The sequence below is a fragment of the Rothia nasimurium genome (genome assembly GCF_928381415.1).
GTDB lineage: Bacteria > Actinomycetota > Actinomycetes > Actinomycetales > Micrococcaceae > Rothia > Rothia nasimurium_H.
Genome location: NZ_CAKMSF010000004.1, coordinates 1 through 54,059 on the forward strand (window position 1 = coordinate 1; position 54,059 = coordinate 54,059).

Below are 54,059 nucleotides of genomic sequence, written 5' to 3' on the forward strand. Positions count from 1 at the left end.
ACTCGGCAGATTCAAAATGCGCGATACCCTCACCGTCTACCCACCAGGCAGCGCAGGTCGCCGCCGCGATTTCATCTAGCACCGAAGCCGCCGTCTGGTCGCGGATAGATGGCGAGGCGGTCAGGCCCACAGCCCACCTGCCGGGCTGGATCTGCGCGGTCTGCACATGGGCCAGGGCAGGGTCAACCGGGGATGCCACCGGGTCCGAAACTTGCACACCAGCAATCCTGGCGTTCTGATTACAACGAACATTCACGTAAAGGAAGGGGGTGGTATAGCTGCCGGGGGTCTCGACCGTGTGCCCGCCGGCGGTAATCTTCGTGACGCCCTTGTAGGTCTCCACCGACACGATGCGGTCGGTGGCCCAGTCGGCGGCGGGGATAGTCGCAGAGTACTCCGCGGCTCCCTCCAAAGGCCCGTAGGCGATACGCAGATTACGCTGAGCGTCTACTTCCGCGCCCACATACCAGCCGGATTCATTCACGGCGGCGACCCGTGCGAAGCCCTTATGATTCAGACCTACCATGAAGGACAGGCGCACCCGCCCAGCGGGGAGCGCCCCCAGCCGGTTAGTACGCACCGCGACTACCCCGGCGTCCATCCAGAGCATGCCTTCTTCATGACGCAGGCGCGGTGAAAAAGCCCCACCAGCAGGGTTGTCATTTGCAACCGAGCGAATCAGATACCCGTTTTTCTTCCATTCATTGGAGAAGAATGCCCCCTGCATGGTGACCTCAGCCCACAGGCCAGGTGGGGGCGGGGGCGTCAGGTGATACCCCGCCACACGGAAAGCCTCAGAGACCGCCCACAGGGGCGTCGGGTAGCAGTGCCGGTACCCATCAAAGTCCGAAGCCCAAGAGATATCAAAGGCGTTTTTCGGCATGACGCGCATAACCGGGGGCAGGCGCACCTTACGAGAGAAAGAATCCAGGGGGATAGTCATTTCAAGACTGACGCTATCGATACTGTGACGAGCGGTGCTGACCGTAGGCCGGAAAGTCGTCACCAGGGTATCGCCCTGCCAGACCTTGATAACCACCGTATCCCCGGCCAGGGGGTAGGTTTGGGTGAAAGGTGACGGGGCACCCTCAGCTGTTTCTTTCGGGGGGACGATATCGCATTTAGCGTGCCAGGCACCATTCCCAGCAGTGATACCGATGCTCTCCGGCAGAGAAGAGCTAGCACTCTGCCCCCAGGTCAAGCCCTTGATACGGTACTCTCTGCCCTTGTATTCAAGGGTTTCACGGGTGGATACAGCAACCAAGCTAGTTCACCTCCGTGAGCGTCAAAGAGTAAGAAACTGGGGAGTGCGTGTAGGCAAGGCTCCCGTGTGAGTATTGGACGTCGTCGAGGGTGACCCAGGCGCAATGCCCCACCGGGGCCACGCCCAGCTTGGTCGCGTCATGGCCCGTGCGTAGGGCAGGGGCCGCGAAAAGCGTGGCCGAGGCCGCCACCACCGTTGCGGTGACAGCCCCCGCTGGTGCCGTAGCCTCCACCTGCACCCACCCAGGAGCAGCAGGGGCAGCAGTCGAAGGGGTGGCCCCTACTCGCCCCCCGGCGGCGTCCCGGAACTCGATTTGAAGACGACCCCCGCCCTGGTAAGCACTAGCGACCAGGGCCATGCCGGGACGAACCGGTACGCGGACGGTCGCCGCGTACCCGCCCGGAGTGATCGCGTAAGCCTGCACAGGCACCCCGTCCACAGCACGCATACCCAGGGCAGACACATTCCCGCTGATAGCCTCAGACGGAAGCATATTGGTGTGCCGTCCCATGAGTGAAAGCCAATACAGCCGACGCCCACCAGCCCGAGCCAGCGCAGTCACCCCGCTAGCCCACTCCCACGGAGCCTGAGCATCCACCTGCCAGGAACGCGGGGTCACACCACGGAAGAAAGCCGAGCGCAACCCCAGCGCAGACACAAACGGAGCGATAAAAGGCCCACCGCCAGAGACGCTTACAGTGCCGCGATCAGCCACAGGCACCCAATGATGGTCCTCAGTCACCAGCCAGCCGACGCAATCGTTAGTCTCAATCATCGGAGCCCTCCGTATTTCTGCTTGGTTAGTTCCATGACCCCGTAAAAGGTATGGCCATCAATGGTGATAGAGGGGCGCATGCCGCGGACGACGTCCAGGGCGGCGTTTACTGCAATCGCAGATGAGTCTGCTGACCCAGGTGCAGAAATATCACTAGGTCGCCCGCCCTTGTTCATCCACTCCAGCATCGGCCCCCACATCGCGGTAGAAACCGGGTTCATTACGAACTCCCCGCCGGCAAGCGGCTGGGAAAGCACCTGCCCGCCATGAGCAAGCGGCCACAGCACGTTGTCCTTGCCCGGTAGCGGGGTCGGCCCCGGCACATACCCACCGGCAGCAAGGCCACGCACACGGGTAGGGCCCATAGGGTTCACCAGACCACCATGAGCAAGACCAAAGAAGGACTTCAGCTTGCCGGTCAGCCCCGTGATTGCAGCATTGATGGTCACAGACCCAGAGCGCGGACGGGTGAGGTCGTTGAGCTTGCTACGAGCGTCCGAATCATCACCCTGAATACCAAGAGTGCCGGTGCTGGAGTTGATCCGCCCCAGAGTGGAGTTACGGACGGCCTCAGCAGGGCGGTCATTGGCATCAAGACTCATGACACCCAGCGTCCCATCCATGCGCAGCCTCATGAGCTCACGCTTCTGTTCTGCCATGGCGTCATTGGCATCGATACCCATGGTTCCCACCGTGGCGTTGATACCGCCGGTGAGGGTGTTGAGCTGGCCTTCAGCTGGGGCCTTGTTGGCATCAATCTCGACGACCCCACCAGAGGCATCAATCTGGGTCATGAGCCCATTCAATGCCTCACCAGCGGGGTAAGTCTGACCGTTAATGGTTACGGTGCCGTCTGACTCATTGATAGCGGTTTCCAGCATGGTCAACGCATTCTCAGCGCCAACAGTTTGACCGTTGATGCTTACGGTGCCACCAGAAGCGTTCACGTGAGCTGAGAACTCGTCCATGCGTGTCCACATCGCAGCCACAGCGTCAGAGAGCTCAGCTTGCATGACTGCGCCACCAGCCCACTCATTGAACTTGGCCTGAGTCGCATCTACCGACTCAATCATGCTGTCCTTGTACTGGGAAGCAGCAGACTTGGCAGTCTCACCAAATTCACGCATATCATCAGAAGCAGCCATCAAGTCTGCACCCATTTTCACCATGTCTTCGTTATTGGTGAGAGACCCATAAGCCATTGCAGCCTTGCCAGCCCATTCAACAATCGAAGCGAAAACGGTTGCCACAGTCCCTCCCATCTCAATCATCTTGGCACCAAACTCGATAGACCCCTTGATCAGCTCAAAGAGGCCGTTGCCGAAGTCAGCTGCCCACTGCATTACCTCGGCTCGGTTGACCGAAATGTACTCAGTGAAAGACTGAATATGAGGTGAAAGGGCGGTCGCTAGGACACCACCTATCTCTTCCAGAGCACCCTTGATGCCGCGCCAAGCCTGCTCAATCCGTGTAGCGTTATTGTCCTGCATGCGGTCCATCGCCTCCTGCGAAGCGTCGCCCACGTTGGTCCAGGATTCGCCAAGGTTATCAAGGTCCATCGCCAGCACAGAAGAACCATTACCAAGGTCTTCCCATTTGGTGCCGAAGAGGGCGACACCGGCAGCGTTTCTTGCCATGGGGTCTTCGATGCCACGTAGCCCGTCAAGGACTTGGTCGAGGCCTTCGCGGGCAGTATCTCCGCCCGCTGCCATCTTCTGGCCCATTTCCTCGGCGTTGAGTCCGAGCATCTGGTACGCCTCAATGGTTGACTCTGCCCCGTCCTGAGCACGGATAGAGAACTCCTTGAGCGCATCAGCTACGAAGTCGGTATTACGTGCGCCGTCGTCCATTGCTTGGGAAATAAGCCCCATCGCATCGACACCGGATAGGCCGAGGGATTGGAAGAGCGGGGAGTATTCGCGGAGGGTGTCGAGCATGTCCCCCGAGCGGTTCATACCGTTTTGGAGGGCTACAGTCATCATGTCGTAAGCCTCAGTGGCGGTGCCTGCCAGGCCATTTTTAATCATCTGACCAGCTGCTTCGGCTGTTTCAGTGACGTCACCGCCGGTGAGCTCTGCTAGGGCTTGGAGCTGGGATATGCCCCGCTCGATGTCAGCCTGAGTGTCGGTATCGAAGATGAGCTGATTGGCTCGGGCCGCTTCAGCAGCAGCCAAGTTAGCTTCGACAGTTTCGCCCCAGGCGTTGGCATAGGCTCCTGCGGCAGCTGACCCGTATTTACGGGCTGTCTTCTCATCCATACCGGTTTTAGCGCCGAAAAGGTCTTCACGCACATCAACCTGTAGAGCCTGCTTGAAAGCAGCAACACCAGCGATACCTGCAGCGCCGAGGATGCCGACGACTGCACCAACAATAGGGGTGGAGTTGATGCCGTCGATGATTGCTTTACCGGCAGAGATACCAGCCTGATCGCCTTCATCGGCGGCAGCCTTGCTCATACCCGCCAGGCTGCTTTTTACCTTCCCTGAGTCTACGGTTACTACCATCTCAGCTTTAGCCCCATGGAGGGACTTAAGCTGAGCTTGTGCCCGGTCAAGGTCAGCACGGGCCTTATCAACATCCGCCACAGCCACGACCTCAGCCCGCATGCCCTCGAGAGCCTTGAGCTTGGCGCGGGCTTCATCCAGCTGCGCCTTAGCCTTAGCAGTATCCGCTAGAACCTTGGGCGTAACTTCCATACGTCCAAGCATGTCCAGGGTTCGTCTGGCGTCCTCTGCCTTGCCCTCGAAACGCTTGATGTCCGCGTCGATCTTGGCGCTGTTAGGCTGCGCTTCGAGTTGCTTGAGACGGTTGGTGAGGGTTCGTACGTTAGCTTCGGCTTCTTTGATGTCCGCGTCGATGGTGGGCGAGACCTTCACATCCCCTGCACGCTTGAGGGAGTTGGTGAGGTCATCAGCAGTTTTGGCGGCCGCCGTTGCTTTGCCAGCTAAGGACCGAAGGGACGCTTCTGCCCCAGAGACCTGGGCTTCGTAGATGGTGCGGACGGTGCGGTCAGCCATGGTTCTCCTATGCTGGTTTGGCGAGTGCCTCGTTGAGGGTGACGATGGGGACGACGGTGCCTGCGTAGGGGTCGTTTTTGAAGCGTTCCATTTCCATCATGACGGCCCGGGTTTTGTAGCAGCGGCGTGTGGTTACTTCCCAGGCGTGCTGATATCGCGGGTTCTGGCAGAGCTGGTCGGGGTCGTACCCTCCGCAGATAGGGCAGGTCGGCTCGAGGTCGGCGGCGAGTGCCCAGTCTTTGTCGTCGTCGGTGAGGGCGTCCCATTGGGACATGGTGAGGTTGAGGGAGCGCGCCGCCTTGACCTCCGCTCTGGTGGCGGGGGACTCTTTTAGGAGGCGCGCAGCGGAGGGAAAGAGGACGCCCCGGGCTTGTTCAGGGCTAGAGTGGTGGTGAACCAGGCTTCGAACTCTGCTGCATCCACGCCGGTCTCGTCGTCTACCCAGGCATCTACCTTGAGGGGGATCTCGGTGCCGTTGAGGTTCTTAGCTGAGACGGTAGCAATACGAAGGAGTGCAGCAGCGAAGGTGTCTGTGTTGTACCCCAGAGCCTGGTCTGCTTCGTCGTCGAGACGCGGGGCATGGTTCTTCATGAGATTGCGGTATTCACCGCGTGAGAGTGCCCGGACCGTGAGGGTTGCGATGCCTTCCCGGATTGTATTCAGGGCCTTTTCCTGGTGGGCTTTGACCTCAGCGATACTTGCTTCAAGTTCAGTGCGGCGGGTGGTCTCATCGACGGGGGTTCGTTCGAGTTCGAAGGTGAGGGCTCGTTCTTTTGCTGCCCATACGCCCCAGGCGTCTCGAGCTGTGGTTTTGCGGTCGATGGTGATTTCGATGGTGTCGGTGGCGCGTTCAGTCATCGGCTGTGTTCGCTCCTTCTAGGGGTGTTCAGCGAGGGGGCGCGGCAGACCATGAGAGGGGGCAGCAGGTATGCGAAGGAAAATACCGCTGGCTGTTCTCATGGTCTGCCGCAAGCAGGGGAGCCTAGAACTACCTCTAGGCGGTGAGAGTGATGTTCGGCAGGAAGAGGGACCCCGAGAGGGTTGCCCGGAACATCAGGTCTTCATCGGGTGCAGCGGCGATGGTGTGGTCTACCTGGGAGACCTTGACACGCCACAGGTCACCCTTGGTCTGGGCGTCAGGAGCCTTGTCGGTGTCGTGGCCGTTAGCAACGAACAGGAAGACGTCCGCCCCTTCAGGCAACGCACCGTAGGCCTTGTTGACCTCTGCCTCTGAGCTGGCCTGCTGGTCCCAGACTGCGTTGATGTTGCCGTTGATGGTTTCACCAATCTTGATCTGCTGGGCGACCTTTTCGCAGGCTCGCTGTCGTTCAGTGGTGGTCTGCTCGCGGGTCAGTTCCACGCCACCGAAGTTGTGGTAGCAGTCGATCTTGGTGCCACCGGTGACCGCGGTTAGAGGGATGGACTTGGTTGCTGAGGTGACGTCGGTCAGTGCGCTGGCCTGGATGACCCAGGTGGGCTGGCGGCCTGCTGCGGAGACGCCGGCGATTCCGTTAGCCATTTACTTTGCTCCTTTAGTTCGTTTAGGGTCGGGGGTCAGGTTTTCTTTGGGGATAGGGGGCAGCCAGTTGCCTCGGCTGTCGAGGGCTGGGCGGTCTTCGAGTACTTCGTGACCGGCTAGGCGGGCAAGGTGACGGGTGGTGGTGTAGGTTCCGCCCGTCTCGTCGCGTACTCGGACGACGTCCCAGCCGTTATCAGGTGCAGTTGGTTCGGTTGCCATGTCTTATAGCTCCTTGCTGATGGTGGTGAATTGAAGGGGCAGAGAGACCCGTACGGGGTTTGTGCCTGGCTCTGCGGTTGGTGTTGCCCCTAGCCCGGTTTCGCGCAGTGGCGCGCCCCCTGGGTGGATGATGGTGCCGGTGAGGGCTGCACGTACTTTGTCCGCTGCCGCGAGGGCGTCTAAGGCTGTTGCTCCTACGCAGATGACGGTGAAGGCATCGGCACGGTCAGCGGGGCCTGTTGAGTTGGTTCGGTATCGCGGTGCCCCAGCAGTGGGCCAGAGCACCGCGCACTGGTTCACTTTCCCGCCACTGGTCGGAAGAGTGGGTGCAGGGCCGTGGAAGGCCGGTAGCTGCTCACCTACCAGCTGCAGCACCTTGTTGTAGAAACTGCTTAGGCTCACGAGGCCCCACCTCCTGCTTCTGCCAGCATCGCCATAGCCTCATAGAACTTGGGTGCGTTCTCCGCGGTGGCTGGCCCCATGAACGGTTGTGGTGCCATCTGTGAGGTACCGTTTTCCACCCAATAGGCGTAGGAAGCTGTTGCTACCACGCCCGCGGTCAGACCGTCCCCGACCACCTGTGTGGTAATCGATGAACGAAGATTTCCTGTGTCAACAGGGGCCAGGCGTTTAGCCGTTGCTTCGGTGTCGAACGCTACTTTCCGCACAACCTGGGAGGCACGGGCCCGTAAGGACTTAGACTCTCCGGTGAGCTCTGCAGCATACCGCCGAAGAGCGTCCCCACTCATGCCCCCGCCTGGGAGGTGGTAGTGCAGTGCGCCCGAGCAGCAGTCGCAGGGAAGGAGTTCCGCTGTACCTGGTTTACCCAGACCACGGCTCCGGTTGCGCTGGTTACCCGGTCCCCAGGTTCTAGGGCCACGGTGTGCGGGACGGTGAGCATGAAGGTCTGGTCCTGGCGGATTGACCCGTCTGCCCCTAGCACGCTAGGTACTGGGTCAGCTGCCAGCCGCCCGGGACCTGTGTAGATGGTTTCCCAGGTTTCTACACACTGTTGCGCTTCTTCGTCCCAGCCGCTTCCGTTGACGCGGACGACGGTGACGGTATCAGCCATGAGAGCTACCTGGTCTGCTCGCATCTGCTCTAGTTCCTGTTCAGTGAGCACGGGACCCCCTCATGGTGGTGTCGGTGGTGATGCCGTAATGGGCTGAACGAGGAACGGGAGCAGGTGTTGCCCCGCCTAGTTCTATGACGGTCAGGCCGCCACTGCCGGTAGCCTTGGCTTTCCATCGTTTAGCTGCGGCTAGGAAGTCGGCTGCGGTGGCACCGCCGTCGCGGGTGACGGTGGAGCCCTCAGAGGTGAAGGAGGTGACGCGGCCGGTGGTGTCAGCTGCGAGGCTGTCAGCTTTCCGCTCGTAGACGAGGGCAACAGCCCAGGGCAGGTTCCAGGTGGGCTGGTAGCCGGGGGCTGTTGGTGGTGTGCCTGCGGCGTCTCGGACGAGAGCTTCGTTCATGATGCCGCAGGCGCTGATGTCTATGACGGGGTGGGTTTCTGCGTGGGAGTTCAGCTGGACCCAGTTGAAGGCTTCTGCGTAGTTGCTGCTGGTGTGCACGGCCGGTCACCTCCTTGGGGCTAGTTTTTCTCTGAGGCTCGGCGGTTTCGCCGTGCCGGGGCGGCGGTCTTCGTGTCGGTAGCCGGGGTCTTGGTTGCTTCGTCTACAGGGACGAACCCCTGTAGGCGGGTGGCCTTTTCCTCGGCTACTTCAACTCGCACGCCGGTTGCAGGGTTTACGAGTGTCACCATGGCCGTTAGCCTGCCTTGACGATCTTGGCGAAGGCGTTCTTATCTGCGATGCCCCAGCCGTAGACGATTTCGGCGCGGAAGGCGACCTGGTTGTTGCGCTTCAGATCGCCCTGGCCGTCAGGGTCGCCGTACTCGATCTTGTGGATGGCGATGGTCTTCTGGATACCCCAGCGGATTGCTGAGAAGTCGCCGACGAAACCTAGGACGTTGGAGGGGGTGGCGATGACGCCGTCGCCTGAGACGGTGGCGGAGACGGAGGCCTTGAGTCCGTCGACGGTTCCTGCGTTTAGGGAGGGGGTGAAGTTGGGGTAGACCAGCTGCTTGGTTGAGTCAGCGTAGCGCTGGGTGACCATGGTTGCGGCTAGGTCGGTGTCGATGGCGAAGCCAGTGGGCAGGTACTTGTCTGCTAGTACCAGTGCCTTGGCGGCGTCGGTGGTCAGGAAGGTCTCGGCGTCGCCGGTGTAGGTGACGGAGTTGGTGGTGTCCACGAGCTTCTGTGTCATGGCTGAGACGGGTTCGCCGGTCTTGGGGTTGATGCCGTGGAAGATGCCGTAGTCCAGGGCTCGGGAGAGGGCGGGCTGGATCTGTTCGAGGATGGTGTCGATGATGTGCAGACGGTGGTCTGAGTCTGCCCAGGTGACTTCTTCGTGGAAGCGGACGGTCTTCTGGAACTTGTGGGGTTCGAAGGTGCCACCGGTCTTGGTGATGTCGTTGGAGGACTTGTTTGCGCCTTCGCCGACGTATTCTGCTTCGCCTGAGTCCCATGAGGTCCATTCGCCCTTGCCGAACTTCATGGGGATGGAAGGTGAGAGGGTTGCGATGGTTGAGCCGGCCTGAATTTTGCCGACCCAGGGGTCGAGGATCTGCTTGGGGATTTCGAAGTCGGCGGTCTTGAGGGGGTTTGCCATTGTTGTTTCTCCTTGTGTTTAGGATTCGAAGATGGAGTCGGCCCACTGCTGGAGGCTGGTGGGCTGGGGTGTGTGGTTGGCTCCGGCGGCTGCGTCTCGCTGGCCGCTGGGGGTGGTGGTTGTGAGGGCGAACCGGGGGTTTGCGCTCACGTAGGTGGTGATGTGGTCCTTCACGGTGTCCGCATCGAGGTTTTTGAGGTCGCCGAGGGTGTCGGTGAAGGATCGGGAGTCGAGGAGTGCGTCGACGTTGGCGATGGTTGCGCCGTGGCGTAGGACGGCGTTTTCGCGCTGCAGGGTGGTGAGCTGGGTGCTCAGGGCCTTGGGGTCGATGTCGTCTTCCTTGGTGTGGCCGAGGGCGGTGAGGACGGCGGTGAGCTTGTTGCTCTGTTCCTCTAGCTGGGTCTGGAGCTGCTGCCGGTGGTCGCGTTCTTTTGCGAGGTCGGCGAGTACGGCGGCTTTGGACCCTGCGCCCTGTTCTTCGGTGCCGGTGGGCTGGGCCGGTTCCTGCTGTTCCTGCTTGGTGCCGGCGGGTTCCTGATTTTCGTTGTCCACGCTGTGGTGTCCTTTCTGCGTTTAAACGGGTAGCGGGGAGAACACTGTGGTGTGTTCTCCCCGCCGGGGTGGGTGGTCTGTGAAGTTGTAGGTGGCTAGGTGGCCTGTGTGGCTTCCTGGGCCAGGCGCTGCTGGTTGTAGGGTGACTCGATATAGTCATCAATCACATCAGGAAATGTTGAACTATCGTGTATGACAACCTCCTCTGTTTCCATGTTGACTAGGAACGCTGCGTAGGAGCCGAGGTTACCTGCTGCGAATCCTTCCTTGTGGTAAATGAGGAAGGCTACTTCGGTTTCTGATTTGAAACCCAATAAGTCACAGCCGGTTATTTCTGGGTCATAGTCCCATGGGTATGCCTGTTGAGCGAGCTTTGCTGCTTGGTCTAGTTCCATTACTCAACCCAATCTGTTGGTTCGCCGGTGAAGTAGGCGTTGTCAGTGCGAAAGAAGAGGTTGCTGGCCCCTTTCTGCGCTTTATGGTTCGTGTATTTACCATTATCGATAGTGCCGGATTGAGGGTCAATAATCCTAACTTTCCCGCCTTTGATAACTTCCCAGATCAACACATGGCCGGGGATACCAGGGATTTTCCATTGAACCTGGGCAATACCCTGGGAACCTGCCGGAAAAAGACCAGAACCCACTGCTCGATCAAGGGCATCTGTAAGAGTTTCTGAGCCCCTGGCACTATAGAGTTTCGGGCGTTCTTTTCCACTTTCTGTGGTGCTCCATGCATCAAGCAGGAAGTGAAACAGTTTACCGTGAGTGTGCTCAGCTGTCTGCGCAGTAACATCCCAGCCTCGACGTCGGAAGATATAGGCGGTGACTGCGTTGAAACAGTTGTACCGCCGATACTTATCAGCTGGGTACCCGGGGTTAACCCGCTTCACTGCCTCATCCGGACGCTCAGGAGTAATCTGCCGTGGATAGAACCCACGGGCTGCCTTGGGAAAGGCCTGCCGGAATGCGTCCGGCTCATAACCTCGAGACCCTGGGACAGGGGCTGGCTGATAAGAGTCCCGCCAATCCCTGCCGTTGTCCCGCCGCGCTGCCCAAGCTGAGCGAGGGAACCTGCCCTCACGGTAGGCGGCCAGCCCAGCTTTGCCCAAGATAGCTTCCTGTTCGGCTTCTGGCAGGTTCTCAAACCACTCTTCGGCATCCGGGGTAGCGTTCTGTGGCTCTCGCATGCCAGGGAACCCAAGCTCTTCCCAGGTTTTAGTGACCGGGACGCGGGCGCACCGGCAGTTCGGGTGCCCTAGGGGGCCGGGGGAGTCGATGGCGTGCCGGGTACCGTGCATACCAAGGCAGGCCCGGCAGATTCGTTTGTCGCCGAGGTGAGCAACCCATTCCCAAGAATCCAGCACGTCCTTGTTGGCTTGCTCTACTTGCTGCGCTGCTTTCCGGTGGGCGTCCAGCATTTCGGTGCGGGCGATGGTCTCAGCGCGGGCTAGGCCACCGTTCCATTGGTCCTCAATGTTCCGGTAGGCGTCACGGGCAGCTTTTCGGGGGTTATCACCGACAGCGATACCTTTGAGCATGGTCCGCCGGATTGCCTTCTGCGCCTCGACAGCTAGAGCCTTGGTGCGGGCAGTGATCTGCTCGGTGGTGCGGCGGGCCATGGCCAGGATTTGTGCGGGGTCTGCTGCGGTGAGGTTTGCCCTGAGTTCTGCCCGGGTGACCCCGGTGAGCCCTGCTCTTGTCATTGCTAGGGTGGCGGTCGTGGAGTTGTGTGCAACTGCCTGGGCTTGTTGGGCTGTGAGGGTGCCGGTTTGCTCTGCTAGCTGGTCTAGGGTTGCCTCCATCTGGGTGAGCGCTGCTTGTAGACGCTGGTGGCGCAGCAGCTTGGGGTAACTGATGGTGCCGCCGGTGTTTTCTGCAGCGAGCTCGAGGAGTGATGTTTCTAGCTCGCCTTTGATCTGGTCCCAGGCTTCTGCCCAGGCTGTGACGATGCGGCGGGTTGTTTCATCGAGGTTGGCGTCGAGTAGGGCTTGGGCTTTGGTCTCAGCTTTGAGCTGTTCTTTCGATGCCATGCATGACCTCCCGTGTGGTGAGAAGTTCTCGTCCTGCTGCTGCTAGGGCGGTTTCGCCAGTGTTGATGATTCCCATGATCCGTTCGACGTCCTCTGATGAGTACCCGGCTAGGGAGGTGAGGACTTCTTGGAGGGGGACTCCCATTTCGACGAGGGTTTTGGCGGTGTCGGTGCGTTCGGCTTCGTCGGTGGGTGCGGGGTCGACCCAGACGGGGTAGTTGCCGGGTGCTCCGAGTAGTTCCATGAGCTGGGCGATGTCGTCGGTGATGGAGGTGGTGAAGTCCCGTACTGCGTTGGTGCGGGTTGCTGCGAGGGTTCGTAGGGCTGCACCTGATGGGATGTTGCCGAGGTCGGGGGCGATGTCTGAGACGGGTATGCCGGCGACTTGGGCGATGTTGGCTTGCAGTTCTCGTTTGAGGCTTAGTAGCCCGGCGGGGTCGGGTGGGTCGAGTTGGGTGACGCGTACGTTTTCGCCGGCGAAGGCGTAGGCGCGGTTGGTGGAGGGGTCCATTCGCATGGGCTGGGTCTCCATGTCACCTGTGCTTGGGTTGATTCTTACTTCGGGTTCGTAGCCGGTGACTACGCGTAGCTGGTGGGCGTAGTCTTCGGTTTCGACGACGAGGGCGTGGACGGCGTGGTTGAGGGCGTCTTGGAGGGGGATGACGTCGTCGAGGATGGAGCGGCCGGGCCCGCCGTCGTATTGGGGGTCGTAGGCGATGTGGATGACTGGGACTTTTCCGAAGTTGTGGGGGATGGTGTCGGGTTCGCCGTCGCCGGTGTAGGGGAGCCAGTTGAGGGTGTCTGGTAGTCCCCAGTTGGGTGCGGTGTTCGGGTCGTCTTGCACTTTTGTGGTGGTGGTGAAGCGTTGGACGTTCTGGGTGGTGTAGATGTTGGCTCTCCCGTATCCTGCGGGGTCTGCCCAGAGTTTGATGGCGGCCTGGTGTTGGCCGGGGTGTTCGGGGTTGGGGATTGTGTAGATCTGTTCGGCTCGGTGGAACCAGGGGGCGGGGGTGCCGGTGGTGTCGGGCCAGATGAGGATGTAGGCGTCGCCGGTGCGGAATGCTTCGGCGATGGTGAGGGTGAGGGCTTTGCTGAAGCGGGCGGTGTCGGCGATGGCTTCGGCTTGGTCGGGGTTGGTTCCGCGCCATTCTTGGATGCGGACGAGGTCGGAGTAGTTGGTGCGGACGCGGCGGCACATGTTGAGGCGTGCGCTGTTGACGATCCAGGCGTATTTTTTGCGGAAGAGGGGGGAGCCGTAGGGGTGTTGGTGTTGCCCGTTTTCGTAGTCGCGGTACATGTCGTAGGTGGGGGCTTTGGTGGTGTGTTGTGCCAGGGCGTGGTTGATGGTTTGGTTGGGGTTCACCGTGGCTCCTTCCGGGGTGTGTTGGGTTTTTAGTCGAGTGCCATGATTCCGCCTGTGGGTTTGGTTCGGGTGGCGAGGTAGGTGATGGCTTGGGTCATGGCGTCGATTTGGTCGTCGTGTTTGCCGTGGGGGAATGAGCGGGTTTCTTCGATGAGGTCGCCGACCCAGGGGGCTAGTTCGGGTGCGGGTAGGTGGATGTTTCCGGCTTCGTGGTAGGGGGCGATGGCGTGGGCTCGGGCTTCTTTGCCGCCGCCGGGGTTGACGGGGATGATTCCGTTGGTTGTTTTGCGGAGGGTGTCGATGACGGCGGGGCCGTTGGCTTTGTCTTCGATGAGTTTGGCGATGGCTTGGGGGTATTTGGCGGTGAGGTGGCGGACTTGGTTGACGGTTTCTGTGAAGGTGTAGCGGCCGCGTACTTGGTCGATGAGGTAGAAGTCGGTGCCGCGTCGTAGCCAGATTTGTCCGACGACGTAGTCGCTGGTGTCGGTGCCTTTGAATGCCATGTCCCAGGATTGGATGAGTTGCACCCCGGGCCCGGGCTTGGGTAGCAGCATGGTGCCATTGGGGCCAGGAACGACCTGGGGCGTGGTGTAGGTCTGGTAGTTGGTGGGGTCAAGGATGGTTCCGCCGGCGGGTGCTGGGGCGCCTTGGTAGAGGGCTTGCCAGACGCGGGCGCCGGCGTCCTTTTTGCGCTGCTCCCATTGCTCGGTGGTGCGGCCTCGTGCGCTGATCATGTATTCGCCGGGTTGTCTGCCGAGGGGGTCGGTTTCGCCGTGTTCGGGGCGGTGGTCGGCTTGGGCGGGGATGCGCAGGGCGGACCAGGTGGCGGGGTCGTGTTCGAGGAGCATGCCGGTGAGGTCTTTGTCGGTCCAGCGGGTTTGGACGACGATGACGGGGACGGAGGCGGACATGCGGGCCATGACGGCTGATTGCCACCAGGACCAGACGGTTGCGCGTTCGGCGGGGGATTCGGCGGCTTTCATGTCTTTGTGGGGGTCGTCGATGACGATGAGGTCTCCGGGTTTGCCGGAGAGGGTGCCGCCGACGCCGGTGGCGTACATGCCGCCGCGGTGGCCTTTGATGTGCCATTCGTCTTGGCGTGAGGGGTTGTCTGCTACGTGGAAGCCGAGTTCGTTGGGGTGGTTGCGGGCGAGGTCGCGGGCTTCGCGGGTGAAGCCCATGGCGAGGTCTTTGCTGTAGGAGGCGATGATGATGCGTAGGTCTGGGTTTTGGTGGAGGGCCCAGAGGGGGAAGGCTACTGAGCAGCGTTGGGATTTGCCTTCTTGGGGTGCGAAGTTGATGAGTTTGCGGTGGTTGGGGTTGTGGTAGGCGTCGATGAGTTCAGCGTCAAGGCGGTTGAGGGCGGGGGTGTTGGTGATGTTGGGGTTGAGGGCGGCGGCGAGTTGGCCGGGGGTCTCAAATTTTGGGGTGTGGGGTGCGAAGTGGGCTGCTGCTTTGGCGTAGATGTTCACTGGGCACCTCCTGGTGGTTATGGGTTTTGTTGGGCTAGGCGGGTGAGTTCGGTGTGGGCGATGGTTTCGGCGGTGGTTTTTTGTTGGGGGGTGAGGCCTGTGCCGTTGATGATTCGTTTGATGGTTGCTGCGATGTTGTCGGCTTGGGTTTGTTGGAGGGCTAGGTGTTTGCCGTCGATGTCGTGTTTGAGGGCGATGTCGAGGAGTTTGGTCATGTTTTTGACGGCGCGGTCGTAGAGGTCGAGGTAGGCTTCGGTTTCTTGGGGGTTGGTGTTGTTGTTGATGCGGGCCATGAGTTGGTCGAGGTGCCAGCGGGTTTCGGTGGTGAGGGCGTGGAGTTCTTCGAGGGGGTTGCTGGCAGCTGTTGTGGCTTTGCCGGTGAGGTGGGCGCGGGTGAGGGCGGTTTGAATGTTGGCAGTGGCCGTGTTGGTTTTGGCGGCTTTGCGGGCGCGTTGGGTGGCTGATCCGTGCATGCGGCAGCGTTTGGCGCCTTGGATGGGTGGGTTTTTGCAGGGTTGGCCGGTGCGTGTTTTGGCTCCGCAGGTGTTCATGGGTGGTTTCCTTTCTGGGGTGTGGGTGCAGAAAAGCCCCCTGGCCTGTGGGTGGGTGGGGGGCTTTTGTGTTGAAAGGAAAGCTGTGGTGCTTGGCGTTTTTGGGTATGCCAATTGCACGTTTTTTAGGTTACCTGTGGATAACTTTGGTGTGCAACTGTGTTTCGTTACTGTGGTTTGTCCTGGTTTATCGGTGGGAAATTTGTTTATTTTTTGCTCCCTTTGGCTCGGGTGGTGAGTAGGTGGGCGAACCATTCCCAGTCGGCCATGGGCCATACGGGGGTGTTCCCGAGGAAGTTGGAGCAGTACCCCTCGGGTGGGGTGCAGGTGCCGGATTCGCAGGCAAGGTAGGGCTCGTTGTGGGTGGTGAGTTCTAGGACGCGTACACGCAGGCTTTGTTCGGTGCCGCAGATGGGGCAGGGGGTGTTGAGGGTTTGCCCGCCGAGGGTGCCGTCGAGGCGGTGGCGGACTTTGGCTGCTGTGATGGTGGCCCAGTTTTGGACGTCGTCTACCCATTGCCCGGCTTTGCGTCTGCTGAGGTAGAGCAGCTGATCGAGTTGGGCGATGGGTGCGGGCATGCGGCCGATGGGTAGGGTTCCGGCTTCTTCGAGCCAGCCTCGGGTGTCGGTTTGGATGTCTAGTAGCAGGTCGAGGCTGTCGATGTGTAGTGGGGCGGGTGTTTTGCCGGGTCCTTCGGGTTCGAGGGTGAGCCAGGGGTCGAGGGCGGCTATGGGCCTGCGGGTGCCGGGGGTCAGGGAGCCTCTCAGGGCGTCCCAGTGGGCGTGGAGGTACCTGAGTGAGGCGTTATGCAGGATAGGGGCTGTGCGGGGCATGTGGGGGCTCCTGGTGGGTGATGATGGTTAGTTCGATGCGGGGGTTGGTTTTGTCGAATCCGCCGTGGTGCATGTGTGGGCCGTCTACGTGCCGGTAGTCGTCGTCTTTGGTGAGTCCGTAGTCGGTGAGGCCGTCGATGATGGCTTTGATGGTGGGGTAGAGGTTGGTGGGGTCGTAGCGGCCTGCTCTGGGTTTGTAGATGGTGGCGTGGATGGTGACGTAGGGGACGTGTTTGGGTAGGGCTGCTGCTTGTGCTGCGGTGTGGCCGGCGGGGCGCCAGATGCTGGTTTTGGTGGAGCGGTCTGTCCAGTGTTTGCGGGAGTTGGCGTTGAGGAGGTGTTTGGGGTTGTTGATGGGGATGGTGAGGGTGTGGATGTTGGTGGGTGGGGGTGGTTGGTGCATGGGGTTGGGCTCCTTGTGGGTGGTGTATGGGGTTGTTAGAAGGGTGGGGGTGTGTTGGGTGGTTGGGGTTTTTTGTTGGTGAGGAGTGGGGTGCCTTGGGTGGGGTAGTGGCATTTGTGGTTGGTGAGGACTTTGGTGGCGTTGTTGGGGCCGGTGGCGTAGTGGAGGTGCCAGGCGGTTCCGGTGGTGTTGGTGGTGAGTTGGTAGAGGGGGCGGCCTGCTGTGTGGAGGGTTTGTTGTTGTTGGGGTGTGAGGAGTGTGGGGTCGGTTCTGGTGGGCCAGGCTGCTGTGTCTCCTGCGTAGCCGTAGAGGGTGAGTGCTCCGCAGTTGGGGCAGGTTTGGAGTTGGGCTTGGCGTTTGCAGTTTTGGGGGTTTTGGAGTTGGTTGATGATCCATTGGGTTGTTCCTGGTGGTGGTGTTGGGATGGGGAGTTGGGGTTGGTGGTGTTGTTTTTTGGGCATGGTGTTTGTGGGTGGGGGGCACAAGTGGCACAAGTGGCGGGTTTTCTATATGAATGCTTAGTGTGTGCGTGTGCGGGCTCGCGCGTATATAGCTGATATAGAAGAAATGCCACTTGTGCCACCTAGTTATGGTGAACTTGGGCTTGACTTGGGAATAATTGGGTGGCACTAGGTGGCACATTCTTTGTTTCCTTGTGCCTTTTTTGCCATGGGTGGCACAAGTGGCACAGCTTGCAGGTTGTGTTTTACCTGGTGGCACAAGTGGCACATTGTGTCGGTTCACTGTTCTAGTTCCCAAAGAGGTCGGTTCGTTTTTTGTCTGCTTCCTCCTTTTCGATCTGCGAGTTGAGCTTGATACCCCCGAACATTCGAGCGCCTTTTGTGCCCTTGGGTGCGTTGCGGCCGACGAGTACACCGGCCCGCTCCAGCTGCCTGGTGAAGGCTCTGCCTTTCAGCGGTTCTTCACCTTCGACGCGGCACCATGCCTCGTATTCTCGACGTACATCAGAGACAGTTGATTTACAGTTGGGGTTGCCGGGGTACAAGGTCGCCTCATCCTCCAAAAACCTCGACACCGTATCCTGCGACTCCTCATACGTCCTGGTCGCCGCAAGCACCGACTCAGGCTCCTGCAGCCCGTCCTTCAAGTACTCCACCGCACCTTCTACCAGCCAGGTCATGATCGCTTCCCCGTGTTCGCGCAGCAGTATGCCCTGCAAATCGGGGATGCGTTCTTCGGGTGGGACGGTATGGGTGAAGGGGATGATACGTAGGCGTCTCCAGAATCCGTCGCCGCCGGATTCGACGGTGGGCCAGAAGTTACCGGTGAGCCACAGGTGGTGGGTGGGGGTGAACTCGAAGTCGTCCTGGCGCATGAAGCGGGCGGTGAGTCTGTCGCCGCCGGTGAGGAGTTTGACTTTGGCTTCGTCGAATTTGTCGTGTTCGTTGACTTCGTGGCAGTTGACCCAGCGTTGTCCGGTCAGGCGCGCGATTTCTGTGGAGTGTTGTTGGTATTTGCGGGCCATGAGGAATTCGTTGGGTGCGCTTGCTGCGTAGTCTCCGAGGACGCCGGCGATGGTGTCCATGAATACTGATTTGCCGTTTCCGCCTGATCCGTAGGCGAAGGGCAGGATGTGTTCGCGGACTTTGCCGATGATGGAGTACCCGGCGAGGCGTTTGATGTACCCGATCATTTGGGGGTCGTTGGGGAAGGTTTGGTTGAGGAAGGTTTGCCAGACGGTTTGGTCGGCGTTGGGGTTGGGGGAGTATTTGGTGAGTTTGGTGTGCATCCTTTCTGGGTTGTGGGGTTCGAGTTGCCCGGTTTTGAGGTTGACGATGCCGCCGGGGGTGTTGATTTCCCAGGGGTGGTTGTCGAAGGCGTCGGCGGGGACGGCTAGGTGTGGGTCGGTTTCTGCTTGGGTGAGGGTGTTGGTGGTGCCTACTGCTGAGAGTGAGCGTTTTTTCCATTCTTTGTCGGGTTGGTCGTTTTCGGGGAGGCGGGAGGCGATGTTTTTGACTGCTTCGCGGACGGCGCCTCCTGATTTGGGTTGTTGGGCCCAGTGGCCTTGGTTGAAGTGGTACCAGCGGCCGCGGTCGTAGTTGTAGCGGATGGTGTTGCCGTGGGCTGCGATGAGGCGTAGGGCGTTGCCGTAGTCGGAGCGGGCTAGGGGTTGGAAGTCTCCGTCGTGATCTAGTGGTGTTTGTGCGGGTGTTTGTGTGGGTTGTTCTGGCTCCTTGGTGGGGTTGGGTGTTTTGCCGGCTTTGAAGATGGTGCCTAGGTCGATGTGGGGTTCTTTGCCCCACCCTTCTTTAGCTAGTGCTTTGGCTGCGGCTTGGTGGTCGGAGTCGTGGTTGAGGAGGGCGTAGGCTCCGAATTTGGTGTAGGGGGTTTCGGGGGTGAAGGGGGTGGAGGTGGAGAAGACATAGAGGCGGTCGCGGGCGGTGTCTCGGCCGGTGGTGGCTGAGATTTCTTGGCCGAATTCTTTGCCGGGGCGTAGCCAGTAGGTGGTGTGTCCGGTGGTGCGGGCTTTTTTCCAACCGTGGGGTTCGAGGATTTCGGCCCAGCTGGTTTCGGCTTCGTAGTGGTCGCCTGGGCGGTTGCCTTCGGTCCAGTCATTGTTGGGGTCGGTCAGGGGTAGGGGTGTGTCGCCGGTGGTGTGTGCTCCGGTGGGGTCGTCTTCGCCGATGGAGGCTAGGAGGGCGTGGAAGGCGGTGCGTTCTTCTGGGGTGAGGGTGGGGATGGTGGCTGGTCCGCCGGTGATGCGTTTCCAGGGGTTGCCGGTGGTGTGGTGGGTGCCGTTGGTGGGGGCTGCGATGAAGTAGCCGCCTTGTCCTCGGGTTTCGGTGAGGGTTTCGGTTCGGCCGGTTTGGGGGTTGTGGCGGCGTGCTAGTGGGGTGTTGCCGGGGACGGGGGTGCCTTGGAGTCGGTAGATCCAGTGGATTCCGCCGGAGGGGGATTGTTCGGCCCAGCCGGTGGTGGCTTTGGTCCAGAGGTCGATGAGGCCGGTGTCGTTGGCGAGGGTGATGATGTCGGGTAGGTGGGTGAGGGCTTTGCCTTCGATTTCGGCCATTTCGAGGTTGCCGCTGCTTTTGCCGGTGACGATGGCTAGGCCGGTGGTGGGGTTGGTGAACCAGGTGGTGAGTTCGCTGCTGGTGTTGGGGTTGGTTTGGTAGTGCTTCCAGCTGATGGTGGGGCGTTTGCCGTTGGTGGGGATGACTGTGATCCCCGCGGTGTGGAGTTCGTTCGCTGTTGCGAGGATGGTCATGGTGTTTGTTTCCTTTCAATGGGGTGGGTGGTTATTTGTAGCCGAGCCAGGTGGTGAGTCGGTTGAGGGTGGGGTGGTTGATGTTGGGTGCGATGTAGATGGTGAGCCAGGCGGTGCCGGTGGTGATGAAGAGGGTGGGTGTGAGGATGGTGAGGGCGTTAGCGAGTGGTGTCATTGGTGTGTTGGCGGGTGAGGTGGTTGTGGGCGTCTTTGATGAGGTAGGGCAGGGCGTTGTGGGCTTGTCCGCGGGTGATGGACCATTGGTGGAGGGAGTGGATGATTTTTTGGCAGTGGTTGCAGTAGATGCGGACGGTGGGGCGGGGTCCGTCGAAGTTGAAGTGTTGGGTTTTGATGGTGATGGTGATGGGTGCTGCCATTGTGGCGGGGTTCCTTTCTGGGTGGGTGGGGGTGAGCCCACCAGCTCCTTTGTTGTGTGGTGGGTGCTGGTGGGCTCATGGGGTGTGGCCTGGTTTAGGCTGCGGTGCGGTAGGTGTCTACTACCTGTGGGGTGATGTTGGGGTTGGCGAGGGCGTTGACGATGGTGGTGGTGTCGATGCCTTGGCCGATGAGGGTTTTGATGCTGTTTTCTTGTTCGGGGGTGATGGTGGGTGCAGCGGGTGCGGGCTGTGCCGGTGCGGGTGCCTGCTGGGGCTGGTACTGGGGCTGTGCGGGCGGCTGAGGCGCTGCCTGCTGGTACATTGCGGGGTCAGCGTAGTTCCCGCCCTGCGTCTGCTGGCTGTACCCTTGCTGGGGTGCTGCCGCCTGCTGTGATTGAGCAGGTGGCTGGGCCTGGTACTGGGGCTGTGCGGACTGTCCCTGTACTGGTGCCTGCCCCTGCGCCTGGCCCTGGCCGGTGAACATACCACCACCAGCAGCAGGAGCCTGGTACACGGCCGAGTACAGCTTGCGGGGGTTGCGCGGGTTCTTAGAATTCGGGTCATCGCCGGTGTAGGTCACCTGCAGACGCCCACCAACCTGCAAATCAGACTGCCCAGCTGCCTTCATCCCAGCCTGAATGGCATAGAGCATCTGGGAGGACTGACGAACCCACAGGGCACGCTTACCGTCATCGTCCTGAATCTGCGGGTCACGCTCATCGGTCTGCAAGGTGACTTTCACCTGCATGACGGGGTCGCCGGAGGGCCAGTAGTCGGGGGAGTTGTCCTCGTACTTGCGGGCCTGCATGGGCTCACTGATTTCGGTGATTTCGCCGGTGATGGTTGCCCCGGGGGTGGGGAACTTAGCTGAGGCTGAGGCTACGGGGGTGAAGAATGACATGGTCATGTTTCCTTTCGATGTGGTTAGTGGGTGGCGAAGAAGTTCGCCGTGGTGGTGGTTTTGATCTTGTTGGCCGGGGCGCACCAGGGGCAGAACCGGTCATCACAAGGCGGGTACTGCTCCAGCACGAAGTCGGGCCCGTGGGCTTCGATATCGTTGTGCAGCTGGTTGGCCCGCACGAGCGCCTGGATGGCGGTCATGGGGTCGTAGGGTTCCCACCAGAAGTAGGCGTCGGTGAGTTCGCCGTCCCTGGGGAGGAATGCGATCATGACGCGTTCTACCTGGTGCCCTGCTGCTGCCCATCCTTTGCCGTAGAGGTGGGCTTGGACCCGGTACTGGTTGGAGGGTCCTTTGGAGCGGTAGTGCTTCAGGCGGGTGGGGCCGACGAATTTCCAGTCCAGTACGGTGCCGTAGGCGGGGATGAACAGGTCAGTTGAGCCGGTGATGTCGGTGTCTCCGATTCGGCCGACGTTGACTCTTTGTTCGATGAGGTAGGCGCCGGGGATGTACTGGTTTTCGGTGTCGAACCATTGCTCCATTTGGGTGTGCAGGGCGGTGCCGACGGTGGGTTTCCAGGCTGGGCCCCGGGGTGGTTCGTCGTGGCCGGCTAGTTTGTGGATGAGCCGGCGGGTGCAGTCGATACCAATTTCTGAGGGGCCGATGCGTTTTTGTTGGGAGCGGGGGTGGTTGGTGATGTGCTCTTCGATGGTGTCGATGAGCATTTTTGCTAGGTCTTGGGTGGTTTGTTGGGCTGGGTGCCCTTTCCGCTGGTAGACCCTGGGCGGGCTAGTAGCCATGGGGTTCACCTCTTTTCTTTATTTGATGGTGAGGCGGGAATCGTACACGTCCGAGAACTGCTCCTTCAGTGCCGGGGCCAGCAGCTTCGGGTCAGGCTCGGGCGCGGCCTGCTTGTAAAAGTGCGGGTGCGCCTCATAGGGGAAGGCTTCGGCGAACTTGCGCTTGTTGAACCGTTTTGAGGGTGAGACGGTCAGGTCGAAGACCCCGTCTGTGTACTTGCCGTTGCCCATGTTGCGCAGGTATTTTTCGATTTCTTCCTTGCGGGCTTTGAGTGGTTCGAGCTGGTTGTTGATGTTGATGAGCTCGTGCAGTAGGGAGGTGGCGAGTTCGTCGAGGTGGGTGGGGGTGGTGGTCATGGTTATTTTCCTTTCAAACAGGGGTGTTTAGCGGATGGTGGCCCAAAGCCCCTTGGGGCAAATAGCGGCCAGGTCTTTACGGGTGAGGTCTTCAGCCCGGTGGCAGAAGCCCCAAGCGCCCGGGGCAACCCGGTCAGCAGCTGCTTGGGCTGCTGCAAGGTGCTTGGCGTAGATATTCAGGTAGTACCCGCCCGGTACTGGCGGGATGCTGTTATCGGGCGGGATCGTGACGATGAACCGCCGAAGACGCGGACGTCTCATTGGTGTTTCCTTTCGTTCGCTGGTTGACCCAGTCACTGGTGGTGTAAAAGGTCAGAACCCCCAACGGCCCGATCAGCAGCAGCGCCCCACCGGTGGGGGACGGGTTCAACAGGGCTAGGGTGGTGAGCGATACCCAGCAGGTGATGGCTTTTGCTCGTGCGCTCATCATCAAGCTGCCTGACTGTAGTCGTCGTCGGGGTCTGCGAAGTAATCACAAATGCACGGGAGGCTGGTGGAGCCTCCACAACCGGGGCAGGCTGGGGCAGGTTCTGGCAGGGCAGCCCATTGAGGGTGGTCGGGGTTCATGCTGCGTCCTTAAAGGTCAGAGACTGGATAAGTTTGTTGATGGCACTAGCGGAGACTCGCTTATCGGGTCGCTTCCCACCGGGGTTCAGATCGACGTATTCCAGGTGGCCGGCGTCGATTTGTTTTTGGAGCCAGGTGCGTGAGCCGAGCCCGAAGAAAGCGGCCGCGGTGTCGAGGGTGTAGAGCTGGTCTACGAGGACGATGTCCTCGCGTTGGGTTGGGGGTGGGGGCTGGTTCATTGGTCCTCCTTGGTAGTTTCGATGGTTGCGGCGGTGACGGTTCGGACGAGGCCTGGTAGGGCGTTTACTTGCAGGGCGTGGGCGATGGCAAGGACGTCGAGGATGGTGGCGTCTGCTTCACCGGCTAGGAGCTTGCGCAGCTTCGCGGTGGTGACCTTGTGCCCGGCGGCCGCTGTGGCTTCTTGGATATAGGTGCGGGGGTAGTCCCCGATAAGCTGGGCTAGCTCGTGGGCGATGGTTTCCCGTACCTTTGCGGTGGTGGCTTCAGTGAGGTGGGTGCGGATAGACTTAGTCATGGATTAATCCCCTTTCTGGGAAATCAAATGCCCCCGGGTGGCCGTCTGCAGCGGCTCCCGGGGGCGACATTATGTTTGATGGACTATGTACGAAATGGATAAAAGAATATGCCTGAATTTGCCCAGTGGATTCCCTATACCCAGAGAATGGGAATACGCGAACCCTTTGTGCTAACTAGTAATCTTTCTGAACGGCCTGGAGCAAAGGAAGTACTTCAGGAATGGGTAAAAAATTCCTTACCGTCTGTTAAATCAGAAGACGCTATCAAATCGTTTTTATTGCAAGTAGGAGTTAACAGTTTTAAGCGAATAGATCTTAAACTGACTTACGTTATCGATTACAGGTCAACCTTTATAACCTGGGCTGAAGAATCAGACGAAAACCTGCTTGACTCGATTGATTTCATACTCCGTTACATAAACAACTGGGATGGGCACGAAAAGCTCAAAGATTTCAACTTCATCATGGAGTCTTCAAACCTGAATTATCAGTGCAGCCCAGAGCAACCTTATCGACTGATGCACCGCGTTCTTCCCGCAACTCAGGAGCAATACCTGCATGCAGTGGAATCAGTTCCGGAGGTAACTGCGAAGCTTCTTTCTAAAGCCTGGGCAGAGGCCTACGGTTACAAGGGGAACCCTGAACAAGCGTGGAATGATTCTCGTCGTGCGGTTGAGAATATCCTCAAACCAATAGTGCACCCAAAGAGCAACAATTCAACGATTACCCGTCTCATCACAGATATTGAAGTAAAACCTGAAAAGTTTGCTTGTTCAATTCCGCTCAAGCCCGGCGATATGTCGAGCCCGGTTCTCAAGTTCGTCGAACTGCTCAAGATGATGCCCTACGAAGAGGTACATCATGGCGGCAATATAACGCTGAAAACGGTTGAGCCGACCTGTGAGAATGCCAGAACTCAGGTACTTTTGGCGGCAACTATTTGCCAGATAGTTGCTGACGGCAATTTTTCCCTCGCAGAGTAAATAGATGGTAGCGAAGGGGGCAACCGCCTGGTAAACCGCTACTGGGTCGTGAGGGTTCGGTAGCGCCTTGAGCTGTTTCTCAAGTGCCTTGCGGTGAGATAGGGGGATATATTGCGGTCGGTCGAGGAAGCTGGTGATAGTGGTTTTCTTGGTCATGGTTGTTTCCTTTCATTGGTGGGGTAGAGCAGGGGGCGGGCGGTGAATACGCGTGCCAGGTGCGATTCTGTGTGGAATGAGCTGACATAGTGCCTGCCCCCTTGCTCTACAGTGCCCCGCCCCGGTCTCGAACCGGGTGTTTTCTCCATTAGTGCGGGGCTTCTTGGGGTGCCGTCTCCCCGGGGTGTCGCTACATCCCCTGGACGGCGTCTATTCGGTTATCAATCAGCAACCCCATCAAGGTGGGGCAAAAAGATCTATTGGGTTCTGCCTGGCCCGTTTCAGGTGATTTCCTGCAACATCGTGGGTTTTGCGGTAGAAAATTAACGAGAGGGTTAACCTCTCCGTTTTGATTGGAGACTGTTATGCAAGATTCACGAGCCTCGATAACCTTTTACCTACCGGGTGCCCCCATCACCTTGGAGGGTGATGTACATGCAGTTCACGCCCTAGCGGAATTCCTCTGGCATCTGCCAGGAAGCATGAGCGCATTTACATCTGGCACCGCGGCACAATTTCTGCAGGACCCCCTGGTAATCATTGGGTGTGGAACTCAGATTCTTTCTTTCCCCGCTAAGACGCCCATCCTTGTGGAAGTACCCGAAAAGGTACTTACGAGCTCTGCGATTACCAATGATGCTTTTGACGCTTATAAGAAATCGTTTAGCGAGGAAATCATGGGCTTCCATATCGAGTTAGATAAGGATCTTTTCCCGGTTACTCACGAGTAAAAGTTGAACGGTTATCGATACTTACCGTTGGCTTCCAGTTAGCGTTTTCTCGAGCCTGGGAACGTTTTTTGTGTTTAATGTGCCCGCTGATTTGGCGGTGCACCTTGCTGAGAAGATTTAGTAGGGTGTTGGCCCGGTTGCTGCTTGCGGTGGCCGGGTCTTTGCTGTTGGTGCTCATTTTCTGCTCCTTGCGGTGGGGGTTGGTGTGGGCTTCGCGCAGGCCGGCGGAGATGAGGCTTGCCCGGGCGCCGTCCTGTCGTCCGTCGGTGTATCCTTCGTCCCAGCCAGCTGCCTGACCGGCCGTGTAGGCCTGGACGAAGTGAGTCGATACGTCCTGTACCTGCTTGCGGGTGATGGTTTTGCCGGTGACGTTCAAGGCCTTGAATAGGGCGAGCATGAGCGGTTCTAAGGTTGTGACGGTTTCCTGCTCGCTGGGGGAGAGGTTGGTGGTGTCCACGACTTTCCTTTCTGGATATTCAGAACTGGATAATTGAGGCTAAAAAATTAACTTGCAAGGCTGGTGAGTGCATAACCTCGAGCGAGATCATCTGCTCCAACATTGAGCCAATGTGCAACAACGAAAAGGTCGTTGGTATTGAGCTGTGAGAGGCCTCGGCGAATCATGCTGGCCTGAGTGGGGGTTACTTTGAGTAGTTCCGCCAAATCCTTGTTGCGCTTGCCTTGGTCGAACATCAGCTTGTCGATAGAATCTGCAACCTTCTGGACGGTTGTCATCGCTTCCTCCTTTCTTGGTGATGACTCAACAATATATCCAATACTGGATATTTGTCAAACATACTTGAGAAAAATATTCTGAACGCGATAAAGTTGGAGCATGGCAAGTAAGAAATCTACTGAACCCAGCGAATTTTCGAAGCTAGTAAATGAAGAGCTGAGAGTCCTCATGACTCGGCACGGACTTAGTCAGACAGAACTCGTTAAGAAGTCTGGCGTCAGTCAACCAGTCATCTCTCGAACCATCTATAACAATGCTTCTGTATTGAATACCAATCAGCTGGAAGCACTAGCCCTAGCAATGGGGGAGGATCCCTCTGAGGTTCTCCGGCGTGCGGAACTTGTGTTGGCTCGCAGAGCTGCTGTCTCGCGTCCTTACCCAAACCTCCAACACGGCTACGCCCTCGCCGCCTCCCCAGACCGCGGCCCCACCGCCGACGCCAACGAAGAAGACTACCTCTAAACCCCACCACCCAGAACCACACACCCCAGAAAGGAGGGCACCCCACCATGTACGACCCCTACCAACACGCACACGAACTCGGCATCACCATCATCCACACCAACCCCGGCCCAGGACTCAACGGCCTCTACACCGGCAAACACAACGGGGCGCCCACCATCCACCTCCGCCCTGGCCTCACCACCCGCGAAGAACGCTCAGTCCTCGCCCACGAACTCGTCCACGCCGAACACGACGACCAACCCACCACAGACCACGCCTGGAGCGCACGAAGAGAACGCCGCTGCGACCGCATAGCCGCCCAACGCCTCATCAACAGAGACCACCTCCTACAACTCGCAGTCACCTACCCCGACAAAGGAGTCTGGGCCATCGAACTCGGCGTCACCGGCTACCTCCTCGACATCTACCTCACCACCTGGCCCATCACCCTCAGCTACACCAAACACGCAGCATAAACACACACCGAAAGGAAACACCCATGAAAACCCGCGGCATCGCAACCATCGCCCTAGCAGCCCTAACCCTCACAGCATGCGGCAGTGCAGAACAAGAAACAACAAACGCCACCACCGCAGCAGCAACCCCCAGCCCAACTAGCACCACCAGCGCAGCAGCAACCCCCAGCCCAACCAAAACCGCTACCACCCCCAAAACCACACCATCACCTTCCTACTCTCAATACAAAACGAAAAAAACTACCTACACCGGAGCCATCATCACCGGTGAAGACGTCACCTTTGAAATCTTTCCCCCAATAATTCAAGACAAAATCAACGACGAACTCACCGGCACCGGCCTGAAAGGCTCATGGGGTGCCATCTGCTCAGTCCCCCTTTCAACCGAGCAACTACTCAACTACTCAGTACAAACCGTAGAAAATAACGGAAACGGCCACGTCCACACCTGGATTAACCTGCAGACAGCGCTGCTTGAAACTGCACATACGACACCATCATCAGACGATATTGCAGCTGTAATGGACTGGGCAAGGATGGGGGTACTCTCTGATGGGAATTGCGTCGTCCTTCAAACAACATCTACCAGCCCAGCCGAGCAGGAATACCCCGAAGCAACCATCGGTGTCCGAGCTGGTGAAGGGCTCACCGAAACAGCGGTATTGAAATAAGACTTAGGTGCCTCATCCCGGTATCAACATAAGCACCCGCTGAAAGGAAACACATGACCAGCCAGCAAAGGCACCCTCATGCCCCCTAGCTTTATCCCGCACCCCGATGGTGGGCAGATGCTAGCCCCACTCCAATACCCCGGTACTTACGACATGACCCTTGATGAAATCGAGCAGTACTTCGTCACCGGGGCACCTTACGAAAACGAGCGCAAAGAACTCATGAACGCCTTCAGAGCCTACGCCCAAACAATTTGGAGGGTAATTCCTGAGTCTGAATTATTGCTCGATGGAGGTTTCTGCACGCTCAAAGATTGGGCTGCCCCCGAGGACATTGACGTCGCGTTCACAGTACCGTCTCAGTACAGAGAACGAGTTAATTCTGATCCTAGCCTCCAGCTAGTTCTTACTTCACTCTTCACAAGAACAATCAAGGACCCAGCAACAGGGACCATTCGAAGGCTACGCCCCTTTGCAGATCAGATAGATGGGTATATGGTGCCGCTCGGCCTACCCCCGACAAACTATCCGGGGCTAGGATTAGTAACACAAGAGCAATACTGGCACCATCAGTGGTCCAATGTAAAAGCTCAAGACGGCACAGTACATGCCGGCATAAGAAAAGGATTTATCAAGGTGGTGAACCCATGGATACTGTAGAAAGCTACAAGGCAATGGCAGAGCAGCTGCTTCAGTTTGGGGCACCCGAGGACAACCTCTTCTTACAGTCCCTTGAAGCATCAGCCTTCCTACATGAGGACCCCCAGGCCTACCTTGCTGCCTTCGAAGAAGCTACAGCTCCACCCCAAACCCAACTAGATATCCACCTCACCGGGCCCGGGGTGCACGGCCACGAAGCTGACGCAAACCAGCTAGGCCTCTTCCTGCGCCACCTCAGCAGCGCAGCCAAAAACCTCGCCAAAGACCTCATGGAAACCGGTGCCTTCAAACCCCAAGGCATCACCGTCCAAGGGTTCCAGCCAGGATCAGTTCGTATCGTGCTCAACGCCCCATCAGCCAAAGCACCAGACGAGGCAACCCCCGAAACAAAGGGTGAGGATGTGGCTCTGTTTGAAGAGGAGCAGACCCTTGAGTCGAAAGCTCTTTGGAAGCTCGGCGCTGTATTCACCGAATCCTCAAATGAGGACACTATCGATGAAGCTGACCCGGCTCTAATCTCCTCCATGTCACCTAAGACCCGCAAGGATCTAAAGAATGCAGTGAGCGTTCTGAAGAAGAACAACTGGGAAATCGAGGGGACTGCAGCTGTTAGAGGAGCTAAAAAGCAGAAAGTTGAGCTCACTGCTCGGGGTGCGAATAAGCTTTCGGAGACGCTGAAGCTTGAAGAGCCAGTTGTGGAATCTAAAAAAGCTGCGGGTACCTTCACAGGTCACAAGGCTTGGGAACGGCATGAGCTTTACTTCAAATCTGATACAGGAACTGAAATTACACTCAAGTCCCTGGACTTGCAGTTGCTGAAACAGGCAGCTGATTTGACCACGGACCAAGATAACCGGGTTGAAATCATTTACCAGGAGACTCAGTCAGTCAATCTTGATGGGCAGGTTATTCCTGGGAAGGTTTCCCGTGAGCTTAGGGCCATTAAGCCTTACGAGCCTTACCTATCTGGTGAGGAAGCAACACTAGAAGTCTAAGTACATAAAAAAAACCCGCCCACCTGTTTTGGTCGCCAAACTTCAGCAGGTGGGCGGGGAGAGGCACCAAGGCCCCGGGGCTTAACCCGGTGCCCGGCTAATCTGCACCCAAAAGGCGGGGCAGACACATTTGAAAGGATACCTTAAACCATGGCAACCCGACGATCAAACGGCGAAGGAACCACCCCCATCAAACGCGCCGACGGCCGCTGGGTCATCAGCATCCGGACCACCCAAACCACCACCGGCAAAGAAACCCGAAAATACATTTACGGCCGTACCCGCGCCGAAGCCGTCGCAAAAGCCCGCACCTACCGCAAACAACTCGAAACCGGAATCCTCGCCGACACCACCAACCAAACCCTCCGCCAATGGGCAGAACAATGGGCCACCCACATTGCCGCCCAACGAGTCCGCCCCCAAACCCTACGCACCTACCAGGGCTACCTCCAACGCTGGGTCTACACCACCCCCATCGCCAACAAACCCCTCACCAACATCAAACCCAAAGACATCGAATACCTCTACCAACGCATGCGCGAGGCCGGCATGAAAGAATCCACCGTCCACCACCTCCACCGCATCCTCGCCATCTGCTTCAAAGCAGCCGTCACCAACGACGTCCTCGCCCGCAACCCCCTCGACCGCGTCCCCAAACCCCAGCCCGAAACCTTCGACCCCGTCGTCCTCTCACCCACCAAAGCCCGCGAACTCATCACAGCCCTCGAAGATGACGAAGAATGGGGACTGACCCACACCATCAACCTAGCCCTAGGGCTCAGGCAAGGGGAGCGGCTCGGGCTGTGCTGGGACGACCTGGACGTCGAAGCCGGTGTGCTACGGGTGGAACGCACCATCATCATGCAAACCTGGAAACACGGCTGCGCCCCTGCAGGCAAAGCCCCGGTCTGCGGCCGTAAGACCGGCAACGCCTGCCCGCAACGCACAGGCGGCGGGTTCATCATGGGCCCACCCAAAAACAAAGCCGGCGCCCGCCTCGTCCCCCTGCCTGCCCCTATCCTCGCCAGGCTCAAAACCCATAAGGCGAACCAACGACGCCTGCGCCTAGCCTTGGGCAAGGACTGGGTGGGTGCTGTGGACGTTGAGGGGCGGTCCTGGGATCTTATCTTCACCGACCAGTACGGCAGGCTAATCCGCCCCAACTATGACTGGAAGGCTTGGAGCGAGTTCACCAGCAGGCACGGTATCGAGGGCATGCGCGTGCATGACGCCAGGCATACTGCTGCCACCGTGTTGTTGTCGATGGGGGTGAGCCCGCAGGTGACCATGTCGATTATGGGCTGGTCCTCACCATCCATGCTTGGGCGGTATCAGCATGTGCTTGATGAGATGAGGGCTGAGGCCGCGGAAAAGGTGGCTGGGGCGCTCTTTGGGTGAATGGCGGTCAAAAAGGCGGTCAGGGAACACTTCAAAACGGGCATTACGCCTAGTCCGCCGGTAAATTGCAGGCGGAATGTTTGAGGACTGGGACTTCTAAAGACCCTAGTCACAGGTAGAAAATGACCCCTTGCTGAACCCCATTGTGGGGAAACGGTGAGGGGTCATTTTCTGAGAAGAAGCCGTAGCGGGTCAGCCCCACCACCTTCTCCACACCGTTTTCTCGGGGTAGGTGCGGCGGACGTCCGCCAGGGCCTTCACGCGGGCGCGGCTGGGGCCGTCCCACAGAATCCATTTCACAAATTCAAGGTCGAGTTTCTCGGGGCAGCCCTCGGTCATATCAGGCCGGTTGGTACCGCGGTAGGTGAGCCAGCGGCGTCCTACCCTCCACAGGCGCACCAGGCGCGGTGCTAACAGCACATAGATGCGGTCAGCCTCAGCCAGCCGCCGTTCAAAATGCACATCGGAATAGCCGCCCTCAATCACCCAGGCTTCATTCTCATCCAGAAACTCGCCCACAAGAGAGCGTTCGTCCGCTAGGTCCCGCTCGACCCACCCCGGCAACCAGTGAACGGTATCAAGGTGCAGCAGCGGCACCCCGTACCCGGCAGCCAACCGTCGCGCCCAGGTGGACTTACCGGCGCCGCTCAAACCCAGAACAAGAATCTTCATACCTCCAGCATAAACACCGGCACCCCGCATTTATTCTGAAAAAGCCGCAACTAGTTGCGGGTAAAACAGAATAAATGCGGGGCGAAACCCCCAGCCTCACCAGCCTGCCCCGAAAGGCAAAGGGGCCACCGGCGTCCGCGCCCCTGCTAAAGCGAGTACCCTAGATACAGACCCCACCGAGCAGAAAGAGAGCCATGCCCGCGCCTATCACCAGCTACCAGCAGGCCGAGAAGATTCTGGCTGCGCAGCTGTCCATTGACCTGTGCTTACCCGAACAGGCTATTGATATAGCGCAGCAGCACGGCTCAACCCACCTTTCGGCGCGGCGAATACCCCTCGACGAGATGCACCCGGCCCGCCGCCGTTACCGCGACCACTGGGAGCTACGCCTGATTAACTACCGCGGGCTCACCGTCATCTGTGCCCAGCACCCGCGCGTGCGCGAGGCCGCCGACAACCTGCTGGCTGGCGATAACGGGAACTGGGTGGGGGACTACTCCGAGCTGCGCAAACTCAATGACTACCTCACCCCTTACGCCCTGCAGATGAGCGGCACATCCCTCTTTTTCACCCCCGGCAGGGATTTCTTTACCCCAGGTGCGGACGCCCGCCCCGGTCTGTTGCCCGAGGGTTACAAGGTGCGGTGGTTAGAACCTTCAGAATTGGAGCAGCATCGCGGCAACCCCGATTTTGAGAACGCACTGGGGTTCAAGGAGCTCCGCCCCGATGTGCAGGTGCTGGGGGCCTACGCCGAGGGGGAGTTGGTAGCCCTGGCGGGAGCTAGCGAAGACTCCGATTGGTGCCGCCAGATCGGCATTGACGTGCTGGCCGGCCACAGGGGCAGGGGGCTGGCCTCCTACCTGGTGAGGGAGCTGTCGCAGGCAATTCTCGCAGAAGGGTTTGTTCCCTTCTACGGCACCAGCCCCTCGCACATCATCAGTCAGCAGGTTGCGCTGAATGCAGGCCTGCGCCCGGCCTGGTGGGAGTTCGTTTCTACCAGCTTGAACGAAATTTCGGTGTATTAATGCTGCACCTTGATCGCGTTGACCCCGCCACCAGCGGCACTATGGCTCAGATGGTTGATTCAGCTATGGCGACCGTCCGTGCCGTCGGCAGGGGAGAGACCCCCAGTACCCTGCGTCTCTATCGGCCCAAGCCAACGGTGGCTTTTGGGCGCAGGGACGAGCTCAACCCCCGCTTTGCCGAGGCCCGAGCAGCTGCCGTGAATCACGGTTTTGAGCCCCTGGTTCGCACAGTAGGTGGGCACGCTGCCGCCTACCACTCGGGCTGCCTGGTGGTGGACCACTTTCAAAAAGCTTCGGACGCGGTCAGCGGCAATCATGAACGCTACGGTATTTTCGGGGCTATGTTTGCAGAGGCCCTCAAAGGCCTGGGTATCCCAGCCGGGGTAGGGGAGTTACCCGGAGAGTACTGCCCGGGCGAGTATTCGGTGTGGGGGCAGCTACCCGGTGGGCAGCGTGTCAAACTCATTGGAACTGCCCAGCGGGTGGTTGCCGGTGCTTGGTGGTTTTCTTCTGGCATCGTGGTGACGGGTGCCGATAGCCTGCGCCAGGTAACAGCAGATGTCTACCGGGCCCTTGACCTGCCCCTTGATCCCGCGACAGTGGGCGCAGCAGCCGACATCGAACCCCTTATCACCGTCGACGACCTTGAAGACGCCGTCATCGAAGCCTACGAAAGCGAGGGGTTCTAGTGTGCGGACGCTACGCCCTTGAACTAGCCCATGAACACCCCCAGTATATGGCTGGGGTCGAACTCACCGACCCCATTACCAACTACAACGTGGCACCCACCAGCACAGTCCCTATCCTGGTTGACCGGCTAGTGGCACCCATCGAGCAGGTTACCGGGGCTGACGCACCCGCCCGCGCGGGTGCGTCCGCCCGCTCTGACGGCGGGCAGGGGAACTCCCCGGTCTTTACCCGCGAATTGCACTCGGCCCGCTGGGGCCTGCTGCCGGGCTGGGCGAAGGACCCCGCCTTCTCATCGCGGGCCTTCAACGCCCGCAGTGAGACTATCTTTGAAAAGTCCACCTTCCGCGAAGCTGCTGTCTCGGGGCACTGCGCCGTGCCCGTGAGCGGCTACTACGAATGGAAAACCGAAACCACCGCTGCGGGTAAACAGGTCAAAACCCCTTATTTTGTGCACCGCACCGACGGTCGTCCCATCTACTTCGCCGGCCTGTACGAGTGGTGGAAGATTCCCGCAGAATTCGCCGGGCCCGAGGGGCCTTTCGCGGGTAAGCAGGGGGAGTGGCTGCTCTCCTGTTCGATCGTGACCATGGATTCGCCCGGCAACGGAGAGTTCGACCCCGGAATCATGGCTGACCTGGGCGGTGACCCCGGGTATATAAATGAGATTGAGCGGCAACTGGGCCAGCTGCACAACCGCCTGCCTATCCCTCTTCACGTAGCCGACGACGCTAATATCAGCGAATCGGATAGCCTCACCACCTGGCTGCGGTCAGGCCGGCCAGCCGGTTCCCCTAAACCCAGCACCGAGCAGAAAAGGGCCTACCGTACCCAGGCACAGGCGTCCTTGCAACTCATCCGTGAACAGGCCTTCGCCGAAACCGCAGGCTGGGCCCTACGCGAGGTGAGTAAGGACGTCGGCAACGTCCGCAACAACGCCCCCTACCTGCTAGAGCCGGTCGAAGATTTACTCAGTGGGCTGTAAAAAGACTGATGAATGGGGTAGGTGAAGCAGGCTCACGCTCGCTGCAGAGTTAAAACAGCCGAGCCCCACCCCCGCTGCTGGTGAGGGGTAGGGCTTAACTGTTATCTAGTGTACCGCTTGTCTAGAGAATGTCGTCGTCTTCGGGGAACCAGCGTTTGAAGTCCAAAGTTAGATAGAGGGCGAGGGCAGCAGCGTTGTTCTCGCTGATGCGCACTGAAACCTGCTCGTAGCCGTCCTCAAACATCTGGTCGATGCTGCGACGAATCAGCTGTTCAGCCAGGCCCTCGCGGCGGCGGGAGGCAGCGGTGAAGAGTTCGTAAATGGTGGGGATGCCCTTGGGCTCGGTGACCACGCGGTGCTTCAGGCACAGGGATGCTGCGATGATGCGGTCGTGCTCATCAACTACCACGGGGGAGGCCTCAGTGTAGAACTCGCCGTGCTCGCCTTTGAGGATGCGTTCCATCTCGGCGGTAGCATCTGCCTGTGAGGCGAAGCGCTCACCGTCGTAGGAGGCAAAGTAGAGCCGGGCCAGCGCCTCGGCGTCGTCCAGCTGAGCAGGGCGGGAGCTGACGGTAACAGGCTTTCGTGCCTTTGAAGTCTGTGAAATCAGAGTAATCAAGCCGCTCATGGTTGGCCTCCTTGGTTGTCGGGAATTGAATTACACTGTGATGTATAGAATACTCTGTTGGCTGATGATTGCCTACGGTTTTACCGATTATTCACCTTGTCAACGGAATATTGCGTCATAGAAAGTCTAGTTGACCAGCCCAGCTGGGTGAAACTAGACGGCTTAACAGAAAGGACGGCCGGGGTGAAGTTTGCGCAGGTCAGGCGAGCTGGTAAGGCTCGTGCGGTGGTTGAAAGCGGCGGACGCTGGTACGAGCTGAATAGGCCCTTGCACAAGTTCGTGGGGTCCAGCGATTTAGGGTCGGTGAGCCCCGCTGAACTGGGCGCCAAGCCGGTGGAGGTGAGCCCCGAGGAGTTCATAGCCCCGCTCAACAAGGTCCAGCGAGTGCTGTGCGTGGGGCTGAACTTTACGGATCACGCAGCAGAAGTCGGCGCTGATCTTCCCACCTATCCCACTATCTTTACCAAGTTCGGCAATGCCCTCATCGGGCCAGGTGAGGCGATTGAACTGCCTGCTGAGAGCACCAAAATTGACTGGGAAGTCGAGCTCTGCGCGGTAGTAGGACGCCGCGGCCGCCACATCGCCGAAGATCAAGTGGGCGACTACCTGCTGGGCTACACCGTACTCAACGACGTGTCGGTGCGCGACTGGCAGGGGCGCACGTCCGAATGGTTCCAGGGCAAAAACTGGGACCGCTCGACGCCGTTTGGCCCGGTCATCGTCAGCCCCGACGAACTCGACATCGCGGGTGGCCTAGCCATGACCTGCACCGTCGACGGCGAAGTTCGCCAGCAGGGCACCACCGCCAACATGGTCTTCACCCCGGCCCAGGTGGTCAGCTACATCTCTACTTTTATGACGCTCGAACCCGGCGACCTCATCGCCCTGGGAACCCCCGCCGGGGTCGGGCTCTCACTGCGCCCGCGCAAGTGGCTGAGCGCCGGGCAGACCGTGGTGACCTCCATCGAGGGTATCGGCACACTGACCAACCGGTGCGAGCAGGTGTGAGGGTGGCGAAATGGGAGTGGTGATTACCCTCCGCGTGCCGACCGTATTTTTGGCTCTGCGCAGGCATGCGTTTGCCGACTAACCTTCTCGCCGGTTCGCTAGCGCTCACGGGCGATTCATGCCAGCCCCAGCCAGTCGGCTCCACGCATGCCTGCGCTCCGCCCCGCCCCAGCGTCCTTGCGTGGCTTAACCCTCACCCGCCGCACGGGCAGTAGGCGGTGACCTTGGGGTATTCTGTACCTTGTGTCAAAACGTTCTTTGTGGTCAGCAGATAGCACCAGCATGGTGATTCACGGCGATAATCTTGCCGTGCTCAAAAACCTGCCCGCAGAGAGTTTCCAGCTCATTTATATTGATCCGCCGTTCAATACGGGCAAGGTGCAGAAGCGTCAAAGTATCAAGACGGTGCGTACCGAGGGCGGTAGCCGGGTCGGCTACAAGGGTCACACCTACGAGACTATCAAGGGCGATATCTACGGGTATTCTGACTCCTTTGAGAACTACTGGGAGTTCCTAGAGCCCCGTCTCATGCAGGCCTGGCGTCTGCTTAAGCCCACCGGCACCCTCTACCTGCACCTGGATTACCGCGAGGTTCACTATGCCAAGGTCGTGCTCGATGCCCTCTTTGGTCGCGAGTCCTTCTTGAATGAGATTATTTGGGCTTATGACTACGGGGCTAAGTCCAAGAAGAAGTGGCCTGCTAAGCACGATAACATCCTGGTCTACGTGAAAGACCCCGAGAACTATTACTTCAATTCTGAGGCGGTTGACCGCGAGCCCTACATGGCGCCCGGGCTGGTTACCCCCGAGAAGGCTGAGATTGGTAAGTTGCCGACGGACGTCTGGTGGCACACCATTGTTTCACCCAGCGGCAAGGAGAAGACCGGCTATGCCACGCAGAAGCCCCTGGGTATTTTGCGCCGCATTGTGCAGGCGTCGAGTGCACCCGGCGACTGGGTGCTGGACTTCTTCGGCGGCTCTGGCACCACCGGCCACGCCTGCGCCCAGCTTGACCGCAACTTCCTCATGATTGACCAGAACCCCGAGGCTATCAAGGTCATGCGCAAGCGCCTCAAAGCTGTGGACGGGCTCGACGTGACCTTTAAGAAGTCCCGCGCGAAGGCTTCTCTGGCAGGAGCCAAGGTTACACCCAAGACGGCTGCTATCAAGAAGAACAAATAGGTCTAGACAATCAATGTGCAGGTGACAGGGCAAAGGAGCTGACATGTCCACGCAAGATTTTCCGCCGATCAAACCCAACCGCACCTGGTTCCTTGTGGCCCTGGGACTGGTAGTAGCTGAGATGATATACCTGGCTCTGCTTTACCCGTCGCTGCCGCAGCAGATCCCGGTGCATTACAACCTGTGGGGTCGGGCGGACGGCTGGGCGGACAAGAGCGTCTGGTCGGTTTTCGGGCTGACAGGTGTATTGCTTCCTCTTCTTGCCCTTATCTGGTGGGGCGGAGCAGCTATGGGGCGCATGGCACGCAAGGACGCTTCAGCCCAGGCCCACGACGCGTTTTCACCTCACGCGGGTAAGCAGGGGCAGCGCCAGTTGGCCGCTGCGCAGGCCCTGGGCCTGGACGCCCGAGTTTACTCTGCCCGCCGTCTCTACGCCCAGACTCAGGCCGTGGTTCCCTCCTTTTCCGGCCTGGCCCTTGCCCTGGTGCTAGCCGTCAAAGTCATTAACCTGGCCATGACCGGGGTGCTGGGGGAGGCGTCCGTCCTTTTCGCCCCTGTGCTGGTGGTGGGCTACTGCCTCTTCCTGACCGTCCGCTCCTACCTTGCTGGCAGAAACTTCGATACCCGCGCCCTAGCAAAGGGCGCAAAGTAGCCTAACCAGCGGTAAAATAAGGTTTGTTCTGCACCCTCGTACCGTGCAGATGTAACGACAGCTCACCCGTTGTAGGGGTGGGCACAAACCTAGGAGACACATTTGTCCGCTCTTTCTATTTCCGTCGCAGGTGCCGCTCAGCAGGTTGAGGCTGGCACCACCGCAGCCGACCTGTTCGCAGAGAACCCCGAGATCGTCGTTGCCCGTATCAACGGCACCCTGGTTGACCTCTCCACCGAACTGACTGACGGCGACGCTGTCGAGCCCGTTTCTGTCCATGAAGAAGACGGCCTGAACGTCCTGCGTCACTCAGCCGCCCACGTCATGGCCCAGGCTGTGCAGAACTACCGCAAGGACGCCAAGCTCGGCATCGGCCCTTACATCACCGACGGTTTCTACTTCGACTTCGATGTTGAAGAGCCATTCACCCCCGAGGATCTCAAGAAGATCGAGAAGGATATGGTGAAGATTATCAAGAGCGGTCAGACCTTCCGCCGCCGCGTGGTCACCCAGGCTGAGGCTGAGGCCGAGATGGCAAACGAGCCCTACAAGCTGGAACTGCTGACCCTCTCCCAGGGCCCTGGCTCCGGTGCCGACGCCGCTGAGGGTGCCTCCGTTGAGGTCGGTGCCGGTGAAATCACCATCTACGACAACGTAAACAAGAAGGGGGAGACCGTCTGGAAGGATCTCTGCCGTGGTCCCCACGTACCCAATACCAAGCTGATTGCTAACGGTTACGCACTGATGCGTTCCGGTGGCGCCTACTGGCGCGGTTCTGAAAAGAACCCCATGCTGCAGCGTATCTACGGCACCGCTTGGCCTTCTAAGGAAGAGCTGGTTGCCTACAAGGAGCGCATTGCTGAGGCTGAGCGCCGCGACCACCGCCGTCTGGGTGAAGAGCTCGACCTCTTCTCCTTCCCCAAGACCGTTGGCCCCGGTCTGCCCGTGATTCACCCCAAGGGCGGCGTGATTCTGCGTGCCATGGAAGACTACGTGCGCGCCCGCCACATTGAAGAGGGCTTCGAGTACGTTAAGACCCCCCATATCTCTAAGGAAGATCTCTTCTACACCTCCGGCCACCTGCCCTATTATGCGGACGGCATGTTCCCGGCTATGGAGGACGAGGGTCAGGCCTACCGTCTCAAGGCCATGAACTGCCCCATGCACAACGAGATATTCCGCTCCCGTGGCCGTTCTTACCGTGAGCTGCCCCTGCGTCTCTTTGAGTTTGGTTCTGTCTACCGCGATGAGAAGTCAGGCGTGCTCTCCGGTCTGACCCGCGTGCGCATGATTACCCAGGACGACTCCCACTCCTACGTCACCAAGGAGCAGGCACCTGCAGAGGTTGCCCACCTACTCAAGTTCATGCTCTCCCTGCTGGAGGACTTCGGCATGACCGACTTCTACCTGGAACTGTCCACCCGCGACACCGAGGGTGATAAGAAGGACAAGTTCATCGGTACGGACGAGCAGTGGGAAGAAGCTACCGCTGTTCTGGAGAAGGTTGCCGCTGAGACCGGTCTGGAACTGGTGGCTGACCCGGGTGGCGCTGCCTTCTACGGCCCCAAGATTTCTGTTCAGGCTAAGGACGCTATTGGCCGCACCTGGCAGATGTCTACCGTTCAGTATGACTTCAACCAGCCTGCCCGCTTCGGTCTGGAATACCAGGCATCAGATGGCACCCGCCAGGAGCCGGTCATGATTCACTCGGCCAAGTTCGGTTCCTTTGAGCGTTTCATGGGTGTGCTGATTGAGCACTACGCCGGTGCTTTCCCTGCCTGGCTGGCCCCTGTTCAGGTGATCGGTGTGCCTGTTGCTGAGGCCTTCAATGACTACATGGGTGAGGTTGCTGCCAAGCTCAAGGCTCGCGGCGTGCGCGTCGAGGTGGATTACGGTACCGACCGCTTCCCCAAGAAGATTCGTACCGCGTCTAAGGAGAAGGTGCCCTTCATCCTGATTGCCGGTGGCGAGGACGCCGAGAACGGCGCTGTCTCATTCCGCTTCCGCGACGGCTCCCAGGAAAACGGCGTGCCCGTGGACGAGGCCGTGGAGCGGATTGTGAAGCATATTGAAGAGCGGATGAATGAGGATCCCAAGAAATAAGGGGTATTTACAATGAATTTTAAAGTCAAATTTCAGAATTTAGGACCTATTAAGTTTGCTGAATATGAAGTTAAAGATTTAACAATTATTTCTGGAAAAAACGGCACAGGGAAAACCTTTTCGACGTACGCACTCTATGGTTTTTTGAGAAGATGGGTTCAATTTGTCGAAATTCCCCAGGCCGACCACATTTTGGATAATTTATATGAAAAAGGCGTCGTCTATATCAATCTGCAAACTTTCATTCCCAACTTGCAGGAAATCGTTGATGAGTCTTGTAGTCGCTATACTCGCCAACTATATAGAGTATTTGGAACACCGAGAAAAAATTTTGAAAATAGTGAATTTCAAATTGAAATTGATGTAACAGAAGTTAGTCCACCTAGCGATTACCACCATTCTGTTCGAAGTGGAAATAGTAAAACTGACATTATTACTGCAGAAAATTCTAGCGAAAATCCTGAAGTTCTAAAAGTAACAATGCTTCAAGAAGATGGTCTGGAAATACCACGTTCAATGCTTAAAGATGTGGTGAATCACATTCTCTCAACCTTCATTTTTGGTAATATATTCCCCAGAGTTTTTATCGCTAGTGCAGAGCGAACAGGTGTAGCTTTATTTAGGCGAGAGCTAGATTTCTCTCGAAATAAGCTTCTGACAATGTTGCGCGAAGCAAATAACTCTAATTCTACTGATATGGTCAGAACATTGTTAGATGCTTCTGATGAATCTGCATATGCCGTTCCAGTTGAGGATAATGTAAACTATATTAGAGATTTGGAAGATGAATTTAAAAAAGAAAGCTATATTTCTTCAAGTCATCCAGAAATTCTAAATAGATTAGTTGATATATCTGGCGGCGAATTCAAATTAAATAAATCTAATGAGTTGCGTTTTACTCCAAACTCTAACCGTAGGGTGAGTGTCGGCATGGATGATGGGGCAAGTTCTGTTAGGTCAATGGTGATTATTGACTCCTATTTGCGACATAGTGTAAAAAGGGGAGATTTGCTGATTATCGATGAACCTGAGCTGAATCTGCATCCGGCTAATCAGAGGAATATGGCAAGGCTGATTTCTAGTCTTATTAAAATTGGCTTAAAGGTTATGGTTACTACTCATAGTGATTATTTTATTAAAGAACTTAATACGTTGATTATGCTTAATTCCCTTCCTGAAAAGTACAGAAATAGTTTTTTGAATCAGTTTAAGTATTCGGATACAGAACTGTTAGATGTGGATAGGGTGTCAGCATATTCTACAGGTTATAAATCAATCTTTTTGCCAGGTCGAGATAGAAAGTCAAAAAATCTAACTTTGGTTAAGAATTTAATTGAAATAGATTCTGGAATTGAAGTTGGATCATTTGATGAGACTCTTGTTGAAATTGATGAAGTCCAGAGTGAAATCTATTATTTCGATTCAGAAAAGTTTAAAGAAAATGTTAAAGATGACGGAAGTGGTCAAGGATGACATTTGAGGAGGCGATCTATCAACTCATGGGGGAAGATGCGCTGGTCAAAATAAAAATCGATGACTATGAAAAGACTGAAGTAGAGCTTTTAGAACCTCAAGATGCAGACTCCAGAATAAAAATTCGGAATCTCCCTCAGGATGCTATAGTTATTAATGCAGACATGTTTCCTTCCCCCAAAGGTTTTTTTAGGAACACGCGATCTGAATGTAAAAGAGCAGACTTTATCATCATATATCCCACTAAAAAATTAGTAATCTTTATCGAACTAAAGAAAGGAAAAAAAGAAAAGGAGTTTTTAACAAATCAGCTTAAAGGTGCTGAGAGCGTGGCTGACTATATTTGTTCAATCCTTGAAAATTTCTGGGGAAAACAGTTCTCTTTTAAAGATTTCGATAAACTATTTTACGCTTTTATTGACGTCAATGTTAAAAAAACTCAGACAAGATATAAAGGTAGAGATAGTCGGAAATCTCAGAATACAACTGCAGATAACTTTGAAAAATTATATGGATGCCGTACCATTCAATTTGATCGTTTAGTTAAAAATATATAGAGTTGTTATTACACATCACTGGGTGGGATATGTAATTTAGGGAATAAATTATTTTTTAATAATAGTTAGTTAGATGCTAGTTGAGAGGGGGGGATTTTATTTTTATCCCCCTCCTGTTTCTTATTATATTCATCCATTTGTGCGAGTTTATTGAGACACATTCTTCCTAGGTCTATTGGCCTGTTGAGAACAGAGTGGGTTATTGAGGATTATTTAAAAGTCCCACCCGCAGCCAAAAACACCAACCCCCCGCACCAGAAGAAAACACCCGCCCATACAACCCCAACGGCCGCCTAAACCCCGTATGAAGAATCCGCCAAGTCTTGATTTGAGCGATAACCCGCTCCACCACCGACCGTAGCCGATTCAGCACCCGATTATTCCACTTCTGCTTCCGACTCAGCCGTTGGCCCGGCTTGCGCCTGGCCGGGGTAGCCAACCCCAGACCTACATAACCCTTATTAGCCAAAGTCGATGAATCCAGCAGCTGATCTAACCCATGAGCTCTAAAGGCATGAGCATCATGCCTGGCTCCGGGCAGTGGGTCAGTGATGGCTAAGAGTCTGCCATCTAGGGTGCAGATGACTTGGTGGTTGAATCCGGCTCGTTTGTGCTTTCAAGAGAAATTTGTTTTACCAACTGAACGCCAATTCTACGTGGGTATCAGGGTCCCATCGAGGACCAAAGATCCTGGTGCTTTGAGGCTTTCTTTCAAAGGCTGAATCAGCGCAGTGAGAATCTTCTCCAGGGCCTTTTCGATGGTGTTGATAGCTCGTGAGACTGTCGATTGAGAGACAGCAAAAAGTTCTGCGAGGAGTTCTTCGGTGAGGTTATGGCGGTGGTCTTCCGCCTGGTTTTGACCAGGTGAGGTGATGGGTGAGGGCTGTGTGTAGCGTGGCGAATTGCGTGGCTGTGAGGCCGGTTGTACGCTGGTGTAGCAACGGTCTTGTCCGGTATGGTTTGAGGTTATTTGTAGAGATTTTACGCTCATATTTTTGCCGCGGGTGGGGCCGTTGTCTAGTTGGTGGGTGTGGGGTGCGTGCCTACTTTTGATTAAGCCTCCTTGTATTCTTATTCTGGAAACTAATTAAGTTTTGCCTATTTTGTTACATTAGTTGATTTGTTTTCATCATAATATCCAAAATCTTTTGAGCCTGGGGGGAGTAGATTGGGCTGACATAAGTACGCTCTCCTGAACCGCCCTGATATTGGGCAATACCGATGGAAATACCTTCAGCAGTTGGGCACCAGGTGCCATCAATCTTGGTGAGCAAACCAGCTGCATCCATAGCAGCATTGAACTGCTGGGCCTTTACTTTTGAGCCCTCCGGCAAAACACCGCTTTCCTTCCACCTGTCAATGAGCTCAGTAGCAATCAGATAACCAGGCTCATGCCGGTCAACCATTTTTGGCTCTGGTGCTATAGGGGGAAAAGGTGCTGGCTGCGGAACGCTCATTGGGGGTTCCGCCTGTCGGGCCCATGGTGCTTGCTGCACCGGCGTGGGTGCAGATACAGGTGCAGGGGGAGTAGGGTGCGGCGTCCTCTCCTCCACAAAGCTGACGGGTGCTTCCGATACCAAACCTTGCGAGCCACCGTTGCCAAACCAGTGCGGGCCAATAACCGCGCGTTGGCGCACTAGTCCAAAGACAGGGCCAGTATCCTCCCAGCGCCGCTGGCCACCGAAGACAATAAACAAATCCTTGGCACGGGAAACAGCAACATTCATCAGCTCAAGAGTGCTGTCCACGAAAGAAGCCTTATCAGAATTATCACCGTAAACAGGCGAGAACAGCACAACTTGACGCTCAGCGCCCTGCAAAGTGTGGGCGGTACCGACAGTTACCTTGTTGGCTAGATCCTCACTCTTCATCCGTAAGGTCTTCCTGACTTCCCGTGCCTGAGCGGCAAAAGGGGTCACCACAGCAAACAGAGACTTATCTTTTGCAGCATCAGCATCGGGGTTGTAGATGGCACGGAAGTACTCAAAATTACCGATAATCCAGTCTGCAATAGCCTCAGCTTCGTGGCTATTGACCCGGCTAGAACCGTTTCGACGGTCCTGTGAATTCTCGACTATCTGAAAAAGGAAAGCACCAGGAGTTTTACCCTCAAGCTTGTAGCCCTTGAGGGGGCGCGAAGGAACAAGCAAGCCGTCATAGAGCAAATCATTGCAGTACTCGATAATGTCTGTATGGCACCTAAAATGCTCAGACAGGAACAAGCCAGGATAGTTCTTGGCGCTATACACCCAATTTGAAGACTGGGCAGCTGCTAACATCAGGGACGATGCATGAGAGGAAGTTAGCCCGAATTCCTTCATGAAATCCCAGCGCCAACCCAGCTCATGCGCCTCGGCGATACCTTGATCGGTTTCTGGGTCAAGGCTCCACACCGGAGCTAGCTGCTGGACATCGCCAACGACGAGGGCACGCTTTGCAAGAGCAAAAGCGCCAGCACCCACAGAGGTATCAACCTGTCCAGCCTCATCAACAATCAACAGGTCAATACGTTCCAAATCGAAGTTGTCGGGCTCACCCTGAGGGGCATAGAGCTTAAAGTATCTCGGCACCTGGTAGGCAGTCATCACAAAACATGGTGTCAAGGAGGCAACCTGCTCCCAGTACCTAACCATTAACTCGGGAGTGTTCTTGAATCGTTCCTTATCAGCAATGAGCTGCTCTTCATCAGTAGCAGCAAGTAGCCACTCAGCCTCGTAGTAGTGTACAGCTAGCCAAAACTCGACATAGCGTAGGGTGATATCAAGTGCCTGGTCAAGTTCCAGAAGGGACTTTGCATTCATCAGCCGAGATACCTGAGCGTCACTAAGAAGTGCAAGGTAGCGAACCTGGCTGATAATCGGTTCAGCTTGCTGTCTGAACTGGTGTAAAGCAAGTTCTTCCTCAGTTACAGCCGCAGCGATTCGGTTGTCGATATTCGAAAGCACAAGACCGATTTCATCTAGACGAGCTCGGTAAAAATCAACAAAGGCTTCGACAGTAGAAAATTCATCCGCTGGCTCTTGAGGGTCATAGGTGGCGCTGATGATTACTTCAGCTGGCAGGGGAGAGGCTGACTGAGCGCTCCATGCGTCCAGCCTGCTTTGAACGATACTTTGCTCCTGCGAAAGTCTAGCCAGATTTTCTGTGAGCTGGGCACTCGTTGAGTGGACGCGTCGGTCTGCTTCCCGACGGGCACGCAGCAGAGCACGTTTCTGCTCTTCACAGGATTTAAGGAAGGCCGCCAATCCTCGTTGTGCTTGCTCAAGACTGTTGACGGCTGGGAGCGAGAAGGCAGCATAGTAATCGCTGATCTGCTCTAGGAAATATTGTGTACTTTCCTGTAGGTAAGCCTCTGAGGAATACTCGCTGTAGACACCTTTCTTGGCAGTGTCTTCCAATAGGTAACCCTTAGAACGTGCTTCCTTTGCTTTAGCCTGGGAGGGGCAGTAGGCTGCCAGGCCACCTAGGAAATCTGAAGACGCTGCCCCGTCCTCAGCCTTCAATAGCCAGCGATGTTCAAGCACACCTGGATCATCCTTCGTGACCGAACCGAAGGAGTCAATAATGTTAGTAACAGCCTGGTTATTCGTCGACATGCCCACAATCAGAGGTGCCGGTTTAGCCTCTAAAGCATGGGAAACCAACATGCTCGCAACTACAGATTGAAGCATTGTGGTTTTGCCGGTGCCCGGAGGGCCGCTGACAGCCGTGATATCCCCGTAACCATCGTGCAAGAAAGCGTGTACCGCTCGGCGCTGGGAAGCCGTCAGTGGGAACTGATCGCTCATACTTCCACAAGCACGCAGGGCAGATTCCAGAAGAGTATCAGCATTGGTGTCAATAGCATCGGACTGAAAATTTTGCGGTTTTCCGGTCGACAAGAGACCCTCGTACAGGGGAGTGCTCTGGTCCGTCGCATGAAGGAACTGATAGAGACTCAGAACGTGGGCGTTAGCGTTAATTACCGTACCCGGGGTGACATAACAGTTATCAACGTCAACGACCCACCGAGGGTCAACTCCTACCTGTAAAGCGGGTTCAAACACGCCCTCATACATGCTGGTACTGTAATCGACAACGTCCGCCCAGGTCTCAATCTTTGACGCTAGCTCGCTACCCTTCGTATTGCTCCATCGCCAATAGTTAGCGAGAGTTCCTACCATAAACTCGTGGTCAATGACGCTGGGGGACTGTAGGCGAGAACTCGGAATCCACGGAGCTATCGAGGTGATATCAGCCTGGAGCTCACCTTTGTCGGTTAGCTTTGCGGCGATTAGAGCTAGACCGTTTTTAGTGTCACTCTCAGTGTCGGTAAGGGTCACCACCGAGATAATGACGTCAATGGGCTTAGCTTTCTGCGAGCCAGACTGAGTGCGTGGTTTTTTGAAACGCCCTTGGGCATCGGCATCCCAGTCAAAGAGTTCCTGGGTGTCCTCTTCAGAAAGCTTGCCTAATCTGACATCGAGGAAAGGAATGACCTTGTATTTGTTCTGTTGACCGAATGCCTGATCTACAAGGTTTGAACGCTTTTGAACATCCCTAAAATACCCGGTCAGTTGTTGAGTTACCTGATTCATGGGAACTCCCTCTTAGCTGTGATGGTAATTACTGCTAAGTTTAGTTGAGAAGTATCCTCGATGAGGTGCGCCTGAAGAATTTTGTCTGAAGAGGGTTCTTGCCCCTTGAATGATGGTATCAATAGCAATACCATAATTTTATGGGTAAGGAAGAAAAGATACTAGCTCAAATGCAAAGTGCACCCCAAAACGTCCGCTATGCAGAGCTGGTCTCCATCTGCGAAAGGTTCTTTGGCCCCGCACGACAATCTGGCACTTCCCATGCTGTGTTCAAAACACCATGGCAAGGCGACCCCCGCGTCAATATTCAAAACAAAAATGGTTACGCAAAGCCATACCAGGTCAAGCAAGCCCTCCAAGCTATCAACAAACTCAAAGGACAGACCAATGATTGAACACTACACCTACCGTGTTACCTGGTCGCCAGAAGACCAAGAATACGTCGCAACCGTCCTCGAAATGCCTTCCCTCTCCTGGCTGGAACCCGACGAGCTAGCCGCCCTGAGCGGAATCAAAAACCTCGTCGCTCAAGTAGCTCAAGACATGCATGCCAATGGTGAAGAAATTCCCCAGGCCTTTGCTGACAGGACTTATTCAGGTAATCTCAGCCTGCGCATTCCGCCTGAACTCCACCGGCGTGTAGCCATGGAAGCCCAAGAGCAGGGGATAAGCCTCAATCGTCTACTCAGTGCGAAAATCGCTGCTTAAACCCAGTTCGCCTCGATCGTAGAACAAGAAAGAACGCCCCACGTATATACAAGGGCACTCTTTTCTTTGTAATCAATTCATCTGGTGGCTACAGGTAAACAAGCATTAGCCGACAGTCGGGGGTAAAAAGGTGTTTCTAGATTGCCAGCAGGGGTGCCACTCCAGCACTCAAAATACTATGCTGTATATACAGTGTATTATTCTTCAGGAGGTTTGTGGTGGCTACTACCAGTATTAGCGTCCGCATGGATGCTCAAACGAAACAAGAAGGCGAAGCTCTCTTTAAGGAGCTTGGGCTCAACATGTCCACCGCGATCAACATGTTCGTCAAGCAGGCTATCCGTGAGAATCGAATCCCCTTTATGGTGGGCGACCCCAAACCCAATGCCGATTCGCTCGAAGCAATTCGGGAAGCAGAAGAATTCTTCGCCAGCGGCCGCAAGGGAAGGTTTGCTAACGCAGAAGAGCTCTTCGATGACCTAGGGATTTAATTGAGTCTTGCCGCGGAGTATAGCTCCGCTTTCCAGCGTGATATTAAGCGTCTGAAAAAGAAGCACATGGATATGCGCGCGTTGCGCGAAGTCATCAGCCTAGTGTTGGAAAATACTACAGAAGCTCAACAGGTACTGCGTCAACGGCACCGTATGCATACTCTTAAAGGTGAGTGGCTGGGGAGCCAGGAATGCCATATAGCTAATGCTGGCGACTGGTTATTGATTTGGCGTGAAGATAAAGAAATTGCTTACTTCCAAAGAACCGGAACGCACGATCAGCTATTCAGAAAATAGAAGGGTATTCCGTATAGGCCACTAGGGCGCTCATTCCTCCCGTAAACCTTGATTTATGCAAAATCTGCGTGAGCACTATGTCTGGCTTTCCGTACAATAAAACTGTGAACACCCCAGAAAACTCAACGATGAGAATCCCCAAGAAGCTCGGCATGAGCTTCCTGATTGGCGTGGGCTGGATAGCGGTGGGCGTGTGGTTCCTCCACAACCCGCCGGACTGGAGATACCACCGCACCCTGGCAACTGGAGTGGGGTGTATAGCCGCTGGAATCTTCACCTTTATCAACTACTACCGGCGCAGATACGCCCTCATTCTCACGCCCGAAGGGTTTTATAACCACTCAACAGTCCTCGACCACGGCAACCACCTGATTCTGTGGAGCATCATCGGAGACATCACCGCCGATCAGCAGGGCAAAGAAATCAGGGCAGTCATCGCCGACACCCACGCCTATAACTGGACCCTCACCGGAATCCGCACCTTCACCAGGGTTACCCATGAAGGTGCAGCGAACTCAACCATCGTTATCTCAACTATGGCCATGAAACTACCAGAGGGTATGAGCATAGAAGACTTGGCAGCAGCGATGAGAGACTACCGCGACAAAGCCCTGACCAACTAAACTAGTACTTGTGAAAGCCACACCCGAAACCCTCAAACTGCGGAGCCTGGTTGAAGAGCACCGAGCTGAAATAGATCAAGTATTTGAACAGTACGGTGCAAGTAACCCGCGACTTTTTGGGTCAGTGGCACGTGGGGATGCAGACGAAACGAGCGATATCGATATCATGGTGGACCTGCACGAATCGGACCGTAGAAGACTCATGCGATTAGCGGGAATGTCGCAGATGCTCCGTGAAATTCTCAACGTCTCTGTTGATGTAGTAACATCCAGTATTCTCAAGAACAAGGTATCTGACTTCGCCCTCAAAGAGGCGGTTGCGCTATGAGCCGTCCGATAGAACTTAGACAACCTAATTAACGTAAAGGCAGCTGAAGAACAAAATTAGATTCGATTTTCCACGCCACATTTACCGGCCGAGTAAAAATCTCCACCGTTGAAACCACATCACCCTGGGAAAAATCCTTGACCTCACCACTAGGGGTGTAGCCTAGGGCCCGCCAGAAAGGTTCAGCGACCTCGGCGTTAGTTGCCACAATTCCCAAACGTAAGGTGCTGATATTTGGGTGCTGCCGAACCACACCCAAGTGGGCGTCGTGCAAGGCCCGGCCCACCCCGCGTCCTTGCGCCTGCCCATCGACCAAGGCAAGGGCTACATGGGCAAACTCCTCACTGGGGAAACCCAACACAGCAATTAAAACCCCAACCAGGCGTCCGCCCTCAAAGGCTCCCAACAGCACAGGGGAGTGGGGTAAACCGGATGGGAAGACCGTCAGGTTTTCCAGCGCAGAGCCAGGCTGAGCGGGGCGGCCAGAAATCCGTAGGAAGTAATCAGGGTTCTGGTCATAGAGCTCCTGGACCAAATCAGACTGGGTGGGCGCGAGCGTCTCAATCTGAATCATGCGGCCCCCTCCACCAGTCGCTCAATAAACCTGACCGCATTATCGCGGGTGCGAGCTATGCGCTCTTCGAGGGACAGGGTCTCGTCCATCTGGCGGATACCCGCCGGCTTTTTCTTGCCCCGCACATAGTCGGTGCAGGCCAGGTTGGAGCATAGGTAGGTGCCGATGGTGTTGCCGCGTCGCCCCGACTCACCCGGCCGGGCCACCGTATACAGCGAAATCCCCGACCCCGGGTGCAGAGTCAAGCAGAACTGGCACATCTGAGCGGCCTTACTCTGGGCCTTAGACTTTTGCAGCAGCACGCCCTGCACCTGCCCTTCGCGTTCCACGACCAGGCAACCCTTGAGCGGGCTTTTCGGGTCGAGCCAGGAGAGGAAAATCAGGTCGTCCCAATTCTGCTCCTTGAGGCTGGGTAGGTTGAGGCGTTTAGCCTCGCCCTTAGAGCAGTTAATAAAAGACGAGCGGACGGCAGCTTCGGTCAGTTCTTGCATACCTGCAAGTTTACCCTTTAATGCGGGAATATCCTGGCCTCGCATCCGGTTGAAACAGGTGCACAACACCACCTGAAAGGCCGAATGAACATGACTTCGCCCCTCTTTGAACCCTTTACCCTGCGTTCTATGACCACCCGTAACCGTCTTTGGGTTCCGCCCATGTGCCAGTACTCGGTTGACCAGCAGGACGGTAAGCCCACCGCCTACCACATTTCCCACTACGGGGCTCTAGCCCGGGGTGGAGCCGGTGCCGTCATCGTCGAAATGACCGGCGTTGAACCCGCCGCCCGCATTAGCCCCTACTGCCTGGGCCTGTGGAGCGACGACCACACCGAAGCTTTCAAGCCCGTCGTCGATGCCATTCACGCCGGGGGAGCTAAGGCAGGTATCCAGATTGCTCACGCAGGACGAAAGGCTTCGACCCCCGGCGAGCTGGTGCCGCACGACGGTGGTTCACTGGGCGAGGACGAGGGTGGCTGGGTTACGCTGGCCCCGTCCGCTCTTGTCTACCCCGGCTTGAAAGAACCCGAGGAGCTGACCGAAGAGAAAATTGACGATCTGGTTCAGGCCTTTGCCTCGGCGGCCGCCCGCGCGGTAGCTGCTGGCTTTGACTTCATTGAGATTCACGGGGCCCACGGCTACCTGATTACCCAGTTCCTCTCGCCCCTCTCTAACCGACGTGAAGATTCCTACGGTGGTTCCCTGGAAAACCGGGCCCGCTTCGCGCGCAGAGTTGCCCGTGCCATGCGCGATGTCATGCCCGCCGAGATGCCCCTGATTGTGCGCCTGTCGGCTACCGAGTTCCTTGACGGCGGTATTACCGTTGAGGAAACCTCACAGGTGGTGCGCTGGCTCGCCGAGGACGGCGTGGACTTTGCCGATATCTCCACCAGCGGTAACTACCCGGCAAAGATTAATGTTTATGCGGGTTACCAGGTTCCAATGGCTGCTCAGGTCAAGCGCGAGAGCGGTCTGCCGGTAGGGGCTGTTGGAATGATTAACTCATCGCGTCTGGCTGAGTTTATTGTGGGGTCGGGGCAGGCTGATGTGGTGCTGGTGGGCCGGGAGGCTCTGCGTAACCCCGCCTTCGCCCTGCACTGGGCTGATGAGCTCAAGGTCGATATCGATTATGCTCCTGCCCAGTACCACCGGGCCTGGCGCACCCGGCGCTAGGCGGCGTCCTACCTGCCCTTCGGGATAAACTGAGGGTATGGTAGAAATTCCTCACTACACCACCGATGATTTTGAGCTACCGGGGGTTCCGGACGCCTTCCAGCGGCTCTGGACCCCCCACCGCCGCGCCTATGTGAAAGGCGGGCAGAAAGACTACACCGAGAACACCTGCCCCTTCTGCGACGCCCCTGACCATGACGACACTGAGTCGCTGATTGTGCACCGCGGTGAGCACGCCTACGTCATTCTCAACCTCTACCCCTATAACCCCGGGCATCTGCTGGTTTGCCCCTATCGGCACATTCCCAACTATGACGATGCAACACTGGAGGAAACCGCCGAAATTGCAGCCCTGACCCAGAAAGCCATGGGAATCCTGCGGGAGGTGAGCCGCGCAGCCGGCTTCAACATCGGTATGAACCAGGGCAAGGTCGGCGGGGCAGGGGTTGCCGCCCACCTGCACCAGCACATCGTGCCCCGCTGGAGCGGCGACACGAACTTCCTGCCCATCGTGGCAGGCACCAAGACGGTCACACAGACCCTGGACGAGATTCGGGACCTGCTCAGTGCTGCCTGGGATAGTTGAGGGCAGTAGGTAAGCCAACCGCCCGCCGACCCTCTGATATCTCGCGCTGGGGCGCTCGATATCATTCACGCCAGCCCCGAGCCAGCGGGCTTATTGGCTTACCTACTGACCTCCTAGAACAGCAATTCCTGCACGGACGCCGGGGGAGTGAGTTCCCCGTGCTGGCGGCAGGCTCTGTTGGAGAGCTCTGCGGTGTTGATCAGGAAGGTCTGGTCGGGGTCGCCGAAGTGGGCGGTGAGGAACTTCCCGGTTCCACCGGTGATGTAGAAGCCGTGGGTGCCTTCGGTGAGGGTGGGGTAGGCGGTGAGCGGCTCGGGGTTTTCTGCGCGTAAGGACGCGTAGGCCCGGCTCATTGCCAGGGAAGGCACCCAGCGGTCCGCGGTGATATCAAAACCCTCAACGGTGTCTTGGGCATCTTCGAGAGCCCAAGTGGCGTTTTCCACGGCCATGTAGTGCTCAGATTTGAGGCGCTCGGTGCTGGCCGGGTCAACCCAGGCCTTGTATTTGGTGGAGGCCCGTTTGAACTGGGTGAGGTTGGCCTCGTGCGAGACCAGGTCTTCCAGCTGACGCACGATGATGCCGGTGTCTGCTCGGGCTACGAAGGTGGCTGCGGCAACAGCCTGGTCGTCCAGACGGCGGGGGTTGGAGTGCAGGGACGCGGTGCCGACCTTAGATGTGCCATCGGGAAAAGTGGCAATGTAGAGATAATGTTCAAGGTTGACATAGGCCAGAGCTGCCTCGTTCATGCGGGAGCCCAGGTGAATGCGGTGAATGGGTGCGAACTCGTCGCGGGCCAAGCAGGAGTCGCACTGCTTGCCCTTAGTGATGGTGTTCCCAGCTGGGCAGGGAACCTGGTGAAAACCAATGGTGTCGACAGCTGCTCGCGAGTAACCGCTGCAGTAGGTACCGGCGCCGCGGACGTCCGCCGGGAGGGCAGTAAGGCCGAGGAAGCTACCCGGGGTAATGGCAATAGTTTCAATCTCACCGCTAGGTTGACCGTCAAGAAGAGGCTCAACTTTAAGGTAGGGGGCCCTGTCGCGCCAGGTGATGTCACGCCAGATAAATTCGGGGAAGGGTACAAGCTGGTTCATGGAAGTAGTCATTACAGGTTCGAAGCATACACAAACCCGGTAAGATAGTCACCATGTCACGACCTGTTGTTCGCCTTGTTGGCCAAGGCATTCGTTATGCGACCAAGTTGCGCGGGGGCGGCTCTGCCTTCCCGGGCTTGGTCATGGAGAAGTTGCACCCTAATTTTGTGGCGGAGGAGCTGGCTAAGCTGCCGCGTGGTGTCGTTGTTGTTTCGGGTACGAACGGTAAGACGACCACTACCAAGATGGTGGTGCAGCTGCTAGAAGCCCAGGGCCTGAAGGTCTTTACCAACCGCACCGGGTCGAACTTCGTGCGGGGCGTAGCTGCTGCTCTGCTGGGTGAGATGAACCTGGCGGGTAAGCTGGACGCTGACATCGCGGTACTTGAGCTGGACGAGGCTCACGCGGTGCACTTTGTACGCAAGGTCAAGCCCAACTACGCGCTGCTGCTCAACGTCCTGCGTGATCAGCTAGACCGCTTCGGTGAGATTGATACGACCCGCCGTATGCTGGCTACGGTTGCCGGTGCCACAACGGGTACCGTGGTGCTCAACCGCGAGGACCCGCGTATTCGTTCTCTTGCTGAGAATATTCAGCCCGGCACCCGGGTGAGCTACTTCGGCCTGTCTGAGAAGCTGCGTACCCTGTTCCCGTCCGATGACGACCTGCGCACCAGCCCCGAGGGTGCCGAACGCGCGGACGCCGGTCTTTTGGCACCCGAGCTGCCGGCGGCGTCCGTCCTGCTCAAGGACTTCAAGGGAACCGCCGCCACCTTCGATGTTGCCGGTAAGGAGCTGGCGGGCACTATTAACCTCTACGGGGTCTACAACATCTTCAATGCCGCTGCGGCAATGGCCCTGACGCGCGAAGTCATGGGGGATTCCCTCAACGAGACTAAACTTCTGGCTGAACTTGAGCATATTGCCCCGGCTTTTGGCCGCGGTGAAACCCTCAACGTTAACGGCCAGACCCTGCAGCTACTTCTGGTGAAGAACCCCAGCGGGTTCCGCCTGTCGCTGGCATCCGCCGATGCCAAGGACTACGCCACCATGATCACCATCAACGACGCCTACGCCGACGGCCGCGACGTTTCCTGGCTCTGGGACGTTGATTTCCACTCTCTGACCCAGGGCGGCGTCACCATGGTGTCGGGCGTGCGCGCCTACGACATGGCCCTGCGCCTGCAGCACGACGATGTTTATGTAGAAAACATCAACGAGGACCTCGAAGAAGCCCTCGCCACCTTTATTGCCAAGTCAGAGGGGCGCCCCATGCGCATCTTCTGCACCTACACCGCCATGCTGGCCATCCGTAAGGAACTGGCGAAAATCACCGATGTGGAGGAAATCTAATGAGCGATTTTGAGAACGCACCGGTCGAAGTGGGCGAGCAGATTATCACCCAGACCGGCAACAACAAGAGCCTCAAAATTGTGCAGCTCTACCCCAAAGACATGAACATCTA

At 57.2% G+C, this 54,059-nt stretch carries 66 protein-coding genes and 2 pseudogenes (1 of these 68 running past the window's edge); 27 read left to right on the forward strand and 41 right to left on the reverse strand.

Annotated features, from left to right (window positions below; all coding sequences use genetic code 11):
* The 31 genes and pseudogenes from L7A20_RS05265 to L7A20_RS05410 all read right to left on the reverse strand — a co-directional run.
* On the reverse strand, positions 1-1,264 hold a 1,264-nt coding region (locus tag L7A20_RS05265), incomplete at its 3' end, for a hypothetical protein (protein WP_237222648.1).
* Between the two features lies 1 nt (position 1,265).
* The gene (locus L7A20_RS05270; protein WP_237222649.1) at positions 1,266-2,039 is read right to left on the reverse strand and encodes a hypothetical protein; all 774 of its coding nucleotides are present in this window, start codon (positions 2,037-2,039) and stop codon (positions 1,266-1,268) included.
* The gene (locus tag L7A20_RS05275) at positions 2,036-5,056 is read right to left on the reverse strand and encodes a phage tail tape measure protein (protein ID WP_237222650.1); all 3,021 of its coding nucleotides are present in this window, start codon (positions 5,054-5,056) and stop codon (positions 2,036-2,038) included. The genes L7A20_RS05270 and L7A20_RS05275 overlap by 4 nt, the downstream gene beginning before the upstream one ends.
* Before the next feature lie 7 nt (positions 5,057-5,063).
* Positions 5,064-5,330 (reverse strand): hypothetical protein, encoded by a 267-nt coding sequence (locus tag L7A20_RS05280; protein ID WP_237222651.1) that lies wholly within the window; start codon positions 5,328-5,330, stop codon positions 5,064-5,066.
* A gap of 56 nt (positions 5,331-5,386) precedes the next feature.
* A complete protein-coding gene (locus tag L7A20_RS05285; protein WP_237222652.1) occupies positions 5,387-5,914 on the reverse strand; it encodes a hypothetical protein in 528 nt (175 codons plus the stop codon).
* Positions 5,915-6,050: 136 nt separating this feature from the next.
* Positions 6,051-6,575: a hypothetical protein gene (locus L7A20_RS05290; protein ID WP_237222653.1), complete on the reverse strand. Its 525-nt coding sequence runs from the start codon at positions 6,573-6,575 to the stop codon at positions 6,051-6,053.
* Complete coding sequence (locus L7A20_RS05295; RefSeq protein ID WP_237222654.1) at positions 6,576-6,794, reverse strand: hypothetical protein; 219 nt, start codon at positions 6,792-6,794, stop codon at positions 6,576-6,578. It lies immediately after the preceding gene.
* A 3-nt stretch (positions 6,795-6,797) separates the two neighbouring features.
* Positions 6,798-7,196, reverse strand: coding sequence for a hypothetical protein (locus L7A20_RS05300; RefSeq protein ID WP_237222655.1), 399 nt, complete (start codon positions 7,194-7,196; stop codon positions 6,798-6,800).
* Entirely contained in the window at positions 7,193-7,543 is a 351-nt protein-coding gene (locus tag L7A20_RS05305; RefSeq protein WP_237222656.1) for an HK97-gp10 family putative phage morphogenesis protein, read from the reverse strand. The genes L7A20_RS05300 and L7A20_RS05305 overlap by 4 nt, the downstream gene beginning before the upstream one ends.
* Positions 7,540-7,917, reverse strand: a complete 378-nt coding sequence (locus tag L7A20_RS05310; protein ID WP_237222657.1) for a DUF6093 family protein — start codon at positions 7,915-7,917, stop codon at positions 7,540-7,542. The genes L7A20_RS05305 and L7A20_RS05310 overlap by 4 nt, the downstream gene beginning before the upstream one ends.
* Entirely contained in the window at positions 7,907-8,365 is a 459-nt protein-coding gene (locus L7A20_RS05315) for a hypothetical protein (protein ID WP_237222658.1), read from the reverse strand. Before L7A20_RS05315 ends, L7A20_RS05310 begins: the two co-directional genes overlap by 11 nt.
* A 20-nt stretch (positions 8,366-8,385) precedes the next feature.
* Entirely contained in the window at positions 8,386-8,556 is a 171-nt protein-coding gene (locus L7A20_RS05320) for a hypothetical protein (RefSeq protein ID WP_237222659.1), read from the reverse strand.
* 5 nt (positions 8,557-8,561) lie between these two features.
* Positions 8,562-9,464, reverse strand: coding sequence for a phage major capsid protein (locus L7A20_RS05325; protein ID WP_237222660.1), 903 nt, complete (start codon positions 9,462-9,464; stop codon positions 8,562-8,564).
* Positions 9,465-9,482: 18 nt separating this feature from the next.
* Positions 9,483-10,016: a hypothetical protein gene (locus L7A20_RS05330; RefSeq protein ID WP_237222661.1), complete on the reverse strand. Its 534-nt coding sequence runs from the start codon at positions 10,014-10,016 to the stop codon at positions 9,483-9,485.
* A gap of 95 nt (positions 10,017-10,111) precedes the next feature.
* Entirely contained in the window at positions 10,112-10,411 is a 300-nt protein-coding gene (locus L7A20_RS05335) for a hypothetical protein (RefSeq protein WP_237222662.1), read from the reverse strand.
* Positions 10,411-12,048 carry a minor capsid protein gene (locus L7A20_RS05340; protein ID WP_237222663.1) on the reverse strand — a complete coding sequence of 546 codons (1,638 nt, stop codon included), beginning with the start codon at positions 12,046-12,048 and terminating at the stop codon, positions 10,411-10,413. The genes L7A20_RS05335 and L7A20_RS05340 overlap by 1 nt, the downstream gene beginning before the upstream one ends.
* On the reverse strand, positions 12,020-13,411 hold the full coding sequence (locus tag L7A20_RS05345) for a phage portal protein (protein ID WP_237222664.1): 1,392 nt from the start codon (positions 13,409-13,411) through the stop codon (positions 12,020-12,022). Before L7A20_RS05345 ends, L7A20_RS05340 begins: the two co-directional genes overlap by 29 nt.
* Before the next feature lie 29 nt (positions 13,412-13,440).
* The gene (terL, locus tag L7A20_RS05350; RefSeq protein ID WP_237222665.1) at positions 13,441-14,883 is read right to left on the reverse strand and encodes a phage terminase large subunit; all 1,443 of its coding nucleotides are present in this window, start codon (positions 14,881-14,883) and stop codon (positions 13,441-13,443) included.
* A 17-nt stretch (positions 14,884-14,900) separates the two neighbouring features.
* The gene (locus L7A20_RS05355; RefSeq protein WP_237222666.1) at positions 14,901-15,356 is read right to left on the reverse strand and encodes a hypothetical protein; all 456 of its coding nucleotides are present in this window, start codon (positions 15,354-15,356) and stop codon (positions 14,901-14,903) included.
* Positions 15,357-15,359: 3 nt separating this feature from the next.
* Positions 15,360-15,710: pseudogene (locus L7A20_RS12085) on the reverse strand (HGGxSTG domain-containing protein); the annotation flags it as partial.
* A complete protein-coding gene (locus L7A20_RS05360; RefSeq protein ID WP_237222667.1) occupies positions 15,641-16,267 on the reverse strand; it encodes a hypothetical protein in 627 nt (208 codons plus the stop codon). The pseudogene L7A20_RS12085 and the gene L7A20_RS05360, both read right to left, overlap by 70 nt.
* Positions 16,239-16,670, reverse strand: a complete 432-nt coding sequence (locus tag L7A20_RS05365) for a hypothetical protein (RefSeq protein WP_237222668.1) — start codon at positions 16,668-16,670, stop codon at positions 16,239-16,241. Before L7A20_RS05365 ends, L7A20_RS05360 begins: the two co-directional genes overlap by 29 nt.
* 748 nt (positions 16,671-17,418) lie before the next feature.
* On the reverse strand, positions 17,419-19,896 hold the full coding sequence (locus L7A20_RS05370) for a phage/plasmid primase, P4 family (protein WP_237222669.1): 2,478 nt from the start codon (positions 19,894-19,896) through the stop codon (positions 17,419-17,421).
* A gap of 31 nt (positions 19,897-19,927) precedes the next feature.
* Positions 19,928-20,071 (reverse strand): hypothetical protein, encoded by a 144-nt coding sequence (locus L7A20_RS05375; RefSeq protein WP_237222670.1) that lies wholly within the window; start codon positions 20,069-20,071, stop codon positions 19,928-19,930.
* Positions 20,055-20,273 carry a hypothetical protein gene (locus tag L7A20_RS05380; RefSeq protein ID WP_237222671.1) on the reverse strand — a complete coding sequence of 73 codons (219 nt, stop codon included), beginning with the start codon at positions 20,271-20,273 and terminating at the stop codon, positions 20,055-20,057. The genes L7A20_RS05375 and L7A20_RS05380 overlap by 17 nt, the downstream gene beginning before the upstream one ends.
* Positions 20,274-20,367: 94 nt before the next feature.
* On the reverse strand, positions 20,368-21,180 hold the full coding sequence (locus L7A20_RS05385) for a hypothetical protein (RefSeq protein ID WP_237222672.1): 813 nt from the start codon (positions 21,178-21,180) through the stop codon (positions 20,368-20,370).
* A gap of 17 nt (positions 21,181-21,197) precedes the next feature.
* On the reverse strand, positions 21,198-21,971 hold the full coding sequence (locus L7A20_RS05390) for a hypothetical protein (RefSeq protein ID WP_237222673.1): 774 nt from the start codon (positions 21,969-21,971) through the stop codon (positions 21,198-21,200).
* A gap of 18 nt (positions 21,972-21,989) precedes the next feature.
* On the reverse strand, positions 21,990-22,328 hold the full coding sequence (locus tag L7A20_RS05395; RefSeq protein ID WP_237222674.1) for a hypothetical protein: 339 nt from the start codon (positions 22,326-22,328) through the stop codon (positions 21,990-21,992).
* A 27-nt stretch (positions 22,329-22,355) separates the two neighbouring features.
* The gene (locus tag L7A20_RS05400) at positions 22,356-22,589 is read right to left on the reverse strand and encodes a hypothetical protein (protein ID WP_237222675.1); all 234 of its coding nucleotides are present in this window, start codon (positions 22,587-22,589) and stop codon (positions 22,356-22,358) included.
* Between the two features lie 302 nt (positions 22,590-22,891).
* Complete coding sequence (locus tag L7A20_RS05405; RefSeq protein ID WP_237222676.1) at positions 22,892-23,134, reverse strand: hypothetical protein; 243 nt, start codon at positions 23,132-23,134, stop codon at positions 22,892-22,894.
* Positions 23,131-23,430 carry a hypothetical protein gene (locus L7A20_RS05410; RefSeq protein WP_237222677.1) on the reverse strand — a complete coding sequence of 100 codons (300 nt, stop codon included), beginning with the start codon at positions 23,428-23,430 and terminating at the stop codon, positions 23,131-23,133. Before L7A20_RS05410 ends, L7A20_RS05405 begins: the two co-directional genes overlap by 4 nt.
* Before the next feature lie 108 nt (positions 23,431-23,538).
* Here L7A20_RS05410 and L7A20_RS05415 point away from each other — a divergent pair, with 108 nt between their 5' ends.
* Together L7A20_RS05415 and L7A20_RS05420 are read left to right on the forward strand one after the other, a co-directional pair.
* The gene (locus tag L7A20_RS05415; protein ID WP_237222678.1) at positions 23,539-24,414 is read left to right on the forward strand and encodes a hypothetical protein; all 876 of its coding nucleotides are present in this window, start codon (positions 23,539-23,541) and stop codon (positions 24,412-24,414) included.
* Positions 24,415-24,935: 521 nt separating this feature from the next.
* On the forward strand, positions 24,936-25,301 hold the full coding sequence (locus L7A20_RS05420; RefSeq protein ID WP_237222679.1) for a hypothetical protein: 366 nt from the start codon (positions 24,936-24,938) through the stop codon (positions 25,299-25,301).
* Here the strand turns inward: L7A20_RS05420 and L7A20_RS05425 are convergent.
* Both L7A20_RS05425 and L7A20_RS05430 read right to left on the reverse strand, forming a co-directional pair.
* Entirely contained in the window at positions 25,288-25,758 is a 471-nt protein-coding gene (locus tag L7A20_RS05425; protein ID WP_237222680.1) for a hypothetical protein, read from the reverse strand. The genes L7A20_RS05420 and L7A20_RS05425 overlap by 14 nt on opposite strands.
* 47 nt (positions 25,759-25,805) lie before the next feature.
* Positions 25,806-26,036: a helix-turn-helix domain-containing protein gene (locus tag L7A20_RS05430; protein WP_237222681.1), complete on the reverse strand. Its 231-nt coding sequence runs from the start codon at positions 26,034-26,036 to the stop codon at positions 25,806-25,808.
* A 169-nt stretch (positions 26,037-26,205) separates the two neighbouring features.
* Between L7A20_RS05430 and L7A20_RS05435 the strand changes: the two genes are divergently transcribed.
* From L7A20_RS05435 to L7A20_RS05460, 6 genes are all read left to right on the forward strand, one after another.
* The gene (locus tag L7A20_RS05435) at positions 26,206-26,499 is read left to right on the forward strand and encodes a helix-turn-helix domain-containing protein (RefSeq protein WP_237222682.1); all 294 of its coding nucleotides are present in this window, start codon (positions 26,206-26,208) and stop codon (positions 26,497-26,499) included.
* Between the two features lie 47 nt (positions 26,500-26,546).
* Entirely contained in the window at positions 26,547-26,957 is a 411-nt protein-coding gene (locus L7A20_RS05440; RefSeq protein ID WP_237222683.1) for an ImmA/IrrE family metallo-endopeptidase, read from the forward strand.
* A 23-nt stretch (positions 26,958-26,980) separates the two neighbouring features.
* Positions 26,981-27,628 carry a hypothetical protein gene (locus L7A20_RS05445; RefSeq protein ID WP_237222684.1) on the forward strand — a complete coding sequence of 216 codons (648 nt, stop codon included), beginning with the start codon at positions 26,981-26,983 and terminating at the stop codon, positions 27,626-27,628.
* A 117-nt stretch (positions 27,629-27,745) separates the two neighbouring features.
* Positions 27,746-28,288 (forward strand): DUF6932 family protein, encoded by a 543-nt coding sequence (locus tag L7A20_RS05450; RefSeq protein ID WP_423817428.1) that lies wholly within the window; start codon positions 27,746-27,748, stop codon positions 28,286-28,288.
* A 14-nt stretch (positions 28,289-28,302) separates the two neighbouring features.
* The gene (locus L7A20_RS05455) at positions 28,303-29,283 is read left to right on the forward strand and encodes a hypothetical protein (protein WP_237222686.1); all 981 of its coding nucleotides are present in this window, start codon (positions 28,303-28,305) and stop codon (positions 29,281-29,283) included.
* A 150-nt stretch (positions 29,284-29,433) separates the two neighbouring features.
* The gene (locus tag L7A20_RS05460; protein WP_237222687.1) at positions 29,434-30,681 is read left to right on the forward strand and encodes a tyrosine-type recombinase/integrase; all 1,248 of its coding nucleotides are present in this window, start codon (positions 29,434-29,436) and stop codon (positions 30,679-30,681) included.
* 192 nt (positions 30,682-30,873) lie between these two features.
* Here the strand turns inward: L7A20_RS05460 and L7A20_RS05465 are convergent, their stop codons facing one another.
* Positions 30,874-31,353, reverse strand: a complete 480-nt coding sequence (locus L7A20_RS05465) for a hypothetical protein (protein ID WP_237222688.1) — start codon at positions 31,351-31,353, stop codon at positions 30,874-30,876.
* 194 nt (positions 31,354-31,547) lie between these two features.
* Between L7A20_RS05465 and L7A20_RS05470 the strand changes: the two genes are divergently transcribed.
* From L7A20_RS05470 to L7A20_RS05480, 3 genes are read left to right on the forward strand one after another with little or no spacing between them, the layout of a single operon-like run.
* Positions 31,548-32,378 carry a GNAT family N-acetyltransferase gene (locus L7A20_RS05470; protein WP_237222689.1) on the forward strand — a complete coding sequence of 277 codons (831 nt, stop codon included), beginning with the start codon at positions 31,548-31,550 and terminating at the stop codon, positions 32,376-32,378.
* Positions 32,378-33,067 carry a lipoate--protein ligase family protein gene (locus L7A20_RS05475; protein ID WP_237222690.1) on the forward strand — a complete coding sequence of 230 codons (690 nt, stop codon included), beginning with the start codon at positions 32,378-32,380 and terminating at the stop codon, positions 33,065-33,067. The genes L7A20_RS05470 and L7A20_RS05475 overlap by 1 nt, the downstream gene beginning before the upstream one ends.
* Positions 33,067-34,050 carry an SOS response-associated peptidase gene (locus L7A20_RS05480; RefSeq protein ID WP_237222691.1) on the forward strand — a complete coding sequence of 328 codons (984 nt, stop codon included), beginning with the start codon at positions 33,067-33,069 and terminating at the stop codon, positions 34,048-34,050. Before L7A20_RS05475 ends, L7A20_RS05480 begins: the two co-directional genes overlap by 1 nt.
* Positions 34,051-34,171: 121 nt before the next feature.
* On the opposite strand, the gene L7A20_RS05485 is transcribed toward L7A20_RS05480, so the two are convergent.
* Complete coding sequence (locus L7A20_RS05485; protein ID WP_237220810.1) at positions 34,172-34,678, reverse strand: GNAT family N-acetyltransferase; 507 nt, start codon at positions 34,676-34,678, stop codon at positions 34,172-34,174.
* Between the two features lie 183 nt (positions 34,679-34,861).
* On the opposite strand from L7A20_RS05485, the gene L7A20_RS05490 reads away from it, so the two are divergent.
* The 6 genes from L7A20_RS05490 to L7A20_RS05515 all read left to right on the forward strand — a co-directional run bounded on the left by L7A20_RS05490 (position 34,862) and on the right by L7A20_RS05515 (position 41,653).
* Positions 34,862-35,686: a fumarylacetoacetate hydrolase family protein gene (locus L7A20_RS05490; RefSeq protein ID WP_237222692.1), complete on the forward strand. Its 825-nt coding sequence runs from the start codon at positions 34,862-34,864 to the stop codon at positions 35,684-35,686.
* A gap of 282 nt (positions 35,687-35,968) precedes the next feature.
* Positions 35,969-36,868 carry a DNA-methyltransferase gene (locus L7A20_RS05495; RefSeq protein WP_237222824.1) on the forward strand — a complete coding sequence of 300 codons (900 nt, stop codon included), beginning with the start codon at positions 35,969-35,971 and terminating at the stop codon, positions 36,866-36,868.
* Between the two features lie 43 nt (positions 36,869-36,911).
* Positions 36,912-37,520 (forward strand): DUF1648 domain-containing protein, encoded by a 609-nt coding sequence (locus L7A20_RS05500; RefSeq protein WP_237222693.1) that lies wholly within the window; start codon positions 36,912-36,914, stop codon positions 37,518-37,520.
* A gap of 102 nt (positions 37,521-37,622) precedes the next feature.
* On the forward strand, positions 37,623-39,623 hold the full coding sequence (gene thrS / locus L7A20_RS05505) for a threonine--tRNA ligase (protein WP_237222694.1): 2,001 nt from the start codon (positions 37,623-37,625) through the stop codon (positions 39,621-39,623).
* A gap of 12 nt (positions 39,624-39,635) precedes the next feature.
* Complete coding sequence (locus L7A20_RS05510) at positions 39,636-41,096, forward strand: AAA family ATPase (protein WP_237222695.1); 1,461 nt, start codon at positions 39,636-39,638, stop codon at positions 41,094-41,096.
* A complete protein-coding gene (locus L7A20_RS05515; protein WP_237222696.1) occupies positions 41,093-41,653 on the forward strand; it encodes a hypothetical protein in 561 nt (186 codons plus the stop codon). Before L7A20_RS05510 ends, L7A20_RS05515 begins: the two co-directional genes overlap by 4 nt.
* 199 nt (positions 41,654-41,852) lie before the next feature.
* Here the strand turns inward: L7A20_RS05515 and L7A20_RS12090 are convergent.
* From L7A20_RS12090 to L7A20_RS05520, 3 genes and pseudogenes are all read right to left on the reverse strand, one after another.
* Positions 41,853-42,257: pseudogene (locus tag L7A20_RS12090) on the reverse strand (transposase family protein); the annotation flags it as partial.
* Positions 42,258-42,305: 48 nt separating this feature from the next.
* The gene (locus tag L7A20_RS12095; protein WP_423817429.1) at positions 42,306-42,644 is read right to left on the reverse strand and encodes a helix-turn-helix domain-containing protein; all 339 of its coding nucleotides are present in this window, start codon (positions 42,642-42,644) and stop codon (positions 42,306-42,308) included.
* Between the two features lie 115 nt (positions 42,645-42,759).
* Complete coding sequence (locus L7A20_RS05520) at positions 42,760-46,230, reverse strand: AAA domain-containing protein (RefSeq protein ID WP_237222697.1); 3,471 nt, start codon at positions 46,228-46,230, stop codon at positions 42,760-42,762.
* Between the two features lie 140 nt (positions 46,231-46,370).
* Here L7A20_RS05520 and L7A20_RS05525 point away from each other — a divergent pair, with 140 nt between their 5' ends.
* From L7A20_RS05525 to L7A20_RS11980, 6 genes are all read left to right on the forward strand, one after another.
* Positions 46,371-46,625 carry a toxin HicA gene (locus L7A20_RS05525; protein WP_237201290.1) on the forward strand — a complete coding sequence of 85 codons (255 nt, stop codon included), beginning with the start codon at positions 46,371-46,373 and terminating at the stop codon, positions 46,623-46,625.
* Positions 46,618-46,938 carry a type II toxin-antitoxin system HicB family antitoxin gene (locus L7A20_RS05530; RefSeq protein ID WP_237201289.1) on the forward strand — a complete coding sequence of 107 codons (321 nt, stop codon included), beginning with the start codon at positions 46,618-46,620 and terminating at the stop codon, positions 46,936-46,938. Before L7A20_RS05525 ends, L7A20_RS05530 begins: the two co-directional genes overlap by 8 nt.
* A gap of 218 nt (positions 46,939-47,156) precedes the next feature.
* Complete coding sequence (locus L7A20_RS05535) at positions 47,157-47,429, forward strand: type II toxin-antitoxin system RelB/DinJ family antitoxin (protein ID WP_237185758.1); 273 nt, start codon at positions 47,157-47,159, stop codon at positions 47,427-47,429.
* Positions 47,430-47,726, forward strand: coding sequence for a type II toxin-antitoxin system YafQ family toxin (locus L7A20_RS05540; protein WP_237188272.1), 297 nt, complete (start codon positions 47,430-47,432; stop codon positions 47,724-47,726).
* A 128-nt stretch (positions 47,727-47,854) separates the two neighbouring features.
* Positions 47,855-48,349, forward strand: coding sequence for a hypothetical protein (locus tag L7A20_RS05545; RefSeq protein ID WP_237222698.1), 495 nt, complete (start codon positions 47,855-47,857; stop codon positions 48,347-48,349).
* 10 nt (positions 48,350-48,359) lie between these two features.
* The gene (locus L7A20_RS11980; protein WP_272879213.1) at positions 48,360-48,677 is read left to right on the forward strand and encodes a nucleotidyltransferase family protein; all 318 of its coding nucleotides are present in this window, start codon (positions 48,360-48,362) and stop codon (positions 48,675-48,677) included.
* Positions 48,678-48,705: 28 nt separating this feature from the next.
* On the opposite strand, the gene L7A20_RS05555 is transcribed toward L7A20_RS11980, so the two are convergent.
* Positions 48,706-49,251, reverse strand: a complete 546-nt coding sequence (locus tag L7A20_RS05555; protein WP_237222700.1) for a GNAT family N-acetyltransferase — start codon at positions 49,249-49,251, stop codon at positions 48,706-48,708.
* Positions 49,248-49,742, reverse strand: coding sequence for an FBP domain-containing protein (locus L7A20_RS05560; RefSeq protein WP_237222701.1), 495 nt, complete (start codon positions 49,740-49,742; stop codon positions 49,248-49,250). Before L7A20_RS05560 ends, L7A20_RS05555 begins: the two co-directional genes overlap by 4 nt.
* A 90-nt stretch (positions 49,743-49,832) precedes the next feature.
* Between L7A20_RS05560 and L7A20_RS05565 the strand changes: the two genes are divergently transcribed.
* Positions 49,833-50,918, forward strand: coding sequence for an oxidoreductase (locus tag L7A20_RS05565; RefSeq protein WP_237222702.1), 1,086 nt, complete (start codon positions 49,833-49,835; stop codon positions 50,916-50,918).
* Positions 50,919-50,955: 37 nt separating this feature from the next.
* The gene (locus tag L7A20_RS05570) at positions 50,956-51,504 is read left to right on the forward strand and encodes an HIT family protein (protein WP_237222703.1); all 549 of its coding nucleotides are present in this window, start codon (positions 50,956-50,958) and stop codon (positions 51,502-51,504) included.
* A 113-nt stretch (positions 51,505-51,617) separates the two neighbouring features.
* Here the strand turns inward: L7A20_RS05570 and L7A20_RS05575 are convergent, their stop codons facing one another.
* The gene (locus L7A20_RS05575) at positions 51,618-52,595 is read right to left on the reverse strand and encodes a hypothetical protein (RefSeq protein WP_237222704.1); all 978 of its coding nucleotides are present in this window, start codon (positions 52,593-52,595) and stop codon (positions 51,618-51,620) included.
* Positions 52,596-52,639: 44 nt separating this feature from the next.
* On the opposite strand from L7A20_RS05575, the gene L7A20_RS05580 reads away from it, so the two are divergent.
* Positions 52,640-53,947, forward strand: coding sequence for a Mur ligase family protein (locus L7A20_RS05580; RefSeq protein WP_237222825.1), 1,308 nt, complete (start codon positions 52,640-52,642; stop codon positions 53,945-53,947).
* On the forward strand, positions 53,947-54,059 hold the 5' portion of the coding sequence (locus L7A20_RS05585) for a type 1 glutamine amidotransferase (RefSeq protein WP_272878546.1). The gene runs 667 nt beyond the window's last position; only the first 113 of its 780 coding nucleotides appear in the window; its start codon is at positions 53,947-53,949; the stop codon falls past the right edge of the window. The genes L7A20_RS05580 and L7A20_RS05585 overlap by 1 nt, the downstream gene beginning before the upstream one ends.

Bases quoted from the DNA above. Each gene is read 5' to 3' on its own strand.
- L7A20_RS05270 (WP_237222649.1), bottom strand. From the start codon at position 2,039: ATGATTGAGACTAACGATTGCGTCGGCTGGCTGGTGACTGAGGACCAT.
- L7A20_RS05275 (WP_237222650.1), bottom strand. From the start codon at position 5,056: ATGGCTGACCGCACCGTCCGCACCATCTACGAAGCCCAGGTCTCTGGG.
- L7A20_RS05280 (WP_237222651.1), bottom strand. From the start codon at position 5,330: ATGTCCCAATGGGACGCCCTCACCGACGACGACAAAGACTGGGCACTC.
- L7A20_RS05285 (WP_237222652.1), bottom strand. From the start codon at position 5,914: ATGACTGAACGCGCCACCGACACCATCGAAATCACCATCGACCGCAAA.
- L7A20_RS05290 (WP_237222653.1), bottom strand. From the start codon at position 6,575: ATGGCTAACGGAATCGCCGGCGTCTCCGCAGCAGGCCGCCAGCCCACC.
- L7A20_RS05295 (WP_237222654.1), bottom strand. From the start codon at position 6,794: ATGGCAACCGAACCAACTGCACCTGATAACGGCTGGGACGTCGTCCGA.
- L7A20_RS05305 (WP_237222656.1), bottom strand. From the start codon at position 7,543: ATGAGTGGGGACGCTCTTCGGCGGTATGCTGCAGAGCTCACCGGAGAG.
- L7A20_RS05320 (WP_237222659.1), bottom strand. From the start codon at position 8,556: ATGGTGACACTCGTAAACCCTGCAACCGGCGTGCGAGTTGAAGTAGCC.
- L7A20_RS05325 (WP_237222660.1), bottom strand. From the start codon at position 9,464: ATGGCAAACCCCCTCAAGACCGCCGACTTCGAAATCCCCAAGCAGATC.
- L7A20_RS05335 (WP_237222662.1), bottom strand. From the start codon at position 10,411: ATGGAACTAGACCAAGCAGCAAAGCTCGCTCAACAGGCATACCCATGG.
- L7A20_RS05340 (WP_237222663.1), bottom strand. From the start codon at position 12,048: ATGGCATCGAAAGAACAGCTCAAAGCTGAGACCAAAGCCCAAGCCCTA.
- L7A20_RS05355 (WP_237222666.1), bottom strand. From the start codon at position 15,356: ATGCACGGATCAGCCACCCAACGCGCCCGCAAAGCCGCCAAAACCAAC.
- L7A20_RS05360 (WP_237222667.1), bottom strand. From the start codon at position 16,267: ATGCCCCGCACAGCCCCTATCCTGCATAACGCCTCACTCAGGTACCTC.
- L7A20_RS05365 (WP_237222668.1), bottom strand. From the start codon at position 16,670: ATGCACCAACCACCCCCACCCACCAACATCCACACCCTCACCATCCCC.
- L7A20_RS05370 (WP_237222669.1), bottom strand. From the start codon at position 19,896: ATGACCATCCTCGCAACAGCGAACGAACTCCACACCGCGGGGATCACA.
- L7A20_RS05375 (WP_237222670.1), bottom strand. From the start codon at position 20,071: ATGACACCACTCGCTAACGCCCTCACCATCCTCACACCCACCCTCTTC.
- L7A20_RS05380 (WP_237222671.1), bottom strand. From the start codon at position 20,273: ATGGCAGCACCCATCACCATCACCATCAAAACCCAACACTTCAACTTC.
- L7A20_RS05385 (WP_237222672.1), bottom strand. From the start codon at position 21,180: ATGACCATGTCATTCTTCACCCCCGTAGCCTCAGCCTCAGCTAAGTTC.
- L7A20_RS05390 (WP_237222673.1), bottom strand. From the start codon at position 21,971: ATGGCTACTAGCCCGCCCAGGGTCTACCAGCGGAAAGGGCACCCAGCC.
- L7A20_RS05395 (WP_237222674.1), bottom strand. From the start codon at position 22,328: ATGACCACCACCCCCACCCACCTCGACGAACTCGCCACCTCCCTACTG.
- L7A20_RS05400 (WP_237222675.1), bottom strand. From the start codon at position 22,589: ATGAGACGTCCGCGTCTTCGGCGGTTCATCGTCACGATCCCGCCCGAT.
- L7A20_RS05405 (WP_237222676.1), bottom strand. From the start codon at position 23,134: ATGAACCAGCCCCCACCCCCAACCCAACGCGAGGACATCGTCCTCGTA.
- L7A20_RS05410 (WP_237222677.1), bottom strand. From the start codon at position 23,430: ATGACTAAGTCTATCCGCACCCACCTCACTGAAGCCACCACCGCAAAG.
- L7A20_RS05415 (WP_237222678.1), top strand. From the start codon at position 23,539: ATGCCTGAATTTGCCCAGTGGATTCCCTATACCCAGAGAATGGGAATA.
- L7A20_RS05420 (WP_237222679.1), top strand. From the start codon at position 24,936: ATGCAAGATTCACGAGCCTCGATAACCTTTTACCTACCGGGTGCCCCC.
- L7A20_RS05430 (WP_237222681.1), bottom strand. From the start codon at position 26,036: ATGACAACCGTCCAGAAGGTTGCAGATTCTATCGACAAGCTGATGTTC.
- L7A20_RS05435 (WP_237222682.1), top strand. From the start codon at position 26,206: ATGACTCGGCACGGACTTAGTCAGACAGAACTCGTTAAGAAGTCTGGC.
- L7A20_RS05440 (WP_237222683.1), top strand. From the start codon at position 26,547: ATGTACGACCCCTACCAACACGCACACGAACTCGGCATCACCATCATC.
- L7A20_RS05445 (WP_237222684.1), top strand. From the start codon at position 26,981: ATGAAAACCCGCGGCATCGCAACCATCGCCCTAGCAGCCCTAACCCTC.
- L7A20_RS05450 (WP_423817428.1), top strand. From the start codon at position 27,746: ATGCTAGCCCCACTCCAATACCCCGGTACTTACGACATGACCCTTGAT.
- L7A20_RS05455 (WP_237222686.1), top strand. From the start codon at position 28,303: ATGGCAGAGCAGCTGCTTCAGTTTGGGGCACCCGAGGACAACCTCTTC.
- L7A20_RS05460 (WP_237222687.1), top strand. From the start codon at position 29,434: ATGGCAACCCGACGATCAAACGGCGAAGGAACCACCCCCATCAAACGC.
- L7A20_RS05465 (WP_237222688.1), bottom strand. From the start codon at position 31,353: ATGAAGATTCTTGTTCTGGGTTTGAGCGGCGCCGGTAAGTCCACCTGG.
- L7A20_RS05470 (WP_237222689.1), top strand. From the start codon at position 31,548: ATGCCCGCGCCTATCACCAGCTACCAGCAGGCCGAGAAGATTCTGGCT.
- L7A20_RS05475 (WP_237222690.1), top strand. From the start codon at position 32,378: ATGCTGCACCTTGATCGCGTTGACCCCGCCACCAGCGGCACTATGGCT.
- L7A20_RS05485 (WP_237220810.1), bottom strand. From the start codon at position 34,678: ATGAGCGGCTTGATTACTCTGATTTCACAGACTTCAAAGGCACGAAAG.
- L7A20_RS05495 (WP_237222824.1), top strand. From the start codon at position 35,969: ATGGTGATTCACGGCGATAATCTTGCCGTGCTCAAAAACCTGCCCGCA.
- L7A20_RS05500 (WP_237222693.1), top strand. From the start codon at position 36,912: ATGTCCACGCAAGATTTTCCGCCGATCAAACCCAACCGCACCTGGTTC.
- L7A20_RS05510 (WP_237222695.1), top strand. From the start codon at position 39,636: ATGAATTTTAAAGTCAAATTTCAGAATTTAGGACCTATTAAGTTTGCT.
- L7A20_RS05515 (WP_237222696.1), top strand. From the start codon at position 41,093: ATGACATTTGAGGAGGCGATCTATCAACTCATGGGGGAAGATGCGCTG.
- L7A20_RS12095 (WP_423817429.1), bottom strand. From the start codon at position 42,644: ATGAGCGTAAAATCTCTACAAATAACCTCAAACCATACCGGACAAGAC.
- L7A20_RS05520 (WP_237222697.1), bottom strand. From the start codon at position 46,230: ATGAATCAGGTAACTCAACAACTGACCGGGTATTTTAGGGATGTTCAA.
- L7A20_RS05525 (WP_237201290.1), top strand. From the start codon at position 46,371: ATGGGTAAGGAAGAAAAGATACTAGCTCAAATGCAAAGTGCACCCCAA.
- L7A20_RS05530 (WP_237201289.1), top strand. From the start codon at position 46,618: ATGATTGAACACTACACCTACCGTGTTACCTGGTCGCCAGAAGACCAA.
- L7A20_RS05545 (WP_237222698.1), top strand. From the start codon at position 47,855: ATGAGAATCCCCAAGAAGCTCGGCATGAGCTTCCTGATTGGCGTGGGC.
- L7A20_RS05555 (WP_237222700.1), bottom strand. From the start codon at position 49,251: ATGATTCAGATTGAGACGCTCGCGCCCACCCAGTCTGATTTGGTCCAG.
- L7A20_RS05560 (WP_237222701.1), bottom strand. From the start codon at position 49,742: ATGCAAGAACTGACCGAAGCTGCCGTCCGCTCGTCTTTTATTAACTGC.
- L7A20_RS05565 (WP_237222702.1), top strand. From the start codon at position 49,833: ATGACTTCGCCCCTCTTTGAACCCTTTACCCTGCGTTCTATGACCACC.
- L7A20_RS05570 (WP_237222703.1), top strand. From the start codon at position 50,956: ATGGTAGAAATTCCTCACTACACCACCGATGATTTTGAGCTACCGGGG.
- L7A20_RS05575 (WP_237222704.1), bottom strand. From the start codon at position 52,595: ATGAACCAGCTTGTACCCTTCCCCGAATTTATCTGGCGTGACATCACC.